Source organism: Candidatus Neomarinimicrobiota bacterium (genome assembly GCA_022560655.1).
GTDB lineage: Bacteria > Fidelibacterota > Marinisomatia > SCGC-AAA003-L08 > TS1B11 > JADFSS01.
Genome location: JADFSS010000009.1, coordinates 1 through 49,781, shown reverse-complemented (window position 1 = coordinate 49,781; position 49,781 = coordinate 1). Strand labels below are relative to the sequence as shown.

The 49,781-nt window shown below is 60.7% G+C and carries 43 protein-coding genes and 1 pseudogene; 26 read left to right on the top strand and 18 right to left on the bottom strand.

The features are described 5' to 3' along the window. The first annotated feature begins 432 nt into the window (after window positions 1–432). Window positions 433–945 carry a hypothetical protein gene (locus tag IH971_02895; protein MCH7496782.1) on the top strand — a complete coding sequence of 171 codons (513 nt, stop codon included), beginning with the start codon at window positions 433–435 and terminating at the stop codon, window positions 943–945. Beyond that, on the top strand, window positions 946–1,731 hold the full coding sequence (locus tag IH971_02890; protein MCH7496781.1) for a M15 family metallopeptidase: 786 nt from the start codon (window positions 946–948) through the stop codon (window positions 1,729–1,731). A 39-nt stretch (window positions 1,732–1,770) separates the two neighbouring features. Here the strand turns inward: IH971_02890 and IH971_02885 are convergent, their stop codons facing one another. After that, window positions 1,771–2,430 carry a hypothetical protein gene (locus IH971_02885; protein ID MCH7496780.1) on the bottom strand — a complete coding sequence of 220 codons (660 nt, stop codon included), beginning with the start codon at window positions 2,428–2,430 and terminating at the stop codon, window positions 1,771–1,773. A gap of 213 nt (window positions 2,431–2,643) precedes the next feature. Between IH971_02885 and IH971_02880 the strand changes: the two genes are divergently transcribed. The 4 genes from IH971_02880 (at window position 2,644) to lpxK (ending at window position 6,586) form a co-directional block, all read left to right on the top strand. Next, window positions 2,644–3,630: a Gfo/Idh/MocA family oxidoreductase gene (locus IH971_02880; protein MCH7496779.1), complete on the top strand. Its 987-nt coding sequence runs from the start codon at window positions 2,644–2,646 to the stop codon at window positions 3,628–3,630. Window positions 3,631–3,694: 64 nt separating this feature from the next. Continuing rightward, window positions 3,695–4,858, top strand: coding sequence for a lipid-A-disaccharide synthase (gene lpxB, locus IH971_02875; GenBank protein ID MCH7496778.1), 1,164 nt, complete (start codon window positions 3,695–3,697; stop codon window positions 4,856–4,858). Beyond that, the gene (locus IH971_02870) at window positions 4,855–5,526 is read left to right on the top strand and encodes a DUF374 domain-containing protein (GenBank protein ID MCH7496777.1); all 672 of its coding nucleotides are present in this window, start codon (window positions 4,855–4,857) and stop codon (window positions 5,524–5,526) included. Before lpxB ends, IH971_02870 begins: the two co-directional genes overlap by 4 nt. Continuing rightward, window positions 5,501–6,586 carry a tetraacyldisaccharide 4'-kinase gene (lpxK, locus tag IH971_02865; protein MCH7496776.1) on the top strand — a complete coding sequence of 362 codons (1,086 nt, stop codon included), beginning with the start codon at window positions 5,501–5,503 and terminating at the stop codon, window positions 6,584–6,586. The genes IH971_02870 and lpxK overlap by 26 nt, the downstream gene beginning before the upstream one ends. 38 nt (window positions 6,587–6,624) lie before the next feature. On the opposite strand, the gene gap is transcribed toward lpxK, so the two are convergent. The 3 genes from gap to IH971_02850 all read right to left on the bottom strand — a co-directional run bounded on the left by gap (window position 6,625) and on the right by IH971_02850 (window position 12,383). Next, complete coding sequence (gap, locus tag IH971_02860) at window positions 6,625–7,629, bottom strand: type I glyceraldehyde-3-phosphate dehydrogenase (protein MCH7496775.1); 1,005 nt, start codon at window positions 7,627–7,629, stop codon at window positions 6,625–6,627. Further along, on the bottom strand, window positions 7,626–8,675 hold the full coding sequence (locus IH971_02855; protein MCH7496774.1) for a glyceraldehyde-3-phosphate dehydrogenase: 1,050 nt from the start codon (window positions 8,673–8,675) through the stop codon (window positions 7,626–7,628). The genes gap and IH971_02855 overlap by 4 nt, the downstream gene beginning before the upstream one ends. Window positions 8,676–8,837: 162 nt before the next feature. Next, window positions 8,838–12,383: a VCBS repeat-containing protein gene (locus tag IH971_02850; protein MCH7496773.1), complete on the bottom strand. Its 3,546-nt coding sequence runs from the start codon at window positions 12,381–12,383 to the stop codon at window positions 8,838–8,840. 456 nt (window positions 12,384–12,839) lie between these two features. Between IH971_02850 and IH971_02845 the strand changes: the two genes are divergently transcribed. The 6 genes from IH971_02845 (at window position 12,840) to IH971_02820 (ending at window position 17,487) form a co-directional block, all read left to right on the top strand. After that, window positions 12,840–13,616 (top strand): hypothetical protein, encoded by a 777-nt coding sequence (locus IH971_02845; protein ID MCH7496772.1) that lies wholly within the window; start codon window positions 12,840–12,842, stop codon window positions 13,614–13,616. 38 nt (window positions 13,617–13,654) lie between these two features. Then, complete coding sequence (locus tag IH971_02840) at window positions 13,655–15,250, top strand: S41 family peptidase (protein ID MCH7496771.1); 1,596 nt, start codon at window positions 13,655–13,657, stop codon at window positions 15,248–15,250. A 122-nt stretch (window positions 15,251–15,372) separates the two neighbouring features. Beyond that, window positions 15,373–15,999 (top strand): MotA/TolQ/ExbB proton channel family protein, encoded by a 627-nt coding sequence (locus IH971_02835; protein MCH7496770.1) that lies wholly within the window; start codon window positions 15,373–15,375, stop codon window positions 15,997–15,999. Window positions 16,000–16,024: 25 nt separating this feature from the next. Then, the gene (locus IH971_02830) at window positions 16,025–16,423 is read left to right on the top strand and encodes a biopolymer transporter ExbD (GenBank protein MCH7496769.1); all 399 of its coding nucleotides are present in this window, start codon (window positions 16,025–16,027) and stop codon (window positions 16,421–16,423) included. Window positions 16,424–16,438: 15 nt separating this feature from the next. Beyond that, window positions 16,439–16,849: a biopolymer transporter ExbD gene (locus tag IH971_02825; protein ID MCH7496768.1), complete on the top strand. Its 411-nt coding sequence runs from the start codon at window positions 16,439–16,441 to the stop codon at window positions 16,847–16,849. A gap of 2 nt (window positions 16,850–16,851) precedes the next feature. Continuing rightward, window positions 16,852–17,487, top strand: a complete 636-nt coding sequence (locus IH971_02820; GenBank protein MCH7496767.1) for an energy transducer TonB — start codon at window positions 16,852–16,854, stop codon at window positions 17,485–17,487. 25 nt (window positions 17,488–17,512) lie between these two features. Here the strand turns inward: IH971_02820 and IH971_02815 are convergent, their stop codons facing one another. The 4 genes from IH971_02815 to IH971_02800 are packed head-to-tail and all read right to left on the bottom strand — an operon-like array spanning window position 17,513 to window position 20,648. After that, complete coding sequence (locus IH971_02815) at window positions 17,513–18,229, bottom strand: 1-acyl-sn-glycerol-3-phosphate acyltransferase (protein ID MCH7496766.1); 717 nt, start codon at window positions 18,227–18,229, stop codon at window positions 17,513–17,515. Further along, window positions 18,226–19,311 carry an A/G-specific adenine glycosylase gene (gene mutY / locus IH971_02810; protein MCH7496765.1) on the bottom strand — a complete coding sequence of 362 codons (1,086 nt, stop codon included), beginning with the start codon at window positions 19,309–19,311 and terminating at the stop codon, window positions 18,226–18,228. The genes IH971_02815 and mutY overlap by 4 nt, the downstream gene beginning before the upstream one ends. Next, window positions 19,308–19,721: a MarR family transcriptional regulator gene (locus tag IH971_02805; GenBank protein ID MCH7496764.1), complete on the bottom strand. Its 414-nt coding sequence runs from the start codon at window positions 19,719–19,721 to the stop codon at window positions 19,308–19,310. Before IH971_02805 ends, mutY begins: the two co-directional genes overlap by 4 nt. Window positions 19,722–19,745: 24 nt before the next feature. Continuing rightward, a complete protein-coding gene (locus IH971_02800) occupies window positions 19,746–20,648 on the bottom strand; it encodes a homocysteine S-methyltransferase family protein (protein MCH7496763.1) in 903 nt (300 codons plus the stop codon). A 251-nt stretch (window positions 20,649–20,899) separates the two neighbouring features. Between IH971_02800 and IH971_02795 the strand changes: the two genes are divergently transcribed. Further along, complete coding sequence (locus IH971_02795; GenBank protein ID MCH7496762.1) at window positions 20,900–21,460, top strand: YqgE/AlgH family protein; 561 nt, start codon at window positions 20,900–20,902, stop codon at window positions 21,458–21,460. Continuing rightward, window positions 21,399–22,730, top strand: coding sequence for a sorbosone dehydrogenase family protein (locus IH971_02790; GenBank protein ID MCH7496761.1), 1,332 nt, complete (start codon window positions 21,399–21,401; stop codon window positions 22,728–22,730). Before IH971_02795 ends, IH971_02790 begins: the two co-directional genes overlap by 62 nt. Window positions 22,731–22,811: 81 nt before the next feature. Here the strand turns inward: IH971_02790 and IH971_02785 are convergent, their stop codons facing one another. Beyond that, window positions 22,812–23,480, bottom strand: coding sequence for a protein-L-isoaspartate(D-aspartate) O-methyltransferase (locus IH971_02785; GenBank protein MCH7496760.1), 669 nt, complete (start codon window positions 23,478–23,480; stop codon window positions 22,812–22,814). A 108-nt stretch (window positions 23,481–23,588) separates the two neighbouring features. Between IH971_02785 and IH971_02780 the strand changes: the two genes are divergently transcribed. The 3 genes from IH971_02780 to IH971_02770 all read left to right on the top strand — a co-directional run bounded on the left by IH971_02780 (window position 23,589) and on the right by IH971_02770 (window position 26,104). Beyond that, a complete protein-coding gene (locus tag IH971_02780; protein MCH7496759.1) occupies window positions 23,589–24,800 on the top strand; it encodes an esterase-like activity of phytase family protein in 1,212 nt (403 codons plus the stop codon). A 72-nt stretch (window positions 24,801–24,872) separates the two neighbouring features. Then, window positions 24,873–25,070, top strand: a complete 198-nt coding sequence (locus tag IH971_02775) for a PspC domain-containing protein (GenBank protein MCH7496758.1) — start codon at window positions 24,873–24,875, stop codon at window positions 25,068–25,070. Window positions 25,071–25,072: 2 nt separating this feature from the next. Continuing rightward, window positions 25,073–26,104 (top strand): PD40 domain-containing protein, encoded by a 1,032-nt coding sequence (locus tag IH971_02770; GenBank protein ID MCH7496757.1) that lies wholly within the window; start codon window positions 25,073–25,075, stop codon window positions 26,102–26,104. A 26-nt stretch (window positions 26,105–26,130) separates the two neighbouring features. Here IH971_02770 and IH971_02765 read toward each other — a convergent pair whose 3' ends face one another. Then, window positions 26,131–26,880 carry a c-type cytochrome gene (locus IH971_02765; GenBank protein ID MCH7496756.1) on the bottom strand — a complete coding sequence of 250 codons (750 nt, stop codon included), beginning with the start codon at window positions 26,878–26,880 and terminating at the stop codon, window positions 26,131–26,133. A 124-nt stretch (window positions 26,881–27,004) separates the two neighbouring features. Here IH971_02765 and IH971_02760 point away from each other — a divergent pair, with 124 nt between their 5' ends. The 8 genes and pseudogenes from IH971_02760 to IH971_02725 all read left to right on the top strand — a co-directional run bounded on the left by IH971_02760 (window position 27,005) and on the right by IH971_02725 (window position 38,003). Then, window positions 27,005–28,543: an aminotransferase class V-fold PLP-dependent enzyme gene (locus tag IH971_02760; protein MCH7496755.1), complete on the top strand. Its 1,539-nt coding sequence runs from the start codon at window positions 27,005–27,007 to the stop codon at window positions 28,541–28,543. Between the two features lie 166 nt (window positions 28,544–28,709). Then, entirely contained in the window at window positions 28,710–29,078 is a 369-nt protein-coding gene (locus IH971_02755; GenBank protein MCH7496754.1) for a hypothetical protein, read from the top strand. Continuing rightward, window positions 29,071–31,137, top strand: coding sequence for an NAD-dependent DNA ligase LigA (gene ligA, locus IH971_02750; protein MCH7496753.1), 2,067 nt, complete (start codon window positions 29,071–29,073; stop codon window positions 31,135–31,137). Before IH971_02755 ends, ligA begins: the two co-directional genes overlap by 8 nt. Window positions 31,138–31,214: 77 nt before the next feature. Then, entirely contained in the window at window positions 31,215–32,666 is a 1,452-nt protein-coding gene (gene rlmD, locus IH971_02745; GenBank protein MCH7496752.1) for a 23S rRNA (uracil(1939)-C(5))-methyltransferase RlmD, read from the top strand. Between the two features lie 3 nt (window positions 32,667–32,669). Then, window positions 32,670–33,251, top strand: a pseudogene (locus tag IH971_02740) (ABC transporter ATP-binding protein). A 328-nt stretch (window positions 33,252–33,579) separates the two neighbouring features. Next, the gene (locus IH971_02735) at window positions 33,580–34,350 is read left to right on the top strand and encodes an ABC transporter permease (protein MCH7496751.1); all 771 of its coding nucleotides are present in this window, start codon (window positions 33,580–33,582) and stop codon (window positions 34,348–34,350) included. Window positions 34,351–34,580: 230 nt separating this feature from the next. Continuing rightward, window positions 34,581–37,253 carry a valine--tRNA ligase gene (locus IH971_02730; protein ID MCH7496750.1) on the top strand — a complete coding sequence of 891 codons (2,673 nt, stop codon included), beginning with the start codon at window positions 34,581–34,583 and terminating at the stop codon, window positions 37,251–37,253. A 78-nt stretch (window positions 37,254–37,331) separates the two neighbouring features. Continuing rightward, window positions 37,332–38,003, top strand: a complete 672-nt coding sequence (locus tag IH971_02725; protein MCH7496749.1) for a helix-turn-helix transcriptional regulator — start codon at window positions 37,332–37,334, stop codon at window positions 38,001–38,003. A 177-nt stretch (window positions 38,004–38,180) separates the two neighbouring features. On the opposite strand, the gene IH971_02720 is transcribed toward IH971_02725, so the two are convergent. From IH971_02720 to IH971_02710, 3 genes are read right to left on the bottom strand one after another with little or no spacing between them, the layout of a single operon-like run. Continuing rightward, a complete protein-coding gene (locus IH971_02720; GenBank protein MCH7496748.1) occupies window positions 38,181–39,026 on the bottom strand; it encodes an MMPL family transporter in 846 nt (281 codons plus the stop codon). 37 nt (window positions 39,027–39,063) lie between these two features. After that, entirely contained in the window at window positions 39,064–39,237 is a 174-nt protein-coding gene (locus tag IH971_02715; protein MCH7496747.1) for a hypothetical protein, read from the bottom strand. A gap of 30 nt (window positions 39,238–39,267) precedes the next feature. Further along, window positions 39,268–39,915: a TetR/AcrR family transcriptional regulator gene (locus tag IH971_02710; protein MCH7496746.1), complete on the bottom strand. Its 648-nt coding sequence runs from the start codon at window positions 39,913–39,915 to the stop codon at window positions 39,268–39,270. Between the two features lie 184 nt (window positions 39,916–40,099). Between IH971_02710 and IH971_02705 the strand changes: the two genes are divergently transcribed. Beyond that, window positions 40,100–41,185, top strand: a complete 1,086-nt coding sequence (locus IH971_02705) for a mechanosensitive ion channel family protein (protein MCH7496745.1) — start codon at window positions 40,100–40,102, stop codon at window positions 41,183–41,185. 39 nt (window positions 41,186–41,224) lie between these two features. Here the strand turns inward: IH971_02705 and carB are convergent, their stop codons facing one another. The 5 genes from carB to IH971_02680 form a co-directional block, all read right to left on the bottom strand. Continuing rightward, a complete protein-coding gene (gene carB, locus IH971_02700; protein MCH7496744.1) occupies window positions 41,225–44,518 on the bottom strand; it encodes a carbamoyl-phosphate synthase large subunit in 3,294 nt (1,097 codons plus the stop codon). Window positions 44,519–44,595: 77 nt separating this feature from the next. After that, window positions 44,596–46,917, bottom strand: coding sequence for a hypothetical protein (locus IH971_02695; GenBank protein ID MCH7496743.1), 2,322 nt, complete (start codon window positions 46,915–46,917; stop codon window positions 44,596–44,598). Window positions 46,918–47,043: 126 nt separating this feature from the next. Further along, window positions 47,044–48,294 carry a Glu/Leu/Phe/Val dehydrogenase gene (locus tag IH971_02690; GenBank protein ID MCH7496742.1) on the bottom strand — a complete coding sequence of 417 codons (1,251 nt, stop codon included), beginning with the start codon at window positions 48,292–48,294 and terminating at the stop codon, window positions 47,044–47,046. Window positions 48,295–48,489: 195 nt separating this feature from the next. Beyond that, window positions 48,490–49,053: a dTDP-4-dehydrorhamnose 3,5-epimerase gene (rfbC, locus tag IH971_02685; protein MCH7496741.1), complete on the bottom strand. Its 564-nt coding sequence runs from the start codon at window positions 49,051–49,053 to the stop codon at window positions 48,490–48,492. 90 nt (window positions 49,054–49,143) lie between these two features. Continuing rightward, a partial coding sequence (locus tag IH971_02680) for a glycosyltransferase family 2 protein (protein ID MCH7496740.1) occupies window positions 49,144–49,781 on the bottom strand: 638 nt, incomplete at its 5' end.

Sequence of the window (49,781 nt, the reverse complement as noted above, 5' to 3'; positions counted from 1 at the left end):
TAGGGCGCGCCGGGCAGAGGTTGAGAATGGCTATGGTGCTGGTTTGAGCTATTCTTACATAACAGTTGAGTCCGAAATTGGTTATCCTGGGGCCCCTGAATCCTACGGGCAACATTATTACAAAGTACAAAAGGGTCATCTGGGGGCCTATGTGAGATGGCGCCACGACCGAGTTCTTTCGAGCAGGTTTCTACTCAGATTATCTGTAGCGGCTAGATATTCGCCCCCAGTTCAGATACCCGCGATGACATTTACTACACAATCGTCGTTTTTCGGTCCCCAATCGAAAACACTCCTTGCCCACACGGTCCCTTTATCGGAAGTCGGGTTTTCGATTGGGATAGTCTACCGTTTCCATCGTTAGCTTGCTGAGTAGAAGCGAATAGAAAGTGGGATTTTCCGTGTTCGCCTATTCCGTTTGAAGTAATTATCATGTACATCTTCATGTATGCTATCTACCTGTTTTCGGCGGTCTCCCTGGTGGGGCTCACGCTGGTGGGCATCGGCGGATTTCTGGGTCCCCGTGGGTTCCTGGGAATGAACCATCCGACGCTGGCCCTCATGGTGAGCATCCTCTTTCTGGCGGTGGAGGTGCTGGTGATGTTCTTCTTCGTGGGCACGGGGGTGAGCGTCAAGGAGTACGTGCGTGACGAAGGGGCCGACCCCGTCTTCCACCGCCGCTCCATCGCTCTGAAGCGGGTGCTCTACCCCCCCACGATGGCGGTAACGCTGGCGGTGATGGTCACCTTCATCCTCGGCGGCGCGGTGGACCGCCGGTCGCTGTCGCACTGGTGGCATCTGGCAGGCTGGCTGCTCTCCATGGGGCTGTTTCTGCGGGCGCTGAAAGTGCAGCACAACTGCCTGAAGGAGAACACGGCCATCATTCTGGAGATGGTGGGGCTGGCTGGGCAGCAGGGCAGCGCTCCCCGCTCCGACGGGAACTAGATGCAGGGGCCCTATGAACGCCAGCTGGGGCTGCTGCTCGCGGCGGTATTGGGATCGCTGGCCGGACATCCGGCCCCGGCCCAGGACGAGTCCCAATCCAGCCAGACGCGGCACAAGCTGTTCCCCATTGAGCCGAAAGCCTATCTGCTGGGGCACTTCCGGCCGGATACGACGCCCGACTTTGTGCGCCTGTCACCAACGCTGACAAGCGACCCGAGCGCCTACCTGCGTAGCGCTGCAGCGGCGGCGGTGGCGGAGCTTGTCCAGGAGGCAGCCGGGGATGGCGTACGGCTTGTGGTGATCTCCGCGACGCGCAGCTTTCAGGGACAGCGGATGATCTGGGACAGCAAATTCACCGGCGAGCGCCTAGCCGTGGGGCGCAATCTGGCGCATGATTATCCCGACACCACGGCGCGCTGCCTGGCCATCCTGCAATATTCGTCGGCGCCGGGGACCTCGCGGCACCACTGGGGCACGGACCTCGACTTTAACCGCACCGACCGGGACTACTGGCGCGGGGGCGAGGGTCTGGCCGCGCTAACCTGGCTGGAACGCCACGCCGCCCGCTTCGGCTTTGTCATGGCCTACCCCCCGGACAGGGGGCACGGTTACGCCTACGAGCCGTGGCACTGGTCCTACCAGCCCATGGCGCGGCCGCTGCTGCGAAACTATTATCACCAACTGGTGGGGCCTGATGATATCGCCGGATTTGCGGGTGCGGGAGCGGTGCGGAAATTGAAGTGGAAAGAGTGGTATGTCTACGGAGTCAACGAGGTTTTGAAGTGAGCGGCGTTCAAGATTGGCTAGCGGTCCCCGGCTGTTGAGTCAAGGAGCCTCTTCCTCGCTTTCTTCGTCATCCTCTTCATACTCAAAATCCTCTTCCTCAGCGTCATAATCTTCATCCCCAGGTTCGTAGTCCTCAGCATACTCCTCATCATCCTCGCGATAGACCGGCCCGCCGGGCTGCTCATAAGGCGGGTAGGCGGCTGGGGCATATCCCGTTTGCGCTGGCGCCGTAGCGCCCGCCTCAGGCGGGGCCGGGGGCGCTTCTGCGGCTTTGCGCAGCTGCTCACTTGGCAGGCCCATTTTGGCGGTCGCAGGCGGCCTGGTGAGCTGGGTAATCACCAGCGGCAGGAGCGTCAGGACCAGCAGGCCCAGTCCCATGGCCAGCCCGCCCATATTGAACGTGTAGCTGCCCCACATGGTCTGCTCCAGGCCGTAGGTCTTGACGGCTGACGCCGCCAGAATAGCGCCGAGTCCTGCGGTCACCTTGGTCAGGCTGTGGATGATGGTGGTGGAATCCTCGGCCTCGGACTGGTTCGCGCCGAGATGGGCGGCCAGCAGGTAAAGGAGCCAGAGAATCAGCCCCCAGCTCACGGTGATCAACGTGACAAAAAAATCGCCGGCGGTCAGGGCCAGCAGGCTGGATAGAAAGACCAGGACCACAATGATGCGGCTGATGAGCACCCGGGATTCCCGCGACATATGCACTCCTGTTTCGGGTCAGAGGGTGGTGCAGCGGCCGCCCGGCTAAGGCCGGCCACATTGACAACCCAATTTCCGCGACCCCGTCGCAAAATGCAAGTGCTAATATGGCCCGGACCCTTGTTCCGTCTGGCCAGTGCGGCAGCCTGTTGTGGCGGTATCAGCCGGAGCCGAAGGTGGCTATTACCCGCGCGGGGCCATAATTTCCCGGCAATGGGGCACAAGAAAATACGCACCGCCGTTGTAGGCGTAGGTTACCTGGGCCGCTACCATGTGGAGCAGCTGCTGCAGATACCGGCAGCTGATCTGGTGGGGATATATGACCTCAATGGCGCCACCCAGGAGGCAATCTGTCAACGCTATCAGGTCCACGGGTTCGCCAATCTTGAGGAGACGTTGGCGGCGGCGGAGGCCATATCGGTGGTGGTGCCCACCGATCAGCACTTTGTGGTGACCGAGCAGGCCCTACGGGCCGGGCGCCACGTCTTCGTGGAGAAGCCCATCAGCCAGACCCTGGCTGAGGCCGATGCGCTGTTGCGGCTCGCGGAGCAGCAGGACCGGCTCATTCAGGTGGGCCATATCGAGCGGCTGAACCCAGCTGTCCAGGCGCTGGAAAAGTACGATCTGGCCCCCCGGTTCATCGAAGGACACAGGCTCGCCCCCTTCTCCCCCCGAGGCAGCGACGTTCCCGTGGTGCTCGACCTGATGATCCACGATATTGACGTGGTCCTGCACCTGGTAAAATCGCCGCTGAAAACTGTACGCGCCAACGGTGTCAGTGTTATCACCGATTCGGTGGATATCGCCACGGCCCGCCTGGAGTTCGAGAACGGTGCGGTGGCCAACCTCACGGCCAGCCGCATTTCCCAGAAGCAGATGCGCAAGCTGCGGCTGTTTCAGCACGAACTCTACGTGAGCGTCGACTTTCTGCAACAGCTGACGGAAGTCTACCGACTGGTAGCAGAAGGCGAATCGCCGCCCGAGGCCACGCTGACCATGCCGCTGGAATTCAATGACCGGCGCCGGCTCATATCCTACGAAAAGCCCGATATCATTGAGAGCAATGCGCTGCACCTGGAGCTGGGCAATTTCATCCGGTCGGCGGCGGGCCTGGAAAAACCGGTGGTAGACGGCTATTCGGCCCGGGCAGCCCTCGATGTGGCGATTCGTATTGAAGCGGCCATCGCTGAGAGTTCGTGACGGGCTGCCGCAGTGGCTGGCAGGTGGTGATCGTGGCAGCTGCGGGTGAGGCTTCGCCCGCAACATGAGGACGACGTCCAACGGGGCGCCCCGCTATTTTATCGTGGCCGGTGAGGCGTCCGGGGATCGTCACGGCGCCTCCCTGATGGCCGCCATGCGGGAACGCGACCCCACGGTCCAGTTCGCCGGCATCGGCGGCGTGCGCATGCAGGCTCAGGGCATGGAGAGCCCCTACCACGCCGAAGACCTGGCGTTAGTGGGATTCTGGGAAGTATTAAGGCGGGCACCGTTTATTTTACGGGTGCTCAGGCGGACCAGCCAAAGGGTGCGCAACTGGCGGCCTACGCGGGTGATACTCATCGACTATCCCGGCTTCAATCTCCGGCTGGCCCGGCGCGCCCAACGGGCCGGCATCCCGGTTACCTATTACATCAGCCCACAGCTGTGGGCCTGGAAAGAGGGGCGCATTGCCACCATCCGGCGCTACGTAGACCAAATGCTGGTCATCTTTCCGTTTGAGGTGGAATGGTACCGGCAGCGCGGCGTCCAAGCGCAGTTTGTGGGGCACCCCATCCTGGAGGAGTCGCAGCCAAATATATCCCGGGAGGCCTATCTGTCCGGTCTGGGGCTTGATCCAGCCAGTCCCGTTCTGACCCTGTTTCCCGGCAGCCGCCAGCAGGAGCTGGAGCGGCATCTGGAACTATTCAGTGCGGCCGCGGGCCTCATGCGCGGGGCCCTGCCGGAGCTGCAGGTGGTGCTGGGCCTGGCATCCGGTCTCAACCCCAACCGCTTGCCGGCCCGCCTGCCGGAGGGAACCATCGTGACAGCGGGGCAACCGCGCCTGGCCCTGCGTTATGCCGATGCCGCCATCGTGGCCTCGGGCACCTCCACCGTGGAAGGGGCGGTGTGGGGCGTGCCCATGGTGGTGGTCTACCGCGTGGCGCCATTTTCGTGGTGGCTGGGTCGGCGGCTGATCAAACTCCCCTATGTGAGTATGGTCAATATACTGGCAGGGGAAGAAGTAGTGCCGGAGTTTCTGCAGCAGCGCGCCCTGCCGGCACCGCTGGCCGAGGCGGCCCTACGCTATTTTAAGGACCGGCCCCACCGTGAGACCGTGCTGGCCAGGCTGGCCCAGCTGCGGCACTCCCTTGTGACCCCGACAGAGCAGAGTAACTCCGGCGCAGGGGCGTCCCAGCTGGCGGCCCGGGCCATCATGGAGCGGCTGTGACCGAGGCCGCGATCGCCACGCCGTCCCTGGGCAGGCGTTTGTTGTACCCGCTGGGACGCTGGCTCATTACGGCCTTGCTGCGATCGAACCGGGTGGTCGTGCACGGGGAGGATCTCCTGGAGCAGGCGCTGAAAGGGGACCGGGCTATTTTCGTGGGCGTCTGGCACTCCCGGCTCCTCTACCCCGTCTGGTATCTGCGCCGCTACCGCCCCCTTGCGCTCGTGAGTAAATCAAGCGATGGGGAGCTGCTGGCGGGACTCCTTGAATCGTGGGGTTACCGAACGCTGAGGGGCAGCAGTTCCAGGGGCAGCAGCGAGGCGTTGCGAGCGATGCTGCGGCAGCTGGACCAGTCCGGTGTCATGCTGGTCAACGCCATGGACGGCCCGCTGGGGCCGGCGCGGGTGGCCAAAGTAGGCGGGGTGGCACTGGCCGCCAAGAAGGATGCCCTGCTCATCCCCATCGCCGGAGTGGCCACCCGGCATTGGACGCTGGCCAACAGCTGGGACCAGTTTCAGCTGCCCAAGCCCTTTGGCCGGATTATTATCCAGTGCGGACAGCCTCTGGAGGTGGACTCTGACCTGCCGGATGACGACATCGCCCTGCTTCTGGGACAGGAGATCGACAGGGCGGAACAGGAGGCCGATGCCCTCGCGGCGCGCGCTGGCTAGGCTGCGTCCCTTGCTCTGGCCCGTGTCCATGTTCTACTGGGCCCTGTCCTGGTGGCGCAACGTGTTCTACAATATCGGCTTTTTTATTACCCGCCGGGTGTCGGTGCCGGTCCTGTCTGTGGGGAACGTGTCTTTGGGTGGTACCGGGAAGACCCCGGCGACCCTATTTATTGCGCAGCACCTGTTACATCTCGGCTACCGGGTAGGTATCGTGAGCCGGGGTTACGGCCGTTTGTCATCGGGCCACAGGTTGGTGAGTGATGGCCGGGGGCACCTGGCCAGCCCGGAAGACAGTGGGGATGAGCCCCAGCTGCTGGCCAGGCGTCTGCCGCAGGTGCCCATTGTCGTGGATGAGGACCGCTACCGGGGCACGGTGGAGTTGATCAAGCAGTTTCAGCCTGAGGTGGTCATTCTGGACGATGCTTTCCAGCACCGTGGGCTAGCGCGTGATCTCGATATAGTCTTGCTGGATGCCAATGCCACGCTCTCGGATTACCGCATTTTTCCCAGTGGGGCACTGCGGGAAAGCCTGGCCGCATTGAAGCGCGCCGACCTGGTGGTCTGGACCCGCGTCAACCTGCGCCCGCCGCCCCAGGAGCTCAGGGAGCGGGTGGCCGGGATGGGCATCCCCCAGATTCAGAGCCACATGCAGGTTGGCGGGCAGCTGGTTGCTGTGGGCGGGGGCGAGGCCGTTTCGCCGGAAGAATTGCCGGGCGAGGGGGTGCTTGCATTCTGCGGGATAGCCGATCCGCATGGCTTCTATGGGGCGCTGATGTCGCTGGGCCTGGAGCCGGAGTCGGTGCGCTATTATCCGGATCATCATCGCTATAGTGAGGAGGATTTGGCTGACCTGTCGGAATTGACCGAGGACGACCGGCTGGTTGTCATTACGACGGAGAAGGATGCGGTGAAGCTGACCCCGGAGTTCGTAGCTGCTCACCGCGTGTACGCCGTTCGCATCGAGTTCATCCTGGCCGGACCCGACCTGGAGGCGTTTGAGGCCCTATTGGCCCGGCACCTGCCCCTGCCGCAGGCCTCACTGGCTGCTGGGGAGGCCTGATTACCCCGTGTCAGGCGAAAGCTAGCGGGGGTAATCCGCTAAGCATCCAGCTCCTTGAGGATGCCGATCAGGTCCACGACCCTGTTGGCGTATGCCCACTCGTTGTCATACCAGTTCAGGGTCTTGACAAAATTGCCCCCAGTCACCCGCGTGAAGGGGGCGTCGTAGATGGATGAGTGGGGGTCGCCGATGATGTCCCGGGACACTACCGGCGAGCTGGAGTAGGACAGGATGGGCTTCAGGCGCGGTGAAAGGGTGGCCTCATGCACGGCCTGGTGGATATCACCGGGGGTGACTTTCCGTTCGAGTTCAACCACCAGATCCACCACCGATCCGTCGGGCACAGGCACGCGGGAGGCGATGCCGTCCAGGCGGCCCTGCAGCTCGGGCAGCACGAGACCTACGGCTCTCGCCGCGCCGGTGGTAGTGGGGATAATGTTCTCCGCCGCCGCCCGGCTCCGGCGCAGGTCCTTGTGAGGCACATCGGCCAGCCGCTGATCATTGGTATAGGCGTGGACGGTGTTGATAATACCCTCCACGATGCCAAAGTTTTCGTGCAGGATTTTGGCCATGGGCGCCAGGCAGTTGGTGGTACAACTGGCGGTGGAGATGATGCGATGTTCGGGCTTCAGCGTGTCCTCGTTCACGCCGATGACCACAGTGATGTCGATATCATCCTTGGCAGGCACGGTCAGCACAACGCGCTTCGCGCCGGCCGCCAAATGGTGTTCCAACTGCTCGCGGCTGGTGAACATGCCGGTTGATTCCACCACCACATCGATGTCCAGTGCCCCCCAATCAAGGCCCTCCAGCTCGCGCTCACTGAGCATTTTCACCTTGTCGCGGGAAGTGTGCAGGTATCCAGCGCTGGTGGTGACTTTTTCGGGGAATTTGCGCATGATCGTATCGTATTGCAGCAGGTAGGCCAGGGCCTCGTGATCGAACAGGTCATTGATGGCTACGACGTTGATGTCGTCCCGCTCGTGGAGGATACGGTAGACGGTGCGGCCAATGCGGCCAAAGCCATTAATGGCAACCCTCATGCCATACCCCCTTCCCGGTCCAGCCGGGCATAGGCCTGAATAAGTTCCAAAAGCCGGGCGGCATGTCCCCAGCCATTGTCGTACCAGCTCAGGGTCTTGATCAGCCGGTCTGCAGCTTTCACGGTGGCCCGAGTGTCAAAGACCAGGCTGTGTCGGTTACCGATGACATCGCTGGAGACGATGGGGTCGGTGGTGACCTCGACGATGTCCGGCATGGCTACCTCTGCTGAAAGCATGGCCTCGTTCACCGCCTCGACGGTGACGCCGCTCTCCTTGAAGCGATAGGTCATGTCGACGCACGACCCATCGGGGACAGGCACGTTCAGAGCAATGCCGGCCAGCTTGCCCTTGAACCTCGGCAGAATAGTGCCGATCCACTGGGGGGTGGGTGAGGCGTTGGGGATGATATTTTCGGCGGCGGAGCGGCTGCGGCGGAAGTCCTTGCCGGCCAGATCGGCCAAGGGCTGATCGCTGGTATAGGCGTGGACAGTGGTCATCAGGGCCTGGTCGATGCCGAGCGCCTGGTCGAGAATATCCAACATCAGCGCGACGGGCGCGGTGGTGGATGAGCCGGCGGATATCATGCGATCCTCCGGGGATATGGTAGCTTCATTCAGACCCATGACTACCAGCCGGTCAATCTCATCGCCAGGCAGGGTTGAGAGTAGAACCCTTTTGGCCCCCGCCTTCAGGTGCGCCTCCATGTGGGTTCTGAGGGGATATTTTCCAGTAGCATCCACGACCAGGTCAACGTCGTAGTTGAGCCAGGGGGCATCGCCCGGCGCTACTCCCATGATCATCTGGGTGGTGCGGTCATCCTCCAACTGCAGCCGGTCGTCATGCAGGCGCACGGCGTGGGTGAAAGTGCCGTGGATGGAGTCATGCTGCAACAGGTAGTGCAGAATTTCCGGCCGTCCCACGTCGCTGATGACGACGATGTCCACGTCTTCCGTCTCGGAAGCCAGACGGTAAAGGTTGCGCCCGATGCGACCGAAGCCCATCAGGCCGACTCGAATATGATGGGACTCAGTCCCCTTGGTTGACATGCGGCTCCTCTCGTGACCAGCGCTGTCGTGCGCGTTTGATCCGCGCCTTGCAAGCCTTGAAAAACCGGCGGAAAGCTACCGCTATCTTCCGATAGGTAACAAGGGCTGTCTAGTCGATACTATAGGTCTGGGCGCTGGGGAGCAGGAAATGACGGCGGAACACTACCCGGCGGCGACGCCTAACACGAAGATGATGCCCACAAATGCCAGCATCAGGGGCCAGCCGGTGAAGAGGAACTGGCGTCGGCTGGGATCTTCGAAGACGTGCACCTGGAACTCGTGGACAGTAACGCCACCGTGTGAGTCGATCACCTCGAGAACCACATCGTTGGCGCCCTTTTGGATATCGCGCGGCCTCCATTTGAACAGCCCCGTGCGGGTATTGAAGTCCGAGTAGCGGGGCAGCCGGGTGGCATGGTACTGGAATTCGTCACTGTTCAAGTCCTCCGCCACCAGCCGGTAGCGGTATTCGAAATTGTTGAGCGCCACCGGACGGGGCTGGGAAATGATGCGGGGCAACATATTGACGAACAGGGTCGCGGCCTGGCGGTCCACCGCATGCCCGTCGGACACCTCCACCTCGAACTGCTGCCAGTTCAACTGCTCCAGCGATGGGAGCCAGGTGACCATGCCGCGTGCATCGATCTGCATGCCATCGGGGTGTTGGATCAGGCGGTAGCTGAGCTGCGCGTCCGTGTTCTTGTCGTCCACCCGGACCTGATAGCTGAAGCGCTGCTCACTGATGGCTAGAGTATCGGGCTGGGATATAATGGCGGGCGGGTAGTTGGCGTAGATCTGAAAGGCCTGGTCGTCCCGGGTAAAACCGTCGGATACCGACAGGCGTACCTGATGGTAGCCGGCCTGGCCCAGGCTGGGGCTCCAGGTCAGGAGTCCGTCGTCGTCCACCGTCATGCCGTCAGGAAAGCTCCTGAGGCTGTAGTGCACAAAGGGGATTCGCTCGGCCGTGTATTTGGGCATGATGCCCCGCCCCCCCTGAAAGAGCTCCCACAGCACATCTTCCAGCTCAACGAAGCCCTGCTCGGGACTGTGGATCACCAGCACCAGTTTGCCCTCTTCCACGAAGGCATGCTTGACATGCTGTTTAAGATCGATTCGCGCCGCCTGGGCCACCTCGCCCTCCGCCGGCCGGCGAGGTTTGTTGACATAGATATTTTTCATTTCCCTGAACTGGGCGAGGTAGCGCGGCAGATCGCGCCTGATCTTGTCATCCTGGAGCTCCACTTCGTAGCCCACAGTGCGGGCAATATTGGTGACGACGGTAGGCCGCCGATACTTCAGCAGGCTGCTGGTATTTTCATCCCTTATGGTGATGGGGTAGCGATACTGGCGTCCCACAATGACCGAGTCGGGGGGAACGGATGTGACGCTGATAGGACTGTTGACAAAGACAATGCCCCGGAACCTAGTCTCATCAATTCCATCGGACAAGGTCACCACATACCGTGACTCATTAAGGTCCCGATAGGTTGTGGGCCACAACAGATTACCGCTGGAGTCAATGGTCATGTCCACGGGACCACTGGCCAGATCCCAGCGTAGCCGCTGGCCGGCGTTGGGGTCACGTCCTCGAAACGAGAGCTGCAGTGAATCCCCCGCCAGCACGACCACCGCCGGCTGTGGTCCGCTGACGATCTTCGGCTGGGCGTTGACCAGCACCCACCCAACCTGAACATCTTCGGCCGTGCCATCGGAAATGCGCACCCGGTAGCGCTGGGTGTCGATCTGTGACGGCGCAGGGGTCCAGGAAATGAGGCCTGAGGGGTCGATGGTCATGCCGTCGGGCGCATTCGAAAGCGAGAAGACTTGCTGCCGAGGAGCACCGGGTTGGAAGTAGGCGACCTGATACCTGTACGGCTTGTTGATATGGGCGACGCGCGGGCCGGCCGAGGTGATGGTGAGCCGTGCATTCACGTTGAGCGTAAAGGTTTGCACGTCCTTGTCGAACCCGTCGCTCACCGAGACCACCACCTGGTAGTCATCATGGTGGGTTTCGTTTGTTCGCCAGTTGAGTATGCCGTTGTGGTCCAGGAACATTTCCTTGGGGCCCGATTCGAGGCGGAAATCGAGGCGGGCGTCAGGATTGGCGTCATGGGCTACGACACGGTAGGCGAACAGGCTCCCCGCCAGCAGGTTCAGGTTTTCGGGCTGGCTGGTGATGGTGGGGCGGTCGTTGACATAGAGTAGCATCCGGTCGCGAAATACGACGGTTTCCGAGAGGAGTACCGAATCGGTGACGGCGGCTTCGGGCCTTACCCCCTGGTAGAAGGTGATTTCGTAGGCTACGTGCCAGGCACCCATTTGCTCCTCAGTAGGTTGCCAGACGATGGACTGCCGCTGAAAGTTGAACACCATACCGGGCGCCTTTTGGATGAAGCGGAAGCCAGAGAACTGCTCGGCTCGGTCTGCCAGTACGTTTTCCAAAAATTCATCCCCGACGTACAGCAGGTAATCCGGCGTCTGGTGCGGCGGGAGCGCGCGGGGATCGGTGGCAATGGGCAGCTCAGGCAGATAGACGGCCCGGCCCTCGGTCTGCGGCTCATCGGGTCCGGAAAGCGGCTCCGCTGGTGTGGGCTCACCCAGTTCCACAACCGGCACGGACTGGAGCGCCAGTTCGCTCATGTCGGCCAGGGCCAGGAGGATTCCCTGATCGGTCTGTATGGGGAGAGCGACAGTCACCGCGTCCCCCGCCAGGGTGTAAAATGGCACGAAGCTCGAATATACAGGGGACCTACCCGCCGGCGGCAATTGTGTGAGCAACTGAGCGCTGGTGAGCGGGGCGATAAAGCGGGCGTCGTTGGTGCTGATGGTGCCGTCGTCGGCCAGATAGATAAGCTCGGTGGTGCCGTCACCGTCGAGATCGATGGCAGCCAGGTCAACAAGGTTGGTGAGTTGGGTCGCCAGGACTGTCGCACGCAGCCTTGTATCGGCTATGCTCACCAAGGTGAGGGAACCGTCCAGATGAGAGAGGATAACCTCTTGCTGGCCGTCGCCATTGAGATCGCCAGTGGTGCTTGCGCCGGGGCGCAAGCGTGCGCCGGCGGGTAGTGCGATGGGCATCGCCGTGAGTCCGTCCGGGCCACTGATATAGGCCAATAGTTTCGGCGGCCTACCGTCGCCGATGGCGAGGAAGTCGATGTGCTGGTCGCCGTTGAAATCGGCCAGGGCCACAGAGAGCGGCCAGGGGCCAGACATGAGTGGCTTGGGCCGGAGCACGTCTCTGGCCCGTAAGCCGTCCGGCCCCATATCGGCCACCAGCAGCATGCGATCGGGGCTGCCGATGGGGATCACCAGTTCATCGTCGCCGTCGCCGTCCAGATCTGCAATCGCCAGCTGCCTCGGCCGCAGATAGGAGGTGCCGCGGCCGCGGTAGTCCCACAGAAGAGAAGGGTGGGCCGAGAATGAGACGGCAGCCGTATCCCAGGCAAAGACGCGCAGCCAGGCGGGCACCACGGTGTCTGCCTGTGCCTCGACGTGCAACAGGATTGTGATCTCCGGCAGTCCGTCGCCATCCAGGTCCGTAATCCCGGCATCCACAATCCGGCTCAGGGTTGAGGCGTCCAGCCGGTAGCGCCACAAGACGGCCAGGCTGTCGGGGCCGGCATGCTCGTAATAAACGGCCTCAGATGGCGCCAGAGTATCTACCGGATCATGAATAGTGAGTAGTTCGAAACGACCGTTAGCATTCATGTCCCTGCCCGCTTCAACTACGCGCACAGATTGTCCCGGGGCGTCCAGGCGTTTGATACTCAGTTGGGCGGAGAGGGCTCCGACCAAGAGCAAAAACAGCAGTAATATTTTGTGGGGAGATTCCAAAGGTTGACGGTTATGACTTAATGCTACTTATTAAGTGACGGTGAGTTTAGGCAGGTCGCTCCTGATTGTGCCAAACCCGCTGGGTCGGTGCTATATGCAAAAAATTAGACGGCTCGCCAGGGGTTTGCAAGGGAAAAGCTCTCATGATGCAATCTGCCGATCCGATATGGGTGCCTTATGGCAGGCAAAAATGAATTGTTGGCTGAGATGAATCCCAGTATATTGCAAGCTCGAGTCGTATGCCGTAATTCCTCGCGACCCATCCTGTGATCAGGGGGGTGCCGTTTTCGTCTTGATCGCAGCGACTCCTATCTGAAAACGGAGCAGCTCATGGCTAAGCGTTTCCTACTCTTGGGGCTGGCACTGGCATTGGCCCCGACCCTGCATGCACAGCGCGATTTTCCATTTCCTTCCGACGAATATTTCGGGGGCGGCATCGGCTATACGCCCACCTTCATGATGTTTGATCTGGCGCAAACGTTTCCGTTCAATCCCATTGACTTGAAGGCCACCGAAACCGGCCTGCTGGGGTCGAATGGTCTGGGCTTCAGCGACTCCTCCATCGCCGCGTTAGGCAATATGCTGGTGATCCACGGGGCTGAGGGCTTTGGCAATATCACCGGCAACTGGCGCGTGGGGGCCTACGTGGGGCTGGGCTCCAAGAGTATTACCCGCGTTGATACGGCTGGCTTGCGGGTCGATCTCAAGCTGGCGCTCATGACCGCCAGCGCTTCCATCGAGCTGGTGATTCCGCTGTTCAGTAACCTTGAGATCGCCGCCGGGTCCCTGTTTGGGGCCAGCCGGGCCATTGTACAATTTGCCAAATCAAAAGATGAACCGGGCTGGGAGAATCAATATTCGTTTACTGATATTGACAGCAGTAATTATGCTGTCGCACTGTCGGGGACTTTCTTCAGCTTTCAGCCCTATGTGGCCGTCAAACTGCAATTTCTCAATCGCGTAGGTTTGCGCGTGAGCGGCGGCTATCACGTAGGCATCCTGCCCCAAAACCAGTGGACGCTGAATGGCTTTCGCAAGATCCAGGCCACCAGCGATAGCAATTTCAATGCGTTTGCCGTGCGGGTCATGCTGTATATGGGGATATAGCGCGTCTTGGCCACCATGAATGCAATGACGGAACAGCTGTGAAAAAGCAACATTATTGGATCGTTGGCGCCCTGTTGAGCGCAGCAGCTCTGAGCCTGCTGGGAGGCAAGCTGCTCTCGCAGACTGCGCGGCGGACAAGCGATGTGTACCGCAAGATCACGACCCTGAACGAGATTATCGGTCTGGTGAACAAGCACTATGTGGACCCCATTGACTGGGATGCGGTGATGGAAGGCGCCTTCGACGGATTGCTGGAGAATCTGGATCCGCACTCCAACTACATCCCGAAAGAGCAGTTTGCCACCATTGCAGAGGAGTTCGCGGGCAGGTTTCAGGGCATCGGGATTGAGTTTGACATTATCGATGACTGGATTACTGTGATTACCCCGGTCGTGGGTAGTCCCTCTGAGCGTGTTGGGCTGCGGCCTGGCGACAAGATCGTGGAGATTGACGGTAAGTCGGCCCACAAATTCACCCAGGATCAGGTGATGCGCACCCTGCGAGGGCCCAAGGGGTCAACCGTGAACATCAAGGTGCGGCGGCCAGGTCAGGAGCGGCCCCTCTCCTTCACGATCGTGCGGGACGACATACCCATATACAGTGTGCTGGCGGCCGTCATGCTGGACGAACGGACCGGCTACATCCTCATCAACCGGTTCTCCAGCACCACGGCTGAAGAAGTGGAGGCTGCCTTGCTAGAGCTGGAGGCCCAGGGAATGTTGCGCCTCCTGATCGACCTGCGGAACAACAGTGGTGGCTACCTGGAGCAGGCGGTAGAGATCGTGGACAAATTTATCGGCGTACGGGACACGCTGGTCTTTACGCTGGGCCGCGAAGCCAGTTTGAATCAGGTCCACCTGGGGCACCGGGCCGGTACCCACCCCGACTATCCCATTATCGCTCTTATAAACCGGGGGTCCGCCAGCGCCAGCGAAATCGTGGCCGGCGCGCTGCAGGATTTGGACCGTGGCCTCATCGTGGGGGAGACCAGTTTCGGCAAAGGGCTGGTGCAGCGACAGTGGCGGCTGAACGATGGCTCGGCACTGCGGGTTACGGTGGGGCGTTACTACACGCCCAGCGGGCGGCTGATCCAGCGGCCCTACGGTGAGGGTAGCGACAAGTATTACCAGGACCTGATGACGCGCAGCAACGACCCGCGGGCCCTGGACTCGCTGAAGGCCACCCTGCCCCAGTACCGCACGCGATCCGGGCGAGTGGTGTACGGTGGCGGCGGCATTATGCCGGATGAGTCGGTCCCCTGGGACCTGAAGCTCACAGACCAGACGCTACGGCTGCTGAACAACCCCGAGCGGCTTTTTTACCAGTTCGCCGAGCAGTTGGCACTGGACTTAAAAGGCAGGTATGACGACGTTGATGAGTTCGTGGACAGCTATGACCTGGGGCCGAAGGAGAAGCAGCAGCTAAGCGCATGGCTGGTTGGCAAGGGCGAGGCCGTTGAAGAGCAGCCGCTGGAAACGGACTGGCCCTACATTTCCAACCTGGTAACCAGCGAAGTAGCGGGGTTGCTGTGGGACCGGGCAGCCATGTACCGGGTCCGGCTGGAGCGGGACAATCAGGTACAGGCGGCGCTGAAACTGTTTGATCAGGCCCGCAAACTTCTGGCCCAGCGGTAGGGTCATTACGAATTGACATTCTCTGCGGGATTTTTTAACATGCTGCGCTACCAGCAAGCAGCGAAAAGTTTTGTGACCGAGTCGAGGTTTGGGGTGACAGCGCATAAGGAGGTTTTTGTTAAATGTTAGAATATTTTCTCCAAGGCGGCGGCTTCATGTGGCCTATCCTGGTGGCGGGCATCGCGGGGATAGCCTTTTCAATTGAGCGCCTGTACCACCTGTTTTCGGGCAATGTGGATGTGGAGAGCTTCACTGCCGATGTGTCCGGGACCCTGAAGCAGTCCGGGATTAAGGCGGCCATAGCCAAGTGCGATGAGGCCGCGGGGCCGGTGCGCAACATATTTCTGGCGGCGCTGGAGCGCATCGGTCTGGGGGCGTCGGAGGCGGAGAAGGCCATTGAGGCCCGCGGCACCCTGGAGATGGCCAACCTGGAGAAAAACATGGCCTGGATATCGTTCTTCATCGGGACGGCCCCCATGCTGGGCTTTCTTGGCACTGTGGTGGGTATGATCAAGGCTTTCGACGACATCAAGGAAGCCAACGACATCAGCCCCGCAGTGGTGGCGGGCGGAATCTCAATTGCTCTGCTCACAACAGCCTTCGGCCTTATCGTAGCGGTGATTCTGCAGTTCTTTCAGAATATCGCCCTGAACAAAATCGAGAGCCATGTCGTTGATATGGAGAAGGGGTCCGAGGCTCTGGTGGAGACCATTATGGACCTGGACCGGGAGGGCGCACTGAAGGCCTGACCGGGACAGGCGGCAAGATTCAGCCATGCTTCAACGTAAACGAAAAGGACTGGCGGAGATTCCCTCCGCTTCCATGGCAGACATCGCGTTTCTGTTGCTGGTATTTTTCCTGGTGACCACCACCATCAGCATGGACAAGGGCATCGGACTGGTGTTGCCCGCCATCGGGGAGGTCATTGAGGTCAACCCCAAGAACATTACTAATGTGCTGGTGAATGCCACGGGGCAGGTGCTGCTGGATGATGAGCTGGTGCCCCTGAATCAACTGCGCAACCGAATCTCCAACCAACTGGCGCAAAACGACAAGCTGATCGTATCGGTGAAAACCCACCCCCAAACCAGGCACCAGATTTACATCGATGTGCTGGACCAGCTGAAGCAGGCTGGGGCCACCCGCATCTCCATCGCGGAGCCCGATTTCTAAGGTTACGCTGGCCCTATGAAGTTCGCCAAGAAAACCAGTGCCAAGGCCGAGATTCCCACCGCCGCCATGCCCGACATTATTTTCATGCTGCTGGTGTTTTTTATGGTGACCACGGTCCTCAGAGAATATGAGGGACTGCCCCTCACCCTGCCCACCGCCACCCGGATTGAGAAGCTGCAATTCAAGCGGCACACCACCCACGTGTGGGTGAGCAAGGCGGGCCTGGTGTCTATCGATGACAAGCGCGTGTCGATGCGGTCGGTGCGCAACGTCGTGTATGCCAAAGTGGCTGAGGACCCGAAGCTGATCACCTCACTCAAGGCGGACCGGGACACCCCCATGAGGCTGATCTCCGCGGTGCAGCAGGAGTTCCGGCATGCCAACGCTCTGAAGGTCAATTACGCCGCCAGGCCGAGGGCCGACTAGCCGTGGCCATCTATCAAGATGAGTTTGCTGCGCGCTACCCCCTGCGGGTACGGTTTATCACCGCCGGTGTGGTGGGGTTCCTCGTCGTCATACTGTATGGATTTCCCCGCTTTCTCGGCGAGGAGAGCGTCGCGATTGAACGCATTGATGAAGTGGTCGAGACCATTGATATTCCTCCCACCCAGCAGTTGGAAATTCCCCCGCCGCCGGCCCGCCCCTCCATCCCGGTGGAGTCGGAGGAGGACATCGCTGAAGACATCACGATTGAGGAAACGGAGCTGGAGAGCTTCGACTGGGATGCCCCGCCCCCACCCCCGGACGAGGGTCCCACCATCAGATTTATCCCCTACGACGAAGCCCCGGTACCCATTGGCGGCTACCTCGCCATTCAGAAAAACGTGCGCTATCCCGAGATGGCCCAACAGGCAGGGATCGAGGGCTCGGTGATCGTTCAGGCGTTTGTGGACGCCAAGGGCCGGGTCACCGAAACGGTGATCTTGAAGGGAATCCCCAACACGGGATTGAACGAGGCCGCTGCTGAAGCCATCCGGCGCACCCGGTTCCGACCCGCCAAACAACGGGACAGGCCGGTGGCCGTGTGGATATCCATCCCGGTGAATTTCAAGCTGAAGAACTAGCCCCCCGGCCAAGACCGCCCTACTGCTACTGCGTGAGAGCCGCTTCCCCGCTCAAGATCGTGAGCTGTCGGCGCACCAGCTCCATCACCACGTCCATTTCCGTTAGTTTGTAGCGTTCTGCCGAGAGAATGGGTCCGACGCGGACAGTGACCGGTCCGGGCCGGATTAGCCAGGACGATTTGGGCTTGAAACGGTAGGAGCCTTCGATGCCGAGGAGGACAATGGGAGCGCCCGTGTTGAGGGCCATATGGAAGCCGCCCTTCTTGAGCGGGCCCAGCTTCCCGTTTGTTGTGCGGGTTCCCTCGGGTAAAATACCTACATGGTAGCCTTTTTGCAGACGGTCTTCAGCAGCTTCGATGGCGGCCACGGCGGCTCCAGGGTCGCTCCGGTCGATGGGAATGACATCAAAGCGCTTCACAATCCAACTCCAGAACGGATAGTTCATCTGCTCGGTGGCCATGACCCCGGTGAACTTGTCCTTGGTGACAGCGGCCAGCACAAACATGTCGATGAAACTGGCGTGGTTCGACATGAATATATAGGCCTGGTCGTTGGGAAATTCGCCCTCCACTCTGAGCTGCACGCCCAGCGACCACAGCAGCACCCGGCAGAATAGTCGCACCACCCGGAACTTTACGGAGGCTATGGGAACAAACGTACTCAGTATCACGATCGTCCCCCCGATGATGAAGATGACGTAGCCGAAGGTCCAGCGGAAAAGCGATACAAGGACCTGCTTCATGCGGCAACCTCAGGGAGCGCAAAAGGGCTTTTGAGAAGGGGGAAGAGCTTGTGGTTCGCCTTGGGAAAGGCGAAGCGGGACAGTTCCGCCAGCCGTATCCACCGGACCTGCGTGCAGCCCAGCGGTCGTGCCTCACCGTCCCGACTGATGCAGTGGTAGGCGTCGAGAGTGATGGCGAAGTGAGTATAAGTGTGCCGCACCGTCCCGATGAAGGGTCCCACCTCAACGGCGAGGCCCACCTCTTCCATAATTTCCCGCCGGACCGCTTCCGCCGACGTTTCCCCCGGCTCCAGCTTGCCGCCGGGGAATTCCCACAGACCGCCCAACAGACCGTCCGAAGGGCGACGGCAGATGAGTAGCTCGTCCCCCCGCCAGACCACGCCCAGCGCCACGGGAACCAGGGGAATGGGCTTACGGATCTCACGTCGGGGGAAGCGCTGCACCTGGTTGCTCAGGTAGGCCCCGCAGTGGCGGGAGAGGGGGCATTGCAGGCAGTGGGGTTTTTGCGGGGTACAGAGGGTGGCCCCGAGGTCCATGATGGCCTGATTAATGTCACCGGGCCGGGTGTGCATGAGGGGGGCCATGCTGCTCTCGGCTACCCTGGTGAGGGCCGGCCCCGTTTGGGGCGCCTTCAGCAGCCGGGCGAGAACGCGCCGTAAGTTCCCGTCCACAGCCGGAAGGGGATCGCCGAAGCAGATGCTGCGCACAGCGGCAAAGGTGTACGGGCCGACGCCGGGCAGCTGACGAAAGGATTCGGGGCTGGTGGGAAACTGTCCGCCGTGATCCTGCTCGATGGTGTGGCAGGCGGCGTGGAACTGGCGGGCGCGTCGGTAGTAACCCAGCCCTTCCCAGGCCTTGAGCACCTCGTCCTGACTCGCCCGGGCAACGTGACCGATGGTGGGGAAGCGCTCCAGCCAGCGGCGGTAGTAGGACTTGACCGTATCCACCTGGGTCTGCTGCAACATGACCTCAGAGAGCCAGACGTGGTAGGGGTCCGGGTCGCCGCGCCAGGGGAGCCGGCGCTGGTGGTGCTGGTACCAGTCCAGCAGCACGCGGGCGATCTCTGCGGGAAGGGCGGTCATCTGGTGCGTTGCTGCAACATACGCCAGGTCAACTCTTCCAGGTGCTGACCGAGGCTCTCCTGTCGTTTCCCGTCCAGACCGGCCAGCAATGTTTTGACCTCGTCATCCAGGCTATCGGAGAGCTGTCTGTAGAGCGCCTGGCCCTCCTTGGTGGGCACCACCCGGCTAACGCGTTTGTCATCAGCCGCCGCCTCGCGGCGCACCCATTGCCGCTGGACCATCTTGTCTGCAATCCGGCTGATGGTGCTGATGTCCAACCCCAAGCGGTGAGCAAGTGATGATAGGGGCAGTCCGTCTACGGGGAGATTCAGCAGGACCTGCGCCTGGGTCAGGCTCAGCCGGTGCCGCCGGGAAACGCCCCGCATGAGCGCCTGGAGCTGGCAGGCCAGGTCCCGAAGGATGCCGGTCATGTGCATAGTTGCAGATTACAACCTCTACCCGACCTTATCAAGGTTGGACAGGTGGTGGGCCAAGGCAGAGATGGTGGCGGGTGTGGTGCCGCAGCAACCGCCGATCATGCGGGCGCCAACTGCGAGCCACTGGTCCACATTGACCAGGAATTCATTATCCGGCACAAGTTCATCCAGGGTTCCCTCCACAGTGGGTTGCGCCCGGCCGGCGTTGGCGTACACACCGAAGGGCAGGCTGGTCATCCGTGCCAGCGCCGCCACACCTAGTCGGGCTACCGGCAGGGTGACGCAGTTGATGAGCACGCCCTGCGCCCCGCCCTGCTCAGCGTCGGCGATGGCCGCTGACAGGGGGGCACCACCCCATAGCCGCAGAGCGCCGTCCACCAGGAACGAGACCAGGGTGGGCAGGCCCGTGGCGGTGGCTGCCCGCAGGGCGATGTTGGCCTCCGCCAAGGTGATGTGTGTCTCCAGCAGCAGCAGATCGACACCATCGTGAGCCAACCAGCCCGCCAACTCGCCGTAGGTGGCTGCCGCCACCCTGTCGCCGGGATAGGCGCCGGGACTGTAACAGTCCCCCACCGGTGCGACAGAGCCGGCCACCAGGATCCGCTCGTCCGCTGCCTGGCGGGCGAGGCGCACTGCCAGACGGGTTGCCCGCCGGGCCCGTTCGCGGGCGTCGGCTTCGGCGGCGCCGGCCAATTGATAGGTGTACGTGGTGGTGCGGAAAGAGTTGGTTGTAATGATGTGGGCGCCCGCGTCGCGGTAGTCGCGATGAATGGCGCCCACGGTGTCAGGGTCCGAATCCAGGGCTGCAGCAGACCACAATGGCAGCGCAGTTCCGACGCCCCGGTGAGCCAGCTCTGTTCCCAGCGCGCCGTCGAGCAGAAGCGTGCCAGAACGTGCGAAAAGTTCGCTCAGCGAACTCATGGCTCGGGGAGACACAGCATGTGACCACAAGCTAGACTATACGCCTGTGGTACGTCCAGTAGAAAGTCGTGTTTGCGCCACGCGGCCGGGTGGTCAGGGTGCCCGTCGCGATTGGGCGCGCCTGGTACCGAATTTTCTGCGGCCAACGGCTACGAAATGGTTTAGATTTGGGGTCCTATGATAGGTCTAAGATACATTGGCGCGGCTGTCGCGATTCAGGATGAATATTCTACCATAGACGGGTGGCAACCATGACTGACTCGTTCCGCGACCACTTTCTCATCTCCATGCCGCACCTTACGGATTCGTTCTTCGAAAAGACGGTGATCTACATTTGCGAAAATGATGGAGCAGGCTCCATGGGCCTGGTGATCAACCGGCCCCTGCCCCCTGCCCAAGGGAAAACCATTCTGCAGGCCTTGGGCATAGACGCTGGCGGGGCGTCGAGCGCCATCAAACGGATCTATTATGGCGGGCCGGTTCAGCCCAATGTGGGACTCGTGCTCCACTCACCGGACTACGAGATTGAAGGGACCATCGCCATATCTGGCGAGACATGTCTGACCACCAGCGCAGAGATCATGAAGGACCTTGAAGCTGGACGGGGTCCCGAGCGCTTCCGGTTTACCATGGGTTACGCCGGTTGGGGCCCCGATCAGTTGGAGGGGGAAATCGGCAGCGGCGACTGGCTGGTGATCCCCGCCGATGCAAACTTCATGTATGAAAAGGCGGATCACGCCAAATGGAAGGATGCTGCCCGTCAATTCGGCATTGAGATTACCCAGATCTCCGGCTTCGGCGGCTCGGCCTAGGGTCGTCCAGCGGCTCGAGAAAGGCCTCTGCGCCCCGAGGTCTCGCTGGCAAGCCTGTCTGGTGGCCGCCGTGACCCTGGCCGGTGCCTTAGCGGCTCAAGTCGACCCTTACGCCGCGCTACCCCGCCATCACATTCGGCCCTCAGACCTGCCGGCGCCGTATCACAGCCGCTCAGTTGTTAACCCCCCCAAAGTAGTGCCCCAGCCCAAGGGGGCGCTGGTGAATGTTCCAGCCGGGTTCAGCGCCAGGGTTGTTGCTGAGGGATTCAGCACACCGCGCGGCATGGCGCTGGCTCCCAACGGTGACCTATTTCTCACCGAATCCAGTGGTGACAGACTGACGGTGCTGCGTGACGAGGACGGCGACGGACTGTTCGAGCACCGATGGGTGTTCTCCAGCAGGCTGGACAGGCCGTTTGGCATCGCCTTCATCGATCAGTGGGTTTACGTGGGCAATACCGGGTCGGTGGTTCGTTTCGCCTATGAGCCAGGGCAGACCAAGGCCAGTCAGCGCCCTGAGAAAATCCTGGATCTGCCCACGGGCGGCCACTGGACCCGGAACCTGCTTCACCAGGCCGAGGAGAACAAGCTCTATATCAGCGTGGGGAGTCGCAGGAATGTGGCCGAGGAGGGGCCGTATCGGGCGGCCATTCTGCGGTGCAACCCCGATGGCAGCGATGTGGAGATATTCGCATCGGGCTTGCGCAATCCCGTGGGGCTGGCCTGGGAGCCACGCAGCGGAACCGTGTGGACCTGCGTCAATGAGCGTGACGGCCTGGGGGACGATCTGGTGCCTGACTACGCAACCCACGTGGAGGAAGGCGCGTTCTACGGCTGGCCCTACAGCTACATCGGGGCCAACCTCATGCCGGGCTTCGCCCAGCCCCGGCCCGGGCTGGTAGAGCGCGCCGTGGTGCCTGACGTCCTGTTCCAGGCTCACTCTGCGGCGCTGGGGATGGCTTTTTATACTGCCGCCCAATTTCCCGAGCACTTTCACGGCGGCGCGTTCGTGGCGTTTCACGGCTCATGGAACCGCAAACAGCGCACCGGCTACAAGGTGGTCTACCTGCCGATGGATGAGCAGGGACTGGCCCTGGGATACTATGAAGATTTCATGACCGGCTGGGAGGATACATCATCCTCGAAGACTGTCTGGGGCCGGCCTGTAGAGGTGCTGGTAGACAGGGATGGCAGCCTGCTGATCACCGATGACGGCAACGACAAGCTATGGCGGGTCATTTACACTGGAGCGGGTGCGCGGGACGACTGAATCCACCGGGCTGGGCGGGCGGCCAGAGCCGGCAACAAGTGGCGACCACCCCTATCCGCAACCGGGCGCTGGGCGGTGGTCTTACTCTCCCGCCAGGGTTTTCTGGTCGCTGTGGATGAGGGGCACAAACCGAACTGCCAGATCTTCCTTTCGCACCAGCCTATTTTTCTGCCGGGTATAGATGACTAACTGCTGGTCGTATAAGGCGTGCCCAATGGGGATGACCAAACGGCCACCCTCCACCAGCTGGTCGAGGAGGCGGGCGGGAGCCTTGTCCCTGGCCGCCGCGGTGACGACGATGCCGTCGAAGGGCGCGGCTTCCGGCCAGCCGTCATGGCCGTCACCGAGCCGTAGATGCACGTTTTTGAATTGCAGGTGCGCCAGCAGTTTTCGCGCCCGGACATAGTGTTCGGCGATAATCTCGATGGAGTGAACTTGCCGGCACAGCATGCCCAACAGGGCGGTCTGATAACCCGAGCCGGTGCCGATTTCCAGCACGCGGTGCGAGGCCTGGGGCGCCAGCAGGGTGGTCATGTAGGCAGAGATGAAGGGCTGGGAAATGGTCTGTCCATGGCCGATGGGCAGCGGCCCGTCGCGGTAGGCGTCTTTCGGCTTGGTGTAGGGCACGAACAGGTGCCGGGGGAGCGCCCCGATGGCCTGCAGTACACGCTTGTCACGGATACCGCGGCCCAGGATTTGCTCGGTCACCATGCGATGCCGAAGTGCAGCCACATCGACAGGCTTTGCCATGATGGTCAACTTACACAGTGGAGCGATTTTTGGCAATCGTCCCCTTGTGCCCGCAGACTTGGCGCCGGGCCTCGCTGTGCCTGAATCAGCTGCAGGCCTAGCCAGCGAGTGATGCACTTCAGTCTGCTTGCACTGGGACGTTGCCTGGTTGTCTTTACGACGGCACCCCTGGCCGCACAGGCCGTACTGGTGGGCTACGCTAGCCTGCCTGCCGACACTTTTCGTGACGGGCCGCCCAGCACAGACCAGCCCGACGGCCGGTTTCGCAGGGCACCGCTCCAATGGCAGGGACAACCGGTACAGGGCATCTCCAGCCTGCGTCCGGTGGCGGACGCTGCCGGTGAGCAAGACGGGCACGGCTACAACCACAGCTTCTGGGCGTTGAGCGATAACGGGTTCGGGACGCGGGCCAACTCGGCCTCCTACCTGCTGTGCATCTACCGCCTGCGCTTCCACTGGAAGACGGCCAGCGGGGGCTCTGGCAACGTGGAACTTGTGGAGACTGTGGAGCTGCGCGATCCGGAAGGCAGGGCGGGATTCAAGATTCGGCGGGCGGACGAACCGCAGCGCAGGCTCACGGGGGCCGATTTTGACCCTGAGTCCATGGATGTGGCGGACGATGGCAGCTTCTGGATAGGCGAGGAATTCGGCCCCTACCTGCTGCATTTTTCCCCCTCCGGTATATTGCTCTCGCCGCCCATCTCCGCGGTGGTGGTAACCAGCAGGGGCGAGATCGTGGTGCGGTCGCCCGACCGGCCGGGGTGGAGAGGCGCCAATCTGGCGCGCAGCCGGGGCTTCGAAGGGCTGGCCTGGCTACCTTGGGGGCGGGTTCAGCTGTTGCTTGAAGGCCCACTCAGAGGGGAGACGCCGGATTTGCTGCGGCTGTTTGAATATGTTCCGGGTGCGAGCAGGGTTGTAAGCACAGCATGGCGTTATCCATTGGCGGACCCCGACCACGCCATCGGCGAACTGAGCTACTGGCCGGAGCGTGAACATTACCTCGTGGTGGAGCGGGATGGGGGTCACGGCCCACAGGCCCGGTTCAAGCAGGTATTTGGCTGGCAACCCACGGAGACAAAGCGGGCCAAGTGGCTGCTGGCCGATCTGCTGGATATCTCCGACCCACACCGACTGGCTAGTGACAGTGGACGTTTTGCCCTGCCGTACGTTACGATCGAGTCGGTGCAACCCATGGGTGATCGCACTCTGCTCATCTGCAATGATAACAACTTCCCAGCCACGGGCGGCCGGGCCGCAGATCGCCGGGACGAAACGGAGTTTGTGCTGCTACAGGTAGAATTTCCGCCGGATAAGCCTTAAACTCCCCCGTCCTATGGCCGCTGGGAGGCGTCCCCGAGGACAGGTGGACGAGGGACGTAGAGTAAGAGGATCATGCCCAAACTGTACCGCTCAGCAACGGATCAGAAAATTGCCGGCATTTGCGGCGGCCTGGCCGAGGTTTACAACGTGGACGCCAATCTGGTCCGGCTGGCGGTGGTGTTCCTGGGATTGGTGACCCAAGTGGTGCCGGTGGTGGTCACCTATCTGGTGGCGTGGATGCTGTTGCCGGAAGGACCGTCGGAAGAATAGACATGGTTCCGCCGGCCGCTTTCACCAACCGCCCTACGACCCTATTGCTGGCCCTACTGACCCTGGCTCTGGGATGTGGCAACAAAGGCGAGCTGCCAGGTGCCACCGGCGATGGGGCCGAGCTGCCGGTGCGGTTGGTGCCGGGCTTCTACTCGGCGGCGGAATCGTATTTCTCGCCCGATGGTGAGCGCCTGGTGCTCAATGCGCGGCTCATTGAGGGCGAGACTGAGTACCACGTTTACACGGTCAATCTCGACGGCACCGACATCCGTCGCATCAACAGCCTGGGCGCGGACGCCTGTTCCTACTACTTCCCCGATGGCCGGCGCCTCATATTTACATCGACCCGCGATAACCGGCAGTTGCCCAGGGGCGACTATTCCGACCCCACCAACTACCCCACCGGGGCGGAGCTTTACACCTGCAGCACCACCGGTTCCAATCTGCGGCGACTGACGCGCAACGCGCAATACGAGGCGGAGGTGTCACTTTCTCCAGATAGCCGCTGGGTGCTGTTCACCCGCATGACGGCCGGGAGACTCGACCTGTGGCGCATGCGGCCCGATGGCAGCGACCCCTTTCAGATTACCTCAACACCAGACCTTCAGGAAGGCGGAGCCTTTTACCTGCCGGCAGGCAAACGCATTGTCTATCGAGCGTGGAAGCGGGAGGACCAGGGGCAGCGAGATCTGCCAATGACCATCTATACCATCGGCCATGACGGTGCCGACCGGCAGCAGCTGACGCACGACGAGGGACTCAACTGGGCACCGCACCCCTCGCCAGACAGTGTTCATATCGTGTTCGTGAAACGGCTGCCGCCCGGCAATTTTGAGGTCTACTTGATGAATATGACCAGCGGTGAGCAGACGCGTCTCACCTACAGTGAGGCCTTCGATGGCTTTCCATCGTTTTCACCGGATGGCCACACCATCAGCTTTTCCTCCAGCCGCGACTTGCCCGCGGAGAGCCGGCGGTTAAGCATTTATCTGATGGATATCCAGGGGCTGCTGAAGGAGATAGCTCCAAGTTGAACGGCCGCTAAGCAGGCGGCTTTCCGCTAGTCTTTTTGTGCCTCCGCCAAGGCCGTGCGATACCAGCTATTGTCAGGATCCATCTTGACGGCTTTGCGCAGGGCGCGAACCCCCCGTTTCTTTTCTCCGGATTCAATATAGACCTGGCCCAAAACGTAGAAAGTATAGTGCGAGTCGGGATAGTGCTTGAGGTTTTCCTTTAGCACGGCCACGGCGCCGTCGGGGTCCTCATGCTGTTCCACGAGCCCCTCGGCTTGGCTCACCAGTGCATGGGGGGCGAAATCGTAAACGGCGCGGCCATAGTACTCCTCACGCAACTCGCCATAGCGCCGCAGCAATTCTTGCGCACCACCTACACTGTAGGCATCACCCAGCGCGGCTCGCAGGGTCACGGGCACGCTGTTCCCGTGGTGACAGGTTAAGCAGGTAACCTCGGTCAGATCCGCCAGGGCACGGCCGGTCTTGCTGGTGAGCGTCTCATTGATTTGGGCAACCATCCCCAACATGACACGGGCCACGCGTTTGGTTTCGTGATCATCGGCGGCAAAATCCACATCGGAGAAACGGTCACCGTCAGTGCCCACGTGGCAGTGCAAACAGCGCACCCCCAGTGAGCCGGCGAAGTTCCGCATGACCCCGATGAGCTCCCCCCGGTTGATGTCTTGAGGCAGGACCTGCAGATTGGTGAAGGTGCTTGGAATCTGTGCCTGAACGGCGGCCGCCAGCGCCAGCACGAGGACCGGCAGCAGGGGCAGCCGGCGAACTAATAAAGCCATGGTACGACTCCTTTGGATTAGATAGGGGTCTAACGGTTGGGGCCGGGGGAGGGTTCCCGGTACCGGAGCGGTACGGGTCAACTCTCCCTTCCCCTGAATAGGCGAATATGTGTATCTTCCAGCTATGGCAACCGCACTCACTGACAGGTCCCCGGGCCAGCTGCAGGGCGCTGAGCTCCTGCGCCATATCGCCACCGATTTCCTTGGGCTGGAGACCCACTACCCCCTCGCCGGCGGCGGGTCGACCAGGCGGGTCTATCTGGACTCCACAGCCTCCACCCTCATGATGGGGACGGCCTATCGGGGGCTGTCCACTTTTATGCAGCACTACGCCAACACTCACAGCCTGTTGCACAATAGTGCCAAGCTCGCGACCAGCACGTACGCCTGGGCCCATACCCGCATTCTCCGCTTTGTGCAGGCCGATCCGCAGAAGTACACCTGTTTTTTTACGGGCAGCGGAACCACGGCAGGGATTAACCGGCTGGCGCGGATTTACCGGCAGCTGCGGCCGGAGCGTGATACGGCGGTGGTCTCCATCATGGAGCATCACTCCAACGACCTGCCCCACCGCAAGCACCTGGGCCGGGTGATCCATATTCCCGTTCAGATGGAAGCTGACGGCATGGGCTGCGTCGATACGGAGGCGCTGGAACGCATTTTGGAGGCCGAACGGGGGCGGGTGAACTATGTCTCTGTTACGGGGGTCAGCAATGTCACGGGCATCATTAACCCCGTGGATGAAATCGCCCGGTTGGCACACAGGTATGACGCGTTAGTGCTGGTGGACGGCGCCCAACTGGTGGCACACCTGCCGGTACAGGTTTCGGGGCATGACGATCCCCTCCAGGATATTGACGCGCTGGTTTTTTCAGGGCACAAGACCTATGCGCCCGGTTCGCCCGGCGTGGTGATTGCCCGCAAGGATCACCTGGCGAAACTGGAGCCGGAGGAAGTGGGTGGGGGTATGGTGGAGCGGGTATTCGCCGAGCGCTACACCACGACGTCCGTTTTCCCGGACCGTGAGGAGGCCGGCACGCCCAACATCCCCGGTGGGGTGGCTCTGGGGCTGGCCATTGAAGTGCTAGACCGAATCGGCATGGAGTTCCTGGCGGAGGAGGAGAAACGACTCATTGACTATGCCATCAAGCAGCTCGAAAGTGTGCCCGGCGTGGAAATCTACGGTTCCACCGACACGGTCACCTGTCCCAGAGCCGCTTCCATCTCGTTCAACGTGGAGAACCTGCACCACTCACTGGTGGCGGCGATCCTGAATGACTACCACAATATTGCTGTGCGCAATGAATGTTTCTGCGCGCACCCCTACGTCATCGAGATGATGTCCGAGCGGGCCGCCGAATATGTGGCCATGAGTGATGAGGAGTACGCCGCGTCCAAAACGCCCAAACCGGGCATGGTGCGAGCCAGTTTCGGTTTGTATAGCACTACCGAGGATGTGGACGCCCTGGTGACGGCGCTGGCGGATATTGTCAAGAACATGAACCAGTACCGTCCCCACTACCGCATCGGGGACTCCGACCACGAGTACCATCACGATACCTTTTCCCTGGACCAGGAGGGGCAGTTCTCTATCCGCCAGCTTTTGGATGAGGCTCTGCAGCGGCCGGCTACCGGTGGTGATTCCGGTAGCGAGTCGGGCTGAGACATTCTACAGCGCATTTCTGCCCTGAGGGCCGGGGAGCATCATGGCCAAGCTGACGGTTCCGAGATATCCCGTCCTGCTATGTTTACTGCCCCTCATCGTGGCGGGACAAACGGCCGACCCTCTTCCAGCACCTTTACAAGCAGACAGTGTAACCGCCAGCCGGATGGACTCATCACTGGTGGGGCCGCTGTTTCACAATCCTCCGGTGGCGATCCTCAATGACCGGCCGTTCCGGGTCGACTTTTTTGTAGCCTTCGACGACACCGCGCTGGAGCGTGTGAGCCTGCTGCTCAGGAAAGAAGCTTCCCTGACCTACCGGGAAATCCCCCTCGAGGGAGAGTACAACCGGTACCAGCACGTGCTGCCGGCAGACGAACTCACCGGCAGTGTTCTAAACTACTACTTCCTGGTGGACCGCAAGGACTACGGTGTATGGGCCTATCCTACCGGCCCGGATGGGTCTATCCAGCCCTTCGTCATCGACCTGGTGCCCCCCACCCTGGAATTCTTCCAGAAACGCTACTATGATTAAGCCGGTTCGCAGCCGCATCGCCAAGCTGCGCAGTGCCATTGACGAGCACAACGTGGCCTACTATGTGTATGACAGCCCGGTAATCTCAGATGGAGATTACGATGCCCTGATGCGGGAACTGGGGGACCTGGAGGCTGAGCATCCGGAGTTGGTCACGGCGGACTCACCCACCCAGCGGGTGGGCGCCACGCCACAGGCGGAGCTGGCCTCGGTTCAGCATCGGCTGCCCATGCTCAGCCTGGAAAACGCCATGGGTGCGGACGAGTTGCGGGCGTTTGACGAGCGGGTTAAGCGCAGCCTGGACACCACTGGAGATATTGACTACGTCGTGGAGCCCAAAATGGATGGGCTGGCCGTGGAACTGGTCTACGAAAACGGATTATTTGTCCAGGGATCCACCCGCGGCAACGGCGTCACCGGCGAGGACGTCAGCGCCAATCTGCGAGCGCTGCGGGCAGTGCCCCTGAGCCTGAGCCCAACTGTCCCGCGCCCCGCCCTGCTGGAAGTGCGGGGCGAAGTATTCATGAACCGGGACGGGTTCGAAGCCCTTAACCGCAAGCGGGCCGCGGCCGGGGAGCCGCTGTTCGCCAACCCCCGGAACTCGGCCGCCGGCAGCCTCCGCCAACTGGACACCCGCATTACCGCCGCCCGACCCCTGCGCCTCTACTGCTACGGCCCCGGTGTGGTTGAGGGGCGGGCTTTTCGCAGCCAACTGGAGTTTCTGGCGAGCTTGCCGCGGTGGGGCCTGCCGGTGAATCCCGACCATCGCCTGTGCCACGGCATGGATGCGGTGCTGGCCGCTTTCGCCGAGCTTGAAAGCCGGCGCGATGACCTGCCGCATGACATTGACGGCATGGTGGTGAAGGTCAATGACTTTGCCAGCCAGCAGGCGCTGGGGGCCAGGAGCCGCTCGCCGCGCTGGGCCATTGCAGCCAAATTCGCGGCCCAGCAGGCTACCACCGTGGTGGAGGATATTCAGGCCAGCGTTGGCCGTACCGGCGCCATCACGCCCGTGGCCCAGCTGCGGCCTGTTAACCTGAGTGGCGTGACCGTGAGCCGGGCGACGCTCCACAATCAGGCTGAGGTGGACCGCAAGGACGTGCGCATCGGCGATACGGTGCTGGTGCAGCGGGCCGGGGACGTCATACCCGAGGTGGTGCAGGTCATTCCCGGGCGCCGCCGCCGGGGCGCGAAGCGCTACCGCCTGCCCACCCGCTGCCCGGTATGTGGTCACGACATCTACCGCCCGCCGGACGAGGCCGTGGCCCGCTGCGTGAATTGGGCCTGCCCGGCGCAGGTGATCGGGCGGTTCCAGCACTTTGTTTCCAAGGGTGCCCTGGATATCGAAGGGCTGGGTGAAAAGCTGGTGGCCGGCCTCATCGCCAGCGGCAGGGTGCGGACGGTGGTGGACATCTTCCGTCTCACCCATGACGATCTGGCGACGCTGGAGATCGAGCGCACCGTTCACCTGAAGGACAAGGGCGCGACCAAAAAACAGGTGGCGCTAGGCGACAAGGTGGCCGCCAAGCTGCTGGCAGCCATTGAATCGGCCAAGCAAACGACCTTTGCCCGGCTGGTCTACGGGCTGGGCATCCGCAACGTGGGGGAGCATGTGGCCCGGGTGCTGGAGCGCGCCTTGGGCGGCGACGTGGAGCGTTTCCTCAATACCAGTACCGATGAGCTGGAGGCCATCCATGAGGTGGGCCCCATTGTCGCGCAGGGAATTGTGCGCTTTGTGCAGGATGAAACCAATGCGGCCCTCGTACGGGAATTACTGGCGGTGGGCGTGCGCCCGGTGGCTGTTGAGCCGGCCGAGGAGGCGTCCCAGCCGCTGGCGGGGCAGACATTCGTCTTCACCGGAACGCTGGAGCTGTTCACCCGGCAGGAAGCCGAGGAGCGGGTGGTACGGCTGGGGGGCCGGGCGGCCACGTCGGTGAGTAACAAGACCCGTTACCTGGTGGCGGGACTGGGAGCCGGCTCCAAGCGGGCCAAGGCAGAACAGCTGGGGGTGGAGGTGCTGAGCGAGGAGGCGTTTGTGGAGCTGGTAAAAGAGCGCTAGTCCATCGCCGGCGCACAGACACTGGCGCGTTAGCTCCCTACATGATTTCGACTCATTCCCAGCGTAACTTTGGGGCCATGACTGCGGCCCCCACCATCGAAAAGACTGCTGCCAGCCCCCCCAAAAAGGGCGAGGCGCTGGAGCTCACGATTGACAGCTTGGCCTACGGCGGCGGCGGCGTCGCCCGGCACGACGGATTTGTGGTGTTCGTGAAGCGGGCGCTGCCCGGCGAGCGGGTGCGGGCGCGCATCGTGAAGCGGCGCTCGGGTTTTGCGGAGGCGGTGGTGGAGGAGCTGCTGGAGCCGTCCCCCCATGTAGCCCAACCCAAGTGCGCCCACTTTGGGGTCTGCGGTGGCTGCGCCACCCAGAACTACCCGTATGAACAGCAGTTGGAGCAGAAGCAGGCCCAGGTGCAGGACCTCTTTGACCGGCTGGGCGGCTTTGGTGGGGCGGAGGTGCAGCCCATCATCGGCAGCGAGGAGACCTACCACTACCGCAACAAGATGGAATTTACTTTCTCCACGCGCCCCTGGCTGGTGCAGCCTGCCGTTGGGGACGATACCCTCCCACCGGCTCTGGGCCTGCATGTGCCAAAACGCTTCGACAAGGTGCTGAATATCGACGCATGCTGGATTCAGCAGCCGGTGGGCAACGAGATTCTGCAGCTGGTGCGGGCCAAGTCGCTTGAGCTGAAGCTGGAATTCTACGATGTGAAGGCCCACACCGGCTACCTCAGGCATTTGGTGATCCGCACGGCGGGGGCTGGTTCGGGTAACCTGGAAGTGATGGTCAATCTGGTGACAGCCCGGCAACAGCCGGAACGACTGCAGCCGCTCGTGGACGCGCTGGTCACGGCCTTTCCCCCCATAGCCAGCATCGTGAACACCATCAATACCCGCAAAGCTGCCGTGGCCTACGGCGAGCGTGAAATTTTGCTCCACGGCAAGCCCACCATTACCGAGCGCCTGCGGGGGCTCAGCTTTGATATATCCGCCAGCTCTTTTTTCCAGACCAACACCCGGCAGGCCGAGGTGCTCTACCAGCAGATTGAGCAGGCGGCGGGGCTGTCCGGACAGGAGGTTGTGTATGACCTTTACTGTGGCACGGGCACCATCGCCCTTATTCTGGCCCGGGAGGCCAGCGAAGTGGCCGGTTTTGAGTCGGTACCCGCAGCCATTGAGGACGCCGCCCGCAATGCCCTGCTCAACGAAGTGACCAATGCGCGCTTTTTTCACGCCGACCTGTCGGCGCGCTACTTTAGCGAAAACGGCAGGCGGCTTGCCAAGCAGGTGCCGCCGGCAGACATTATCGTAGCCGACCCGCCCCGGGCCGGTATGCACCCCAAGCTGCTGTCAGAAATCCTGAACATGAACGCGGCGAGGGTGGTCTACGTGTCGTGCAATCCGGCAACCCAGGTTCGCGATGTGCGCGTGCTCTGCGATGGGGGCTACCGGCTGGCGCATATCCAGCCGCTGGATATGTTCCCCCACACGCCCCATATAGAGAATATCTGTGTGCTGGAGCGCTAGGTCCTGACCCCGGCTCTGGAAATACGGGGTCTGCGCAAGCGCTACCGGGGTGGCGTAGAGGCGCTCAAGGGGATCGACCTCACCGTTCCGCAGGGCGAGTTTTTCGGCCTGCTGGGCCCCAACGGCGCCGGCAAGACCACCGCCATCGGGATTACCACCGGCCTGGTGCGGCCGTCGGCCGGCTCGGTTAGCGTGATGGGCCACGACGTGGTGCGGGAGTTCAGGCAGGCCCGGCGGCTCATTGGCCTGGCCGCTCAGGAGCTCAACTTCGACTGGTTCTTCGCCATCGAGGATTTGATGCTGCTGCAGGCCGGCTACTACGGTGTGAGCAAGGAAACCGCCAAGCAGAACTCGGATCGCCTGCTGGATTTATTCGGGCTTACCGCCAAGCGTCGGGTCAAGCCTCGGGAGCTCAGCGGCGGCATGAAGCGGCGCTTCCAAATCGCCCGCTCGATGGTACACGACCCGCAAATTCTCATATTGGACGAGCCCACAGCCGGCGTGGACGTGAGCCTCCGGCATATGCTGTGGGACTACCTGACGCGGCTCAATGAGGAGGGGATTACCATCATTCTCACGACCCATTACATTGAGGAGGCGGAGAAGCTCTGCCAACGTGTAGCCATCATCGATGAGGGGCTTATCGTCAAGATTGGGACACCGGCGGAGCTGGTGGCGGGGATGAACAATGACGGGCTAACGCTGGCTGTGGAAGGGCTCAGCGAGGTGGTCGAGCAGGCTCTGGATGGCTACACTTACAACTACCAGAACGGCCAGTTGCGGGTGTTCACCCCCCGGCCGGAGCTGCGCTTGTCAGACATTATTGGCCGCGTCACTTCAGCAGGTGCCGTGGTCCAGGACGCCACCATCTTTCACAGCACGCTGGAGGACGTGTTTATCAAGCTTACCGGGCATGGCCTCGAGCAATAGGGTCGGCTTTCTTACCTTTGTCGCCCGCGAACTGCGGCGGTTTCTGTCGCTGTATAATCAGACTATCCTGCCCGGCTTGCTCACCACCGTGCTCTACATTGTGGTCTTCGGCAAGTCCCTTGGTAGCCGCATCGGCGACATCAAGGAAGTGCCCTACATGACCTACATTATCCCCGGTCTGGCTATGATGAATGTTATTACCAACGCCTACTCCAACAGCGCCTCCAGCCTGTTCCAGGCCAAAATCATGCGATTTCTGGATGACATTCTGATTACGCCCCTCAGCGGCTTGGAGGTTTCGCTGGGTTATATTCTTGGTGGAGCCGCCAGGGGGCTGATCAACGGTATATTGGTGCTGCTGGTGGGAATGTTGCTCACTGATATGCCCATCGAACATCCGGTGCTGGCGTTGGCGTTTCTGCTGGTGGTTGGCTGGGCCTTTGGCGGCGCCGGACTGCTGGTGGGTATCTTTGCCAAGACCTGGGATCATATCCAGCTACTGGTGAACTTTTTCCTCACCCCGCTGGTTTTCCTGGGAGGTGTATTCTACAGCATTGATATGCTGCCCGCGGCATGGCGAAATATTTCATTGCTTAACCCCCTCTACTATATGGTGAATGGCCTGCGCTACGCCGTGCTGGGGGTCTCCGATACCTCCCCCTGGTGGTCGCTGCTGGTGAGCATATCGGCCGCTGCTCTGTTTACGCTGATTGGGGCCGGCCTGTTTGCCAGGGGCTACCGCATCAAGGACTAGGCGGCCCGTGCAGCGGGTATCAAACATGTTGACTTGCTCGCGCCGACGCCTTACTATTTCTCGTCACGGCAGCGCAAGATTGCAGGTGCCATCTTTTGATCCGCTAAGCAGAGCTTATGAATATCGGGAATTTTCTGGCTCGCATTGTCTGCGACCGGCTCATTACCGCCAACAGCAATGTCCTGAAGCTGACCACAGCTATCAGCCTCATCCGGGAGCAATAGCGGCGCATGGCGCGACGGCGACTGGGTAAGATTTACGAGCCCGGGGAAGTGGAGTCTAGCTGGTACCGTCGCTGGGAAGAGCGGGGCTATTTCCGGCCTGCCCACAGCGGTGGGCCGAAGACCTTCACGGTGGTGATCCCTCCCCCCAATGTTACCGGGCGCCTCACGCTGGGGCATGTGCTGAACAACACGCTGCAGGATGTTCTGGTGCGCAGGGCCCGCATGCAGGGACTTAGCACCCTATGGCTGCCGGGCACGGACCATGCTAGCATCGCAACCGAAAACAAGATCGTCAGGATGCTTCGTGAAGAGGGCACCGATAAATCCACCGTTGGCCGGGAGGAATTCCTCGCCCGCGCATGGGACTGGGCTGACCAATACGGCGGCACCATCATTGAGCAGCTCAAGCGGTTGGGCTGCTCGTGCGACTGGAGCCGGACCGTTTTCACCATGGACGAGGGCTACTCCAAGGCCGTCATTGAGGCTTTTGTGCGGCTCTACAATGAGGGGTTGCTCTACCGCGGTGAACGGCTGATCAATTGGGATCCGGAAGGGCAGACGGCCCTCTCGGATGAGGAGGTCATTCATCGGGAGAGCAAGGGCCATCTGTGGCACTTCCGCTACCCGCTGAAGGACAGCGATGGGGCCATCATCGTAGCCACCACGCGCCCCGAGACCATGCTGGGTGATACCGGTATTGCGGTGCACCCTGATGATAAAAGGTATGCCGGCCTGGTAGGGAAGCGGGCCATTCTGCCGCTGGTGGGCCGCGAGTTGCCGATCATCGCCGATGAATTTGTCGATCCCGACTTTGGGACGGGCGCGGTCAAGGTGACGCCGGCCCACGATCCCAACGATTACCAGATGGGTGAGCGGCACGGCCTGGAGCTGGTGAACGTCCTGAATCCCGACGCCTCGCTGAACGACAATGTCCCGGAAGAGTTTCGCGGCCTGGACAGGATGGCGGCCCGCAAGGCGGTGGTGGCAGCGCTGGAACGCCAGGGGCTGCTCGAAAAGGTGGAGGAACATGTGAGCAGCGTGGGTTATTCGGAGCGCACCGATGCCATGGTGGAGCCCTACCTGTCCCTGCAGTGGTTCCTGAAAATGGAGACGCTGGCTGGCCCGGCTCGAAAGGCGGTGGCCTCCGGCAAGATCGTATTCTATCCCGAGCGCTGGGCGAAGGTGTACGACCATTGGATGGGCAATATCCGCGACTGGTGCATCTCCCGGCAGCTCTGGTGGGGGCACCGCATCCCGGCATGGTACGGCCCCGATGACCAGATATTTGTGGCGCGTACCGAGGAGGAGGCCCAGATTCAGGCCCAGGCCCACTATGGTAAGCATGAGGTTGCACTCAGGCAGGATCCCGATGTTCTAGATACTTGGTTCAGCTCCTGGCTGTGGCCGCTGGCGACCCTGGGCTGGCCGGACCCCGACAGTGCCGATTTGAAACGGTTCTACCCCACTCAGGACCTTGTGACGGCCCCCGACATTATCTTTTTCTGGGTGGCCCGCATGGTGATGTCGGGGCTCAAGTTCGATGGGCGCCCCCCCTTCAGTGCCGTCTATTTCACCGGCATCGTGCGAGACAAGCTGGGGCGCAAGATGAGCAAGAGCCTGGGCAATTCACCTGAACCCCTGGAGCTCGTTGACAAGTACGGCGCTGACGCTCTACGCATGGGCATGATGCTGATGGCACCCCAAGGCCAGGATATCCTCTACGACGAGGAGCATATCGCTCTGGGACGCAACTACCTGAACAAGATCTGGAACGCGGCCCGCTTCGTGCTAATGAATCTGCATGATGACCGCCTCCCGCCCCTTCTGGAGGAGCTGAATCGTGAGCGCCTTCAGGTCGCCGACGGCTGGATTCTGTCGCGCCTGCAAGGCACCTGTAAACGAATCGAGGAGGCCTACCTTCGTTATCGCATCAACGACGTGGCGAAGGCTATCTACGAATTTGTCTGGTCCGACTATTGCGATTGGTATCTGGAGTTCATCAAAACGCGGCTGCACGGGGACAATCAGGCTGACCAGGAGGCAGCGCTGACGGTGGCGGTGCACATTTTGCGGAGCACCCTGCTGATGATTCACCCGCTGGCTCCATTCATGAGCGAGGAACTGTGGCAGCAGGTAAGGCGCGCTGGGGAGCCCGACTTGATGGTCGCGCCCGCCCTGACCGGAGACGATCAATGGGTCAGCCAGGAAGATGAAATGAGCATCCAGCTGGTTCGCGACGTGATCACCGCCGTGCGCAGCATCCGGGCCGACATGGGCATCCATCCGGGGCAAGAGGCGGGCCTTATCGTCCGTGGACCGGCGGAGCTAACGGTAATCGTTGAGCGTGAGTCGGCCTACCTGCAGCGGCTGGCCAAGGTATCTGGTCTCACCGTCGGCCAGGACATCGCCAAACCCGACCACGCCGCCACCGCGGTGGTGGCTGCGCTGGAGCTATTTGTCCCCTTGGAAGGCCTCATCGATATGGCAGTCGAGCGTACACGGCTGGAGAAGCGTATCACAGAAATGGAGGGACGCCTGGCAAACGCTCAGCGTAAGCTCGATAACAAGGACTTTCTCGAGCGGGCACCTGCCGATGTGGTGGCCCGGGAGCGCGAAAAGCAGGCCGCCTATGACGAGAACTTGGCAAAGCTTCGGAAAAACTACCGCGCCCTGGCTTAACACTCAACACAGAAACCGTGTGTATTCACTAATTTATATTGTAGCACTCATGTTATCTCATTAATTTGAGCACGAGGTATGGAACGCTCTACCATGCAAAGCATGACCTTTGGCGATCTGCTGGCCTTTCATCGGGAACAGGCCGACCTGACGCAAAAGGAGCTGGCCGACCGCCTGGGCATACAGTATCAGCAGGTCAGTTCTTACGAGCGTAACCTCACCTTTCCCCGCAAAGGTCGGCTCATTCAGATGTGCGAAATACTCAATGCATCCTATCCCGATTTGGCTGAGGCAAAATTCCGCACCCAGCATCCCGGATTGCCCGAGGATGCGTTCCCTTACGAGAGCCGCCGCAAACTGGCTCCCATTCCCCTCATCGGTCTGGCCGCCGCCGGGAAGGGGCTGTTTCCCAATCTGGACGGCACCGCTATCGCCGCCGACGAGTACCTGGATCGCCCCGATGATCTGAAGGACGAGGCGGCCTACGGGGTGCGGGTTTATGGCGACTCCATGCTGCCCATCGTCAAGCCAGGATCCATTGTCATTGTGTCGTTGGAAGCCAGCAGCCAGAATGGAGACCTGGCGGTGGTGGTCACCCAGGACGGCGAAGCCATGATCAAGCTGGTGTATTACAAGGGCGAGGAGCTGCTGCTGCGTTCCACCAATCCCGCCTACACTGACCGGCGCCTGCCCCGCAATCAGGTGCTGCACCTTCATCCGGTGATCTACATCCGTATGGGCAGGTTGTAACGGACCCACCCCGGGTCCGGCCTACCACGACCGCACATCGGTAGCCCCTGATCCCAGCCGACATTTGCGGCCGGGCGCAAATAGCTCGACGCAGGGGTGACCGGGAGCTAGAAGCTGTACTTCAGCCCAAGATGGACGTGGCTGAACGCGTCGCCGATGGCGCTTAGGCGGCTCTCTTCACCGCCACCCAGATAGGTAACCCCCAGCTCCAAGTCCACCGCAGCTTCCAGCGCCATAAAGCCGGCCATCGTCGTGATGGAGGTAAGGAATACCGGCAGCCTGAGCACATCCATGGTGGCCCACCCTAACGGCAGATTTTGCGTCCTGTCGCACGCGCACCTCTCTGAAGAAGCGCGTCATGATATGCACGCCGTCGGCGGTCGCGATGGTGAGCAGAATCACCGGCATGGTGGTGTTGAGCATGGTGAAGTTGAACCACTCGTTACCGGTGAGGTTAAAAAGCCAGCCAAAGAAGCCCATCATGGCCAGTGTGGATAGCACGATGACCGCGAGCACCATGAGCAGCGCCGCCGGGCTACGCAGGTTGATCAGGAGTATCAGGACGAGAACCAGCAGGCCGATGCGCATGAGGCTGAGGACATCGCTTCGCACGACTTCCGCGAGAACGCCCCGTATGTAGGGCATGCCGCTGACGTAGCTGCCGATTCCGTATTCCAGAGCGGCATTTGTCTCCAGGACGCGCTGCGCCAGCTCGGCATCCGTTGTGCTCGTGGTGGGAACAACCGCCAGCATCGTAAAATCCCCGGACGGGGAGACCAACATGCCGCTGATATTAGGGTTCTCCTCGACATATCGCTTGACGCCGGCGAGTTCTTCGGGAGTCAGCTCCCGTGCCGGCATAAGATTGGCCACCTCCAGGAACCCGTCCACGCTTTCGAGCCTTTTCATGGTGGCCAGGCTTTGGACTTCATCGACAATTTCCAACTGCTCCAGGGCCCTGGTGAGGTCCCAGACCGCCGCCAGAGATTCCTTAATTATAAATGGATGTGCTCTCCTGCCCAAGGGTCACCAGCAGGGGTTCGGTGGATCCGAATGAGGCCTAAATTTCGTCCCAGATCACCCGCGAGGGCAAATCGGACGGGAGCATTCTCATGATGTCGTCTTCGATGTGGATGTACCGCACGCCTGAAGCCATGACGAGGCTGAGGACCAGAGCCAACGCGACGGCCTGCCAGGGACGGTTACTTGTCCATTGGATCAGCAGGTGTTTCATCGTGCTCCCATGTACTGGCCGTGCTCCCGGCTAGTCACCAGCTAGGACATTAAGGCGCAGTCCGCCCAAAATATAGTCGACGGCGTGCTCCCTGTGCTCCCGACTGACAGGACCTTGACCACCATTGGCTATGACCGAATCCAGGACGGGCTGCATAAGGAAGGGGGCGATGAGAGACGTCAAGATGCTGTAAACGAACTGCTCCAGCCGGCGTTCAGAAAGGCGGCCTGTGCCCATATAGGATTGAATTTTCAGACGCCATTGAGTCCGCATGTCGGGGACAATTGCTGCGAACATCGGCCCCAGATATGGAGCACCGATGGCAATCTCTTGCGCCAGGAACGGCCGCAAGTGCCCGTCACTGATGGCGAACAGAGTCGCAAACATGTCGAATATGTCGCCAATGGTCTTGTCCAAAGCATCTCTGCGGAAGACAATTTTTGCCAGCTGGCGGAATATGGGCTGAAAAGTACTTTCCAGCACCCTGAGGTACAAGGCCTCCTTGCTCGTGAAATGGTAGTAGAGCATGAACTTGTTGACGTTGGCGGCGGCGGCGATTTGCCGCATGGTAGCGCCGCTGAAACCGTGGGCGGCGAATTCATTTTCAGCGGCGGCGAAGATGCGGTTGCGGGTCTCCTGGGTTGCGGGGCGCTGAGCGTTGTCGGGGATGACTGTCATGGGAGCGAGCGGGATTGTGGATGACTAGGTGTAAATATACTGTACGTACGGTCAATAAAGCAATATCCCTTTGCAGCAGTCGCCCACCCCCAACCGCTCTATGGGCGCCTATCGCCCTGACCGTCTTTTGCAATACCTTCGCCAAGGGACTGCAAGCCTGCTTACATTTGGTGCACGCATGCCCTTGATTGACACTCTGCAACAAGATATCCTCGGCATCCCGCTGATGCGTTACCTGCTGGCCTTCCTGGTCATTTTGGCTACCCTGGTCGTGCGGGTGTTTGTTGATCGCTATCTTTTTCGGGTGCTTCACGGATTGGCCAGCCGCACCAGCACCCAGTATGACGAGCTGTTCCTTGACGCTATTCGGCGTCCGCTGGCGGCTTTCCTGCTGGTTTGGGGGGTCTATTTTGCGCTCAGCACATTCATCCTTTCTGCCGATGCAGGCGGCGCGCTGCTGCCGATCTTCAAGGGAGCTACGGCATTGATCGCAGTCTGGGGGCTCTATCGCGTATCGGATCTGTCCACCCAGTGGGCGCGGACGGCACTGGCACGCCGGGATGAGACTTTGGCAACCCAGTTTGCTCCCCTTATTCGAAAGGCCTTAAGGGTGAGCATCGTGCTGCTGGGCGGACTGATTATCATCCAGAACCTGGGCTTTTCCGTCTCCAGCCTGGTGGCCGGGCTGGGGATTGGCGGTCTGGCTATTGCTTTGGCGGGTCAGGATACCCTAGCCAACCTGTTCGGTTCGCTGGTCGTTCTCACCGACCGTCCCATGGTGGTGGGCGACCGTGTTCAGATCGGAACTGTTGCGGGTACGGTGGAGGCGATCGGGTTCCGGTCTACCCGCATCCGGACCTTCGATAAGAGCCTGGTGGCCATTCCGAACAAGCTGCTGGCTTCGGAGACCATCGAAAACTGGTCTGCTCAGCCTGGGCGGCGCGTACGCATGACGGTGGGTGTGCAATACGACAGCCCGCCTGACAAGATTCGAGAGCTGTTGGTAGGAATACGGTCGCTTCTGGGGGGCAATGGCCAGATAGAGTCGGAAGGGCAGTATGCGCACTTCATTAATTTTGGCCCCTCATCGCTGGACATCCTGGTGAACTACTTTACCAAGACCACCGATTATCAGGAACATTTGAAGGTTCGGGAAGCGCTCAACCTACAGATCATGGCCCTGGTAGATTCCCTCGGACTGGCATTTGCCTTCCCCAGCACCACGGTCTATTTCGGGGAATCACCCCCCAATATCTCAGCCTCATCCTGATCTTACTCGAAGAACGGCGCACCGGCCCCAAACTGGCGACTAGTCCTGGCCTACCCGGGCATTACTAAAAAGTGCCTGTAGCGATCGCACCTTAAAGCCGCCCGACTGCACTCGACGGATGGCACGCACCATCGCGCGGGCGCCGCTAAGGGTTGTAATCACCGGAATACCGTGGTGAATCGCGCTCTGGCCGATGGCGTACTCATCCTCGCGGGCGCGCGCCCCCAAGGGCGTGTTGATCACCAGTTGAACCGCGCTGTTTCTGATAGCGTCGGCCACATTGGGGCGCCCCTCCCCTACCTTATATATGTGCTCGGCGGAGATGCCGTTCTGGCGCAAGAATTGGCACGTACCCTCGGTGGCAATGATGTGGAAGCCTAGTTCGGTGTAATCCCTGGCAATTGTAGCTACCTGGGCTTTGTCAGTGTCGTTCACTGAGATAAAGACGGCGCCTTCCACGGGAAGTTTTGAGCCTGCTCCCATCTCCGCTTTGGCAAAGGCGGCCCCCAGACCCGTATCCAGACCCATGACCTCACCGGTAGATTTCATCTCGGGTGACAGGTAAACTCCGTCAGCCGGAAACTTATCGAAAGGAAATACCGGCTTTTTCACCGCAACCACGGCGGGCACACGGCCGTCAGCGAGGGCGTCCAGGTTGGCGCCTTGAGTCAGGTCCTGGAGACGTTTACCCAGGGCGATTTGCGCAGCCCACTTAGCCAGGGGGATATTGCGGGCTTTGCTTACAAATGGCACGGTGCGGCTGGCGCGGGGATTAACCTCCAAAACGTAGAGGGCATTGCCCTGTAGCGCAAATTGAATATTGACCAAGCCCTTGACCTTCAGCTCCAGTGACAGGAGCCTGGTATAGCGGCGAATCTTTTCCAGTGCCTCGGGCGGCATGGCGTAGGGCGGCAACACGCAGGCGGAATCTCCACTGTGGATACCCGCCTCTTCAATGTGCTGCATGATCCCGGCGATGAGAACATCGTCCCCGTCGCAAAGGGCATCCACGTCAAATTCGTAGGCGTCCTCCAGGAAGGCATCAATCAATATGGGATGTTCCCATGATACGTCTGTGGTGCGTTGGACGTAGGACTCCAGGCCCTGGCGATCATAGACAATTTCCATGGCCCTGCCGCCCAGGACGTAGGAGGGCCGCACGAGTACTGGGTAGCCCACCTCTTCAGCAACCTGGGCCGGTTCATCCACTGTGCGGGCGATGCCGTAATCGGGTCGCGGGATATCCAGGCGGTCGAGCAGGGCACCGAACTTTTCACGGTCCTCTGCCAGATCGATGGCCTGAGGCGAAGTGCCCAGGATTGGTACCCCCGCTGCCGCCAGTCGGTTGGCAATATTCAGGGGCGTCTGGCCGCCAAATTGGATCAGCACACCGTCGGGTTGCTCCAATTCAATCACGTTCATGACGTCCTCAAAGGTCAGCGGCTCAAAGTAGAGTCGATCGGCTACGTCGAAATCGGTCGAGACAGTCTCGGGGTTGCAGTTTTGCATGATCGCTTTCACCCCCAGGTCCTGTGCGGCAAAGACTGCCTGGACGCAGCAGTAATCGAACTCGATACCCTGGCCAATACGGTTGGGCCCGCTGCCCAAGATGAGCACTTTACGGCCGCTGAGGGGTTCCAGCTCCTGCTCGGTCTCGTAGGTGGCGTAGCTGTATGGCGTCTGGGAGGCGAATTCTCCGGCGCACGTATCCACCGCCTTGTAAGTTGGGACGACCCCCAGGGACTTCCGCAGGTCGCGGATTGTGTCTTCCGTAACGGGAATGCCCGCAACAGCAGAAGGGACCATTCTTGCAATCTGCCGGTCTGAATAGCCGCGCGATTTGAGCCCTATTAGCGCGGGCACCAAGGTTTTACGCCGGGCCGGGTCGTTTTTCCCCTCCAGCGAAACAGCAGCGGCCAGCTCCACCCCAGCACGCAGCATATCGGCAATTTGCTGGAGGAACCAGGGGTCGATCCCGGTGACGTCGTGCAGGACTTCCACGGATCTACCCTGCTGGAGCGCCTCCCTCACTTTTAGCAACCGAAAGGCGGTCGGGAAACGCATTTTCTCCAGGTCAAGAGGGGGTCCAGCCTGTGCAGGTCGAGGTTCCAGACCATCCAACCCCACTTCCAGAGAACGGAACGCCTTCTGCAGGCTCTCGGGAAAGGTGCGCCCGATGGCCATCACCTCGCCCACTGCCTGCATCTGAATGCCCAGAACACCGCTGGCCCGGGGGAACTTCTCGAAGTCGAAGCGCGGCACCTTGGTCACAACGTAGTCGAGTGCGGGTTCGTAGGCGGCCAAAGTCTGGCCGGTAATTTCATTCCGGATCTCATCAAGCCGATAGCCCACGGCCAGGCGAGCCGCCACCTTGGCGATGGGGAAGCCGGTGGCCTTGGACGCCAGCGCCGAGCTACGGCTGACCCTGGGATTCATCTCTATGATCAGCATGCGGCCATCGCGTGGATGAACCGCGAACTGTACGTTCGACCCGCCCGTCTCCACGCCGACGGCCCGGATGCAGGCCAAGGCCCAGTCCCGCATCTGCTGGTATTCCTTGTCAGTGAGGGTCTGTGCGGGAGCCACCGTGATGGAGTCGCCGGTATGCACCCCCATGGGGTCGATATTTTCGATGGAGCAGACCACAAGAGCATTGTCGGCGCTGTCCCGCATGACCTCCAGCTCGAATTCCTTCCAGCCAGTCAAATCCTCCTCGACACGGCATTCTCCCATCGGACTCGCTGCCAGAGCGGTGGCCACCTGCCGGGCATACTCCTCCTGATTGTAGGCCATACTGCCGCCGCTGCCACCGAGCGTAAATGAAGGGCGGATAATGACCGGCAACGGGAGCTGCGCAGCCAATTCCTCAGCAGCTTCGAGGGAGGTCACCCGACCGCCCTGGGCCGTGGGAATGCCGACGGAGGCCATGACTTCCTTAAACTGCTCGCGATCCTCGGCCCGGCGGATCACCTCCACATTGGCACCCAACAGCCGGACGCCGTGCCGCTCCAAAACACCCTCCTCAGCCAGGGTTACTGCGCAATTCAGCGCTGTTTGGCCACCTACGGTGGCTAAGAGTGCCTGGGGTGACTCTTGGGCGATAATCTGGGCGACGGTATCGGGAACAACAGGTTCAATGTAGGTTGCATCAGCCAGCTGGGGATCGGTCATGATCGTAGCTGGATTGGAATTTACTAGGACTACCCGATAGCCCTCGTCCTTTAGGGCCCGGCAGGCCTGAGTTCCGGAATAGTCAAATTCAGAAGCCTGACCAATGACAATCGGGCCGGCACCCAATATGAGGATGCATTGCAGGTCTTTATCGCGTGGCACAGCGGCAACGCCCCCGGCTTTGGGGAAAAAAGGAAACAGTTATGGCGGGAACGGATGGAGCCGGTGGCCAGGCAGTGCTAGGCGTCGCCGTCAAAGTAGGCCAACGCAATTTTTTTGCGTTTGTTCATTCTCAGGCGTAGTTCGCGCCCACCCCCGACCAGCGCGGCGTCAATCACTTTGATATAGGGCGCCAGTTCAGTTGCGTCGGGGAATAGCGAGCCCAGGGAATTGGGGCTCTCACTGAAAAACTTGTCCTGAAAGGTGTTGTCGTCATCATCCGGGTAAAGGGGCAGATAGTGGATACCCTTCTCGACCAGATCAAGGAAGAAGTGGGTTCCGAAGGAGACTTCCGGCGTATAGTCACCATCGCGATAGGCAATCTCGATGAGCGCCTTGGTGTTGTTGATTTCGCTATACTGCACGGGGATGCCCAGACTGATGTTGTTACTGCCCCAGCGACCGGGTCCCATCAGGATAAACCGAGAATCGGCCAGCTTTTGGTTGATTTTGCCTACCAGGCGCGCAAGTCTGCGACGGGTATGATTGTCCGTCAGTTGGTAGTATGCCCGGGGATCGCAATAGATGATGTAGTCGAGCCGGTCGACACGCCCATTACGCACATGCCGCCGCGTACTGAAGAGACGGTCCTGGGAGGGAATGTTTTTTGGAATGGCCACCGCCCTCTCCTCCGTCCGCCGGACCAGGGGACGCGCCTGCAAGAGATAGAGGTAATCGCCATCATGGGAGAATTCAATGTCCATGGGGGATTCATAAGCCTCTTCCAGCACTCGCAGTATTTCGCTAAACATTCGCGGCACGGGGGAGTTTTTCACCAGATTTTCGAAAGTGACGACCCCTCTTGGATAGTGCCTCGGTGATACTTCGGTGATTGGGGCTTGGAGGTAATCGTCCTCCTCCAAAGAAAACATGTTTTCATACTGCCTTAGCCGTTGGTCTGATTGCCAGAGTTTTTTCAGCGTGATGATTTCGTAGCTATTGGTAGCGAGGTTAATGACGTCCACCAGGGTCTGCGAATATTTCTTTTGCTCCGCAAGGGTTGACTCTGGTCGCAAAGTCGGCGCAGAGAGTGCGATCAGCCGAGGGTAGTCATCGCCTACCCTGTCGACGGCTCGGGTGCCGAGCCCGACGACCAGGCGGAGCAAACCAGCTTTTTCACGGATTTTCGGATTCCACGTATAGTCATTGCGCGATAGGGCCACTCCGGAGTATGCCGGCAGGAAGAAGTGTCCATATTTGAAGCCCACCACTTTTTGGATCAGAAGCCCGATTTTCTCATCGTAATCCAGCAGGTCGCGCTCCTGCCGGTAGGTGATAGGGTCTGGTGCCAGCCCACTGGCATAGACCTCGCCGATGGCGGCCAGCAGGGAAGAAAGGCGCTGATCGAGAGTACCTTGGTTGCCGAGAAAAATGCTCTGGTACTTGCCGGAGAAGGCCGCCTTGAAGTTGTCTTCCAAGAGACTGCTGGAGCGCACAATGAGGGGGTGCTTGCCCACGCGCTTCAGCAGGGCGCGGCACTGCGTAACGACGTAAGCTGGGAACTGGCCATTGCGGAAGACCTCTTGCACAACGGGGAATTCGTTTCTGATCTCCTCGGTCGTCTTGTATTTCTGGTGTTGATATTTGGTCAAGCCATTGAGCGTGAGAAAGTCCTCGAACGCATCTGTACGCAGGAAGTACGACTCCGGAATTCGAATCATATCCCCATATTTTGAGCCGAGCCGGGCCTGGATCACCTTGTGCCCCAGGAGCATCCCTGCCGCCTTGCCGCCAATAAGCCCACGCCCTGCCGTCGATCCCAGGGTATGATCAACCAGCGGCTCCATGTCGCGAATGGTGAGGTAGTGTTTGGCGATCCGGATGTAATCCAGATGGTTGCTGATAAAATTGCGCAGCAGAGACACCCGCAGGCCGATCACCTCTTCCTTGGGCAGAGGATTCATGAGCGGTATGGCGCAAAATTCACGGACCTTGTCTGCCAGGACGCCAAAGGAGACATCCGACAGGTTGGCGATGTTCTCCAGGGCATAGATGTAATCCCGCTTGACCACCGAAAATATCAATTCGTCAATCTCGCGCCCGGAAAGGTGCTCGGTGGCGGCCTGCAGCGTGAGTCGCCGGATCAGCCGTCGCTCGTTGGATGACCAATGCTCGGGACCGACGTTGGGATTACCCGTCTCCTGGTCGTAAGTGAAGGTCTTGGCCTCCTTGCGGGCCTGTTCGTAAATGTTGTCGATGGAAACGTACTGTCTCTCGTGAAGACTCACGAGCAGCTGCAGGTAGATCCGCTCCTCCAAATGAGGATATGCGCGAATCTTATCCTGCATCTTACGGTAGGAGGGTCGGGGTTTGCGGGGTGCTGCTGTCTTGGCCTTGGTCACCGATTTAACCTCACCAGGAGGCGTATCGCCCGAGAAGTTAAGGTCGGCTATGGCCTAAATAACAGTCCGCACTAGCGGCGTCGATTCTTTTACCAGCAGCTGGCAGGTTGCAGCAACCCGGACGATCTAAACCCAGCCCCGGAGGTGGCAGGCCTCTGCAACCCGGGCGATGGCAATCATGTAGGCCGCCTGGCGCATGTGGATGTCTTTTCGGGAAGTATACTGGCTGTAGACCTCGTGAAAGGCGCGGGTCATCCTCGCGTCCAGGCGCTGGTGCACATCAGCCAGCTCCCAATAGAAATTGTAGCTGTTCTGAACCTGCTCGAAGTAAGAAACAGTGACGCCGCCGGCATTGGCCAGAAAGTCAGGAATGACAAACACGTTGTTCTGCTGCAGAATTAAATCTGCCTCCGGGGTGGTGGGCCCGTTGGCCAGTTCGCAGACGATTCTGGCCTTGATGTGGCTGGCATTCTCAGCAGTGATGATCCCCTCCAGCGCACTGGGAAACAGCACGGTCACATCCTGCTCCAGCAGATCATCATTGCTCATAGGTTGCGCCTCGGGATACCCCTCCAGCGATCCATGTTCCTGCTTGTAGTTAACCACATCGCCGGCAGCTAGACCATTCTTGTTGTAGATGCCGCCGCGCGAATCGCTGGCCGCCACCAGGGTCAGCCCCAGAAGTTCCTCGCCCAGCAGGGCCGCATACTGGCCGGCGTTGCCAAAGCCGTTGATGGCCATGGTGCCGCCTGTGAGGTTGATGTCCAGCAGCTGAGCAGCCTCCCTCACGGTGTAGATGCCGCCTCTGGCGGTGGCATCGCGGCGGCCCTGTGATCCCCCCAGAGGAATGGGTTTGCCAGTAATCACGCCGGGGTGGCTCTCCCGCACAATCTTCTCGTACTCGTCCATCATCCAGCCCATGATCTGGGGAGTCGTGTAGACATCTGGGGCAGGCACATCTTTGGTAACACCCAAAATATGGGCCACGGCACCCATGTACGCCCGTGCCAGGTTCTCTTTTTCCCGGTCTGATAATTCCTTGGGATTGCAGGTGACGCCACCCTTGGCGCCGCCGAGAGGTATCCTAACCACAGCCGTCTTCCAGGTCATCCAGGCTGCGAGGGCCCGCACGGTGTCGATCGTCTCGTCGGGATGCCAACGCAGGCCCCCCTTGGTGGGGCCCAGGGCGGAGTTGTATTGCACCCGGTAGCCGTGAAATATACGCACGGTGCCGTCATCCATCTTGACCGGCAGGGTGACCTTGAACTCTCTTTGCGGCCAGCGCAGAAACTCCCGCATGGGGGCGCTTAGTCCCAGCAGTTCGGCGGCTTCATCAAACTGCTGTTGAGCGATGGCGAACGGATTGGTCTGGTTCATAATTGGATTCCCGGCAGTGAAAGGGTAAAAGGGTTAGCGCTGTGTGGGTTCGAAAGGGTGTTCGGTGGCGAGCTACAGCGGCTCAAATACATGCAATATTCAGCGCCTGAAGTTACCCACTAGGCACCACGTGTCAAGTACCCAATGGGTCCCGAGGGCAGTTCGTTTGTGCTGCTGCCTGATTCACCCGTGGAGCTAGATCGTGAAGTTTTCCGCCTCTGGCCGAGTTAGCCAGTCTGCCAGCGTCTGCGCATTGCGGTCTTTGTCGGACAGGATAGGATGGCTGATAGGCCAGTCAATGGCCACGTCGGGGTCGTCCCACCTGATGCCTGATTCGGCAGCTGGATTGTAAATGCCCGTGCACTTGTACTGCACTTCGGCCACATCGGTTAGCGCGCAAAACCCCCGGGCAAATCCGGCGGGTGCCCATATCTGAATGTGAGTCTCGGCATCGATTTCCAGGCCGAACCAGTGACCCAGGGTGGCTGAACCCTTGCGAATGTCCACGGCAACGACAAAAGCCCGGCCCACGGTTACCCGCATCAACTTCCCCATGGGCGGCTCCCACTGGAAGTGCAGGCCACGCAGGACCCCTTTCGCCGACCTGGAATGATTGTCCTGCATGAAATTCAGTTTCAGGCCGACTTCACGGGCAAATACGTCCTGCCGGAATGACTCCATGAAAAATCCGCGCCCGTCCCGATGTACGTCGGGGGTAAGAACGTAGACTCCTCCCAAGTGAGTCGTCTCAGCCTTCAATCCCGTACCCCCCGGCCAGGGCGACCGTCAGGCTTGGAGCTGACCGATGGTAGTTTCCCATGACGAAATCGTGGAGCGCTGTGCGGCAAGTTAACCTCCCTTGCCCGAGATAGCTGCATACGTCTTCTTGCCCCGCAGGTAGTAGGCCCACACAATGCTCACCGGCTGAAGGAGCGGGGCTAGTGCCCGGTCGGATAGCTGCCGAAGGCGCTGCACCTGTTGGCGCTTGCGCCAGATCAGCAGCGGATGGCGTAGCAGCCAGGCGTAGGCCGCCACAACCGCCGCTGCACGCGCAAAGTCCAGGGTGAGCAGCGATTTGACCACCAGGACCAGGTCCAGTAGCGCCCTGGCCGGCGCGACCCAGAGCAACCGTAAAGCGGAGTAGTTTTTCAGGAGCATGAACACTCCATTACGGTGGTTGTAGTAGTGTTTTCGAGACTGTCCGCGGCCCAGGGTGCCGCCACCATAGTGGTAAATGACGGCCTCTGGACAGGCCCGCACCCGATAGCCCCTCAAGTGCAGGCGCCAGCACAGGTCGATTTCCTCCATGTGCAAGCGAAAGTCCTCGTCCAGCAGACCGGTCTCGGCCAGCACATCCTTGCGAATGGCAAAGGCCGCGCCTGAAGCCCAGAACAGGTCCACCGCTTCCTGATATTGACCCCGGTCCTCTTCAATCGTATCAAAGACCCTGCCCCGGAGGTACGGATAGCCCAGTTGATCCATGAAGC

Bases quoted from the DNA above. Each gene is read 5' to 3' on its own strand.
- IH971_02895 (MCH7496782.1), top strand. From the start codon at position 433: ATGTACATCTTCATGTATGCTATCTACCTGTTTTCGGCGGTCTCCCTG.
- IH971_02890 (MCH7496781.1), top strand. From the start codon at position 946: ATGCAGGGGCCCTATGAACGCCAGCTGGGGCTGCTGCTCGCGGCGGTA.
- IH971_02885 (MCH7496780.1), bottom strand. From the start codon at position 2,430: ATGTCGCGGGAATCCCGGGTGCTCATCAGCCGCATCATTGTGGTCCTG.
- IH971_02880 (MCH7496779.1), top strand. From the start codon at position 2,644: ATGGGGCACAAGAAAATACGCACCGCCGTTGTAGGCGTAGGTTACCTG.
- lpxB (MCH7496778.1), top strand. From the start codon at position 3,695: ATGAGGACGACGTCCAACGGGGCGCCCCGCTATTTTATCGTGGCCGGT.
- lpxK (MCH7496776.1), top strand. From the start codon at position 5,501: ATGCCCTCGCGGCGCGCGCTGGCTAGGCTGCGTCCCTTGCTCTGGCCC.
- gap (MCH7496775.1), bottom strand. From the start codon at position 7,629: ATGAGGGTTGCCATTAATGGCTTTGGCCGCATTGGCCGCACCGTCTAC.
- IH971_02855 (MCH7496774.1), bottom strand. From the start codon at position 8,675: ATGTCAACCAAGGGGACTGAGTCCCATCATATTCGAGTCGGCCTGATG.
- IH971_02850 (MCH7496773.1), bottom strand. From the start codon at position 12,383: ATGAATGCTAACGGTCGTTTCGAACTACTCACTATTCATGATCCGGTA.
- IH971_02845 (MCH7496772.1), top strand. From the start codon at position 12,840: ATGGCTAAGCGTTTCCTACTCTTGGGGCTGGCACTGGCATTGGCCCCG.
- IH971_02835 (MCH7496770.1), top strand. From the start codon at position 15,373: ATGTTAGAATATTTTCTCCAAGGCGGCGGCTTCATGTGGCCTATCCTG.
- IH971_02830 (MCH7496769.1), top strand. From the start codon at position 16,025: ATGCTTCAACGTAAACGAAAAGGACTGGCGGAGATTCCCTCCGCTTCC.
- IH971_02825 (MCH7496768.1), top strand. From the start codon at position 16,439: ATGAAGTTCGCCAAGAAAACCAGTGCCAAGGCCGAGATTCCCACCGCC.
- IH971_02815 (MCH7496766.1), bottom strand. From the start codon at position 18,229: ATGAAGCAGGTCCTTGTATCGCTTTTCCGCTGGACCTTCGGCTACGTC.
- mutY (MCH7496765.1), bottom strand. From the start codon at position 19,311: ATGACCGCCCTTCCCGCAGAGATCGCCCGCGTGCTGCTGGACTGGTAC.
- IH971_02805 (MCH7496764.1), bottom strand. From the start codon at position 19,721: ATGACCGGCATCCTTCGGGACCTGGCCTGCCAGCTCCAGGCGCTCATG.
- IH971_02800 (MCH7496763.1), bottom strand. From the start codon at position 20,648: ATGAGTTCGCTGAGCGAACTTTTCGCACGTTCTGGCACGCTTCTGCTC.
- IH971_02795 (MCH7496762.1), top strand. From the start codon at position 20,900: ATGACTGACTCGTTCCGCGACCACTTTCTCATCTCCATGCCGCACCTT.
- IH971_02790 (MCH7496761.1), top strand. From the start codon at position 21,399: ATGCTGCCCGTCAATTCGGCATTGAGATTACCCAGATCTCCGGCTTCG.
- IH971_02785 (MCH7496760.1), bottom strand. From the start codon at position 23,480: ATGGCAAAGCCTGTCGATGTGGCTGCACTTCGGCATCGCATGGTGACC.
- IH971_02775 (MCH7496758.1), top strand. From the start codon at position 24,873: ATGCCCAAACTGTACCGCTCAGCAACGGATCAGAAAATTGCCGGCATT.
- IH971_02770 (MCH7496757.1), top strand. From the start codon at position 25,073: ATGGTTCCGCCGGCCGCTTTCACCAACCGCCCTACGACCCTATTGCTG.
- IH971_02765 (MCH7496756.1), bottom strand. From the start codon at position 26,880: ATGGCTTTATTAGTTCGCCGGCTGCCCCTGCTGCCGGTCCTCGTGCTG.
- IH971_02760 (MCH7496755.1), top strand. From the start codon at position 27,005: ATGGCAACCGCACTCACTGACAGGTCCCCGGGCCAGCTGCAGGGCGCT.
- IH971_02755 (MCH7496754.1), top strand. From the start codon at position 28,710: ATGGACTCATCACTGGTGGGGCCGCTGTTTCACAATCCTCCGGTGGCG.
- ligA (MCH7496753.1), top strand. From the start codon at position 29,071: ATGATTAAGCCGGTTCGCAGCCGCATCGCCAAGCTGCGCAGTGCCATT.
- rlmD (MCH7496752.1), top strand. From the start codon at position 31,215: ATGACTGCGGCCCCCACCATCGAAAAGACTGCTGCCAGCCCCCCCAAA.
- IH971_02735 (MCH7496751.1), top strand. From the start codon at position 33,580: ATGGCCTCGAGCAATAGGGTCGGCTTTCTTACCTTTGTCGCCCGCGAA.
- IH971_02730 (MCH7496750.1), top strand. From the start codon at position 34,581: ATGGCGCGACGGCGACTGGGTAAGATTTACGAGCCCGGGGAAGTGGAG.
- IH971_02725 (MCH7496749.1), top strand. From the start codon at position 37,332: ATGGAACGCTCTACCATGCAAAGCATGACCTTTGGCGATCTGCTGGCC.
- IH971_02715 (MCH7496747.1), bottom strand. From the start codon at position 39,237: ATGAAACACCTGCTGATCCAATGGACAAGTAACCGTCCCTGGCAGGCC.
- IH971_02710 (MCH7496746.1), bottom strand. From the start codon at position 39,915: ATGACAGTCATCCCCGACAACGCTCAGCGCCCCGCAACCCAGGAGACC.
- IH971_02690 (MCH7496742.1), bottom strand. From the start codon at position 48,294: ATGAACCAGACCAATCCGTTCGCCATCGCTCAACAGCAGTTTGATGAA.